The organism is Hymenobacter bucti (genome assembly GCF_042681145.1).
Taxonomy (GTDB): domain Bacteria; phylum Bacteroidota; class Bacteroidia; order Cytophagales; family Hymenobacteraceae; genus Hymenobacter; species Hymenobacter bucti.
The window spans coordinates 1053626-1110924 of the sequence record NZ_JBHUFD010000018.1 but is presented as its reverse complement, the minus strand read 5'-3'; the positions used below and the strand labels follow the sequence as shown (position 1 = coordinate 1110924).

Below are 57299 nucleotides of genomic sequence, written 5' to 3'. Positions count from 1 at the left end.
GAAACCCTAGGTAGCTGATTTCGGGATAAGTAACGGCCTGCTCGGCGCCGCGCAGGTTGGCCACGATGGCCAGCAGCTTGGTCGATGTCCGGCTCAGGTCGAGGCCGGCCAGCACCTCGGCCGTGTCGCGCAGCTGCGGAATGGCCTTGGGCGACACGAACGAGCCGAAATCGAGCACGTCGAAGCCCACCGCCAGCAGCTGCTGCAAGTAGGCCGTTTTGGTGGCCGTCGGGATGAACTCGACCAGGCCCTGCATGGCGTCGCGGGGGCACTCGGTAAGGACTAGGGAGGAGGTGGGCACGGGTGGGAAGCCAGGGGCGTAAGGAGCCGCAAAAGTAGGCCACGCCGCCGCGGCCGGCCGGGCCCGGCCGCCCCGAACTTGCCCGCCGCGGCGCGTGTTGGGAGGGCTATGCTTTTTTCGTTCTCTACCGCCCCCAGCCTACGTGGCCGGGCCGGCGGCCTGCTACTGGCTTTGCTGGTGGTTCTTAGTGGTTGCAGCACCTCGCAAACGCTGACCACGCTGTTCCAAAAAACTACTCCGCACGAAGATTACGCCCGCGCCCTCGACCGGGCCGGCCTGCGCGATGCCGCCCTAGGGCAGCGCTGGCAGGCCGCCGCCGACCAGGCCCTGCGCGACTCGCTGGTGGTAGCGCTGCCGGTGCTCGAAACCGGCTTTTTTCGCGCCGACCAGCCCACCGCCGCCAGCTACCGCTACCAGGTACTGGCCGGCGAGCAGGTGCACGTGCGCCTGAGCTTGCAGCCGGGCGTAGCGGTGTCCCGCGTGTTTGTCGATGCCTTTGCCCTGGAGGCCGGCCAGGCGCCCGCGCTGCTCAAGTGGGTCAGCACCGACACCACGGCCGGCACCCTCGACCTGCGCTACCGCATCGAGGCCAGCGGGCAGCACCTGCTGCGCGTGCAGGCCGAGCTGCTGGCGGCCGGGCGCTACACCCTGCGCCTGTGGCGCGAGCCCAGCCTGAGCAACTTTCCGGTGCGCGGGCGCGGCGACCAGGCCGTGGGCAGCTTCTGGGGCGCCGAGCGCGATGGCGGGGCCCGCCGCCACGAGGGCGTGGATATTTTTGCGCCGCGCGGCACGCCCGCCGTGGCCGCCGCGGCCGGCATTATTACTCGCGTGGATGATACTAAAATCGGGGGCCGCGTGGTGTGGCTGCGCGATGCCGCCACCGGCCAGCACCTCTACTACGCCCACCTCGACCGCCAGCTGGTGCAGGCCGGCCAGCAGGTGCGCCCCGGCGACACCCTAGGGCTGGTCGGCAACACCGGCAACGCCCGCACCACCGTGCCGCACCTGCACTTTGGCATCTACCAGAGCGGCCGCGGCGCCGTAGACCCCTGGCCCTACCTGCACCGCGCCGACCCAGTGCCAGCCGCCCTGCCCGCTGCGGCCGGCGAATACCTAGGCCAGTGGGTGCGCCCGCGCAGCGCCAAGCCCACTTACCTAAAGCTAGCCGGCGCTCGCGGCGAACTACTCACGGCCAGCACGCCCCTGCGCGTGCTGGGTCAGCAGCGCGAGCGCCTGCGCGTGGAGCTGCCCGATGGATGCCGCGGTTACGTGCCTACCCGCACGGTAGCCGTGGCCCGGCCCCTGCGCAAACTGCTGCTGCCCACCGAAATTGAGGTGCAAACGCAGCCCGCCGCCGTAGCGGCCGCCGTGGCTGCCTGGCCCGCCCGCACCCCCGTGGCGGTGCTGGGCCGCTCGGCGGGCTACGTGCTCGTGCGCGGCCCCGCCGGCCTAGAAGGCTGGGCCCGGATTTAATTTCGCGCCGTGAGCTTACTCATCGCGCGCCGTGCCCAATTACTTGTATTGTAAGTTGCCTAGGTTAAGCAAAACAACCCCAAATCCGCTCGTCCATGCGAGCCTGGCGAAGAAATTGCACCCGCGCGGCCGCCACGTCCAGTGCGATTACTTCACCAGACTCGGAAGAACAAGCGTTTGTTGTGCATTCAACCAGCATCTTAAAGTAGTCTTCGTATGAATTTAAAGATAAACCGCTTGCAGCACATCGGCCTGCCGGTAACCGACTTGCAAGCCTCCCAGGCCTTTTATGCAAAGCTGGGCTTCGAGCCCGCCATGCGTGCCGCCTTCGAGCATGAGGGCGGCCAGGGGCAGGTGGCGATGATGAAGCGCGGCGATATTATCATCGAGCTCTACCAAATGCCCGAGCCCGAGCTGAGCCGCGTGAAACAGCGCGCCGATGGGCACATCGACCACATCGCCTTCGACGTGGACGACATTGAGGAAACCTACGCGCTGTTGAAAAACGAAGGCTTTGCCATCATTGAGCCTCAGCCCATGTTCCTGAACTTTTGGGAGCGCGGCTGCCGGTATTTTAATATGCTGGGTCCCGATGGCGAGCGGCTGGAATTCTGCCAGATTTTGTGAGCGCTCGTTTTCAGCACTGATAACCAGCGGCTAAAAGCCGCGCCCTAGGTATCCGCCGGCCACCAAAAAGCCGGGTCGCCTTATCGATGCATCGATAAGGCGACCCGGCTTCTTCGTTCATCGCGCGGCCTAGGCTTAGTCGCTGAGGACTACCGCGCGGCCCAGCTGGCGCGAGTAGGCCAGGCGACGCTCATTGCCGGCGGCGCCGGGGTATTCGAAGCTGATGGCGGTTTGGTCGGCCCGCAGGGTGTCCCAGGCTTTGGCATCGAGGCCGGCGGGCCGGGCGGTGGTGCCCGATACGGTGAGGTTGGTGAAGTGGTCCTCGCTGAAGAAGCCATTCATGCGCCGCAAAATCATTATTTCTTGGTCGCGCACGGTCAGCATTTTGCTGCCCTGCGCCTCGGTGCCTTGCAGCAGGGCGCGGGCGGGCATCGTTTCGTGGCGCAGCGTATCGCCCTTTGGCGTGAGCACAATGAGGTGCAGGCGGCTGGTAAGGATGCGCGGCCCGCGCAGCTGCAACAAGAAGTTATCCTTGGTTTTGGGGTCGGAGAAGCTGTGGCTGGCCCGCACCGTGTTGAGCACCGTGCCCCCGCTCACGCGGCGACCGGCGCTAGTGGGCGGAATATAAACGCTGCGGGGGTCCTTGGTTGAAGTCGCTATTTCGCGCTCCGAATTCACGCAGGAAGTGCCCAGTTGGAGCAGACCCGCCACGGCAAGGATAGTAACAATCGACGATTTCATAGGTAGGAAGAAGGATAACAATAACCGCGCCGCCCAGGCCCCGCCACGAGCCGCCACGCCGGAATTATGTACGTAAAATGAATTAACCAAGGTTTTAAAACCAGCCGATTTCCAGGCCCACAACCCAGCGCGGCGGCTGCAGCGGCGCGCTGCCTTCTACCGGCCGCAGGGCCTCGCTGAGGCGGTAGCGGCCCACCAGCGCCAGCGGGCCGCTACCCAGGCGCAGGCCCACGCCGCCCAGCCAGCGCCCTAGGTAGGGCGGCTGGTGCCGGGTGGCTTCGAGGCGGCCCTGGGTGGGGGTTTCGTCGCTGGTGGTGTGGTTGGCCGCCAGGGCGGGGCCACCGTAGCCGAGCAGGTCGAGGTAGGTGCCCATCACGTTGCCCCGCGGGCGCAGGCCGGTGTTGAGCCGCAGGCCCAGCTCGCCCTGTAGCTGATGGTAGGTTAGGGTTTCGGTATCGTGCAGGGGCCCGAAGGGGGCCGCCTTAGGGCCCGCGTCCTGGGCCAGCGCGTAGCGCAGGTAGGCATAGCGCAGGTCGGCGGTGAGGGCCAGGTTGTCGGTGAAGCGGCGCTTGAGGCGGCCCCCGAGCTGCACTTCGGTCGAGCCTACGCCGTAGCGCAGCGGCAGGCCCGCGCTGCCACTCCCCGCTACCAGCCCGTAGCTGAGGTAAAAATGCCCGAAGTAGCGGCGATTGGGGCCCGTGCGGGGAGCCAGGGTATCGCGGGCCACTTCACTGTGCAGCAGCACTTGCTGGGCCCGGGCCACCGGCCCCAGCCCGCTCGCGCCCGCCAGCAACAGCCACGCGTACTTGTTTTTCATACAGAACAACTTACTGGAATTCGGAAAAGGAAGGGCGGGAGCTTGCTGAGCGGCAGAACGTTTAACCAACCCACAGCAGCTTCTAAATCGGTGTATAGGCGGCGGATGTAGAGACGTATCCTTGCGTCTCACGTCAGACGAGCTGAACAACGCAAGACGCAAAGATGCGTCTCTACACCTGCCTATTTACTGATGCCAAAACTGCTCTGGGATGAGTAGGATACTAAATATTCCGGCTAAGCTGCTACTCACAAGAGTCTGATTGTGACGCTGGCGGTTGCAGCCCGACCGTTATTTTTCGACATACTCGCCAGTATACCCCTGGTAATGAACGCGCAGCACGCTGCCGCTGCGCAGCAGGCGGCGCGGCAGCTGCAGCACCACCCGCTGGGCCACGGCGCGCACCTCGTAGCGGTGCAGCACGCCCCGGCGGTTGGACAGGTGCCAGTAGAGACGCGGGGGGTAGGCGGCCGGGGGCAGCGGGGCATTGTCGTCGGTGGTGGGCTTTTCCTGGCCCACGGGCGCCGCATCGGGGGGCGCGGCGGCAGAGGGGGCAAGGGTCTTGGCCGCGGACGCACCCGCAGCGGGACCTAGGGCCGCCAGCCAGGCTAGGCCCGCCTCGTCGGGGTCGGTGAGCAGGGGCAGCGGCCGGGCGGTGGGTAGCGTGGCGGCGGGCCGCAGCACCACCACCACCAGCGAGTCGTGGGCTACGAAATCAAACGTGGGCTCCTTGACCTTGGCCGCCGCGGGCGCCGTGAAATACTCGGCGCGCGGCTGGCCGTAGCCGTGGGCGTAGTCGTAGTACGGGTACAGCTCGGCCGAAGCCCGCACCTGCCGAAACACCTCCATGGCCCCCAGGCGGCGCTGCTGCTGCCACACGCAGGCGGCAAAGCCGGCCACCAGCGGCGCCGAAAACGAGGTGCCTTCCAGGCGCTCGTAGCCGCCGGGCGTGGTGGTGAGCACGATGCCAAAGGCCGACACGTCGGGCTTGAGGCGGCGGTCGGCGCTAGGGCCGGTCGAGCTGAAAGCCACGTGCAGGCCGGTGGCGGGGTCGAGGCCGCCCACAGCCAGCGCCGAGTCGGCATCGGCGGGCGTGCCGATGCGGCCCCAGTCGTCGTCGCCGTCGTTACCGGCCGCACTCACCACCAGCAGGCCCTTGCGGGCCGCGATATTGGCCGCCCGCCCGATGAGCGAGTGGCGGCCATCCATCCACTCGGGAAAATAGCGCTGCGCGGTGTAGGCCAACGACGAGCTGATGATGTCGGCGCCTTCGCGGTCGGCCCACTCGGCGGCTTTCAACCAGGCTTCTTCCTCGCCGATGCGCTCGCGGCCCAGGCTTTCGGTACGGGCCAGTAGGTAGGTGGCGTCGGGCGCCAGCCCCAGGGCCGGGCCGGGCGCCAAGCTATCGGCGGCCACTTCGGCGCGGCCGGGTAGGCGGCCGGCCAGGCAGCCTAGCACCTCGGTGCCGTGCGAGCCGCTGTGAAACACGTCGGGACGGTTTTTTAGGAAATCGTAGGTGGCCGCAATGCGCTTTTCGCGCCGCAGCGCCGCAAACGCGGGGTGGGTTGGCACGCCGTTGTAGCCCACATCAAACACCGCGATGCGCACGCCTCGGCCCGTGAGGCCCGCCCGCCCGAAGGCGGCTCGGCCCAGCACGGCCGTTTGCTGGCGCGCCAGCAGGTAGTCATTGGCACTGATTTCTTCCCGCCGGCCGGGCGGCGGGGTGGCGGCGGGCCGGGCGGCCAGCGCGGCGGGCGCGGCGGCCTCGGGCCAGCGCACCACGCGCCGCACGCCCGGCAGCTGCCGCAGCGCAGCGGCCTGAGCGGGCGTGGCCCGGCAAGCCGCAGCATTAAACCAGCGGCTAACGAGGGTAACGGTATCGCAGCCCGCCTGCACTCGCCCTAGGTAGTCGGGCCGCACGGGCAGGTCGGAGGCTTCGTAGGCAGGTAGGCCCTGGCGCTGCCGCCGCGCCTGCGCGGCCGGGCTGAAGTACGTGGCCGGGTCGAAGGCCACGCCCGCCTTGTCGGCAAAGCTGACCCAGTAGCGCCCGGGCGCCGGAGGGCTGGGCGCGGGGCCCACCGCCCGCGCCGCCAGGGCCAGCGGCAGCAGGCTCAGCCACCCTATTAGCGGCCAGTAGCCGCTCACTCTTATTCGCATAGCTCTAGAAGAGATGTGTCAACGGCCCCGCGAGACCAGGGAGCCGAGGCCGCCGGGGCAAAAGTACCCCGCCGCCGCGCTCCTAGGTGCACCCGGCCCCGCCTGGTAACCCCTCGCGCGGTCGCATCGTTTGTAAGCCTCGACCTTAGCCGACTGGCTAAGGCTGCTTTTTTTTGCTTTTTGCGTATGTTTAAGCTTCCCGCTTTCGCCCCGGCCACGGTGCTGGCCGCCTCGCTCCTCGTTTTGCCCGGCTGCAATAAAAAGGAAATTGCCCTCTTGCAGCAGCAAAACGCCGACCTCACCAAGTCGCGCGACCAGCTTCAACTCGAAAAATCGGCGTTGCAGCAAGATAAGACCCGCAGCGAGGCCAGCCTCAACAACAGCCTGCTGAACAAGGACCAACAGGTAACCCAGCTCAACCAGGCCCTAGGTACCACCGAGCAGGACCTGGCCGGCAAGAATGCCCGCATCGCCGAGATGCAGCGCATCTTGGATGAGAAAGACGCTGCCACCAAGGCGCTGCGCCAGAAGGTGAGCGACGCGCTGCTGGGCTTCAACTCCAATGACCTGCAAGTGAACGTGAAGAACGGCAAGGTCTACGTGTCGCTCTCCGAGCAATTACTTTTCAAATCGGGCTCGACCAAAGTAGACCCCGCCGGCCAGGATGCCCTGCTGAAGCTGGCCAACGCCCTCACCGGCAACAAGGATATCAACGTGCTCATCGAGGGCCACACCGACAATGTACCCATCAAAGGCACGGTGAACGGTGCCAAGGACAACTGGGACCTGAGCGTGCTGCGCGCCACTGAAATCACGCGCCTGCTCACCTCCGCCGGCATCGCGCCTGAGCAAATCACCGCCTCCGGCAAAGGCCAGTTCCTGCCCGTAGCCGCCAACGACACGCCCCGAAACAAGGCCCTCAACCGCCGCACCGACATCATCCTAACGCCCAAGCTCGACGAGCTCTTCTCCATCCTAAACACCCAATAAATCGCAGATTTAACGGATGGCGCAGATACGCCCGCCTGCGGCGGGCTGACGATGCGAACGCAGAGCAGCCTTCGGCTAGCTTGTAGAGAGAGCCGGCGCAGCCGCTAAAGAGAGCCGGCGCAGCCGCTCCTGCGTTCGCATCGTCAGCCCGCCGCAGGCGGGCGTATCTGCGCCATCCGTTAAATCTGCGATTTATTGGAGGTTGTACTTGGCTAGGAGGTAGATGAGGGCGGCCATGCTGGCGCCGCCTAGCTCTAGTTCGCGGCGGTTTACTTTGTCGAAGGTGTCGGCGGCGGTGTGGTGCAGGTCGAAGTAGCGCTGCGAGTCGCAGTCGTAGCCGAAGAGGGCGGTGGGGTGCACGGCGGCTACTAGCGGCTCGATATCGGTGCCCGAATGGCCGGGCGTTAGCTTATCGGCGTGATAGGGCGCCAGCAACGGGGCCCAGGCGGCCACTTTTTTGAATACGGCGGGGGTTGACTCCACGTTGAAGCCGCGGGGCGTGAAGCCGCCGCCGTCGCTCTCGATGGCGGCCACGTGGGTTTCGTTGTTCTGCTTGGCCAGGTCGGCGTACTTGTTGCCGCCGCGGGTGCCGTTCTCCTCATTCATAAAAAGCACGGCGCGCACCGTGCGCTCGGGACGCAGGCCGGCGGCCTTGAGCAGGCGCACGGCTTCGATGCTTTGCACGATGCCGGTGCCATCGTCGTGGGCGCCCTGGGCGAGGTCCCACGAGTCGAGGTGGCCGCCCACGGTGATGAACTGGTCGGGATATTTGGAGCCGCGCACCTCCCCCACCACGTTGTAGCTGGTCACGTCGGGCAGGGTCTGGCAGCTCATTTCCAGCTCAAACTGCAAGCTGGGGTCAGCCTTCAAGAGCTGGCTGAGTTGGTCAGCGGCCATCGTGCTGAGGGCGGCGCCGGGCACCTTGGTGGGCGTGTCGCCGTAGGCGGTGGCGCCGGTGTGGGGGTAGTTGTCGTGGGCGCTGGTGAGCGAGCGCACCAGGGCGCCCACGGCGCCGCGGCGGCCGGCCTCGGCGGGGCCGCTGCGGCGCTGGTCGCCGGCGCCGCCGTAGGCCGCGCCGGGCTCGATGAGGGCATCGTCGAAGGGCCGGTTGAAGAAGATGAACTTGCCCCGCACGGCCGCGTCGGGCAGGGCTTTGAACTCGGCTAGGCTTTTGACTTCTACCACGCCGGCGCGCAGCTTACCGCCGGTGCCCACCGAGCCCCCCAGGGCGCACACGGCGACGCTGATGCGCTTGCCTTTGTTGCCCACGATTTCGCCTTTCTCCTTGGCGCCGCGCACCCAGTGCGGCACCTGGCACTCCTGCAAGTACACTTTATCGAAGCAGCCGGCCTTTTCCATGGTCAGCTTGCCCCAGGCTACGGCCTGCGCCGCTTGGGGCGAGCCCGCCAGGCGCCCACCGATTTTTTCGCAGAGATAGCGCAGGTTTTCGTAGCTCTGGCCGCGCAGCAAGGCCTCGTCGTAGATTTTGCGCAGGGTCAGCGAGTCGGTTTTAAAAGAGGCAGGCGCCGTTTGGGCCTGGGCGGTGGTAAGGCCGCCCGCCAGCAGGCCAGCTAGCAGTAGGGAGGAAAGTAGACGCATAAGGAAAAATAAGGCGGCAGAAAACGCAGTCGGCCAAAAGTACCAGGCTAGTGGCTTTTATTCCTACTGTTTCTGGCCATCGCGCCATAAACCGCGCTCGCGCAGCATCCGGGCTACCGGCGAGGCGGGACGCAGCAGGGGCAGCAGCTCGGGGTAGGACAGGTAGACCTCGACCGGGCCGGCGGGCCCATAGGATACCTCCCCCGGCTCATAGAGCAGAACAAGGCCTTGGCTAGTAAAGCCGACCCCGCTTCGGGGCAGCGCCACGATGGTCGAATCGCCCGGCTGCCAGTAAAAATCTGGCCGGCCCTGGGCTTCCAGGTTGGTATCCTGGTTGTTGACCAGGTGCCGGCTCACCAGCTGCTCAAGCAAGCGCAGCGAGTCGGCTTCGGGGCGCAGTAGCTCGGCCAGGGTTAGCCAGCGGCCGGCGCGCAGGTCGTAGAGGCGCGCCCGGTCCTCCGCGTGGGGGCGGCTGCCGTTGTACTCGTTCACGTACTCCCCCTCTTTGATGGCCAGCAGGCCATACGCGTTGAATGACTGCCCGATGCTTCGGGCGGCATCGGCACAGTCGAGCTGGCGGGCGGCGGCCCGCGTGCGGGCGCGGCGGCGAGCGGGTGGCGGGCATTGCAGGCGGCGCAGGGCCGGGCGCAGGGTGTCGGGGCCCAGCAGGTGCAGAAATTCCTGGGTCAGTTCGGCAAAGGGCCGCCAGGCGGCGTATTCCCTATACTCGGGCGAGCAGGCGGGGCCGCGGGCGGCGTGGGTCAGGGTTTCGTAGCGCACGGCGTCCTGGTAGTCTTCGCGTAGCGCGAAGGGCAGGCGGCGGCCGGCCCGGCTCGTCCAGGTGCCCGAGAGCACGGGGCCCAGCGGCTGGGTGGCCTGCCAGGTGCCGGTGGGGTCTTCGAGCAGGTGCAGCGGCTGGCCGGGCCGGTAGGGCGCGGGCGCCTTAAGCACAAGGTCGCCGCCGGTCCGCCGCTCGTAGAAGTACTTGCCTTCGCAGCGCAGGCCCTTAGAACCAAAGTTCTGGCTGGCATCAACCAGCAGCTCCAGGATAACGGGCTGGGTGCCCACCGTGCCCCGGTAGCGGTGGTAGCCCACGAAGGATGGGGCCGCAACTACCGCGGCAACTGGCCGGGCGGGCAGAGCCGCCACTCGTTTTTGGGCCGTTGCTACCTCCGCTTTGGGGGTGGTGTTTGGCTGGCAGCCGCTCAGCGCCAGAAGCCCCGCGATAACCCGGCCGGCGAGCGGCACCAGGTGGTTTTTACAGAATTTACTACTCACAAAAGCAGCAACTTTACTACATTTTATTGGCACTCGCGGCCTGCGGGGCAGCGCCGTAGCGGCTCATTACCAGGCGGGCCGGCTGGCCCTGGCGCAGCTTCACTTTGAAGAGGTAGTTGTATTCCTCGTCGCGGATTTCGCCGGGCAGCGGGGCCACGCCTAGGGCCGTCAGCAACGGCAGCAGCGTGTTGGAGTGGCCCACTACCACCACCGTTTTACCCCCAAACTCCTGGCTGAGGCGGGCGGACAGCGCAGCCTGGTTTTTAGCATCATATACCTCGAGCGTGCGGCCAGTGGCCTGGGCCAGCGGAGCCAGGGTGGCGCGGGTGCGGCGCGTGTCGGTGGTGAACAGGGCGGCCGGGTGGTGCTTGGCCAGCAGGCGGGCCAGCTGCTGGGCGCGGGCCTCGCCGGCGGGCGTCAGGGGCGGGTCAGCGAGGCCGGGCGTGAGGTCTTTTTCGGCGTGGCGCACCAGGTAAATGGTGGTGGGCGGGCCGGCCAGCGCCGGCTGCCAGGCGCCGAGCAACAGGAAGCCCAGGAGCACGCTCAATAGTTTCGTTTTCATTCGCTTGCAGTTGGTTGCGTAAGAGAAGCCGGTAGATTATTACCTAGGTACGCAATCGGCCTATGGGTAGCTGCAAATAAGTATCTTCATCAAACCAACAGCCAATCTTCATCTTTCCCTTAACGCAGCGTGCCGTATGTTGTGGTACCTTAACCTTTCACCCTCCCCGATACCATGCACGTTCTGCTAGTTGAAGACGAAAAAAGCCTGCACCAGGAGGTGCGGCAGTTTCTACAGCAAGCCCAGTACCTGGTCGATTCGGCCTACACCTTCACCGAAGCCTCGGAGAAGCTGTACGTCAATTCCTACGACTTCGTACTGCTCGACCTAGGCCTGCCCGGCGGCGATGGCCTGGAGCTGCTGCGCGAGTCGCGCCGCAACGAAAAGCAGGAGGCGTCCTTCATTATTTTGACTGCGCGCGGCGACCTCGACGACCGCATCAAGGGCCTCGACCTCGGGGCCGACGACTACCTGCCCAAGCCCTTCTCGCTGCTCGAGCTCACGAGCCGCATGCAGGCCATCACGCGCCGCAAGTTTGGCCTGAAGCGCTCAGAAATCACTTTCGGCGACGGCTTCGTGATGGACGTGACCGCCCGCACCGTGCGCCACGGCGCGCCCGACTCGCCCGAGGTGCCGCTCACCAAGAAGGAATTTGACCTGCTGCATTACTTGCTGCTGCACAAGAGCCGGGTGCTCACGCGCTTGCAGCTCGGCGAGCACCTGTGGGGCAACGTGCTAGAAGACGACTCAGACTCGAACTACATCGACGTGCACATCAAAAACGTGCGCAAAAAGCTGGCCCAGTTCGGCTCGGCCGACTTCATCGAAACCGTGCGCGGCATCGGCTACCGGGCGGTGTAATACCTAGGGTAGCTAACGATAAGCAACCAGAAAAATATCCGTCATGCTGAGCGCAGCGCAGCGGAGCCGAAGCATCTTGGTAGGTCGCGTTTGGGTTAGTAACCCACTAAAGCGAGCAAGATGCTTCAGCTCCGCTGCGCTGCGCTCAGCATGACGGTTTTATTTTAGCCTTTTATTCCTTCTGCTAGATGAGACTTGAAACTAAGCTGGGCCTCTTCAACGGCCTCTCCAAGCTGCTGCTGGTGGTGCTGGGGGTGCTCCTGATTCCGCCCGTGGTGCAGCGGGTGGCGGTGCTGCACACCGACGAGCGCCTGCGCGAGAAGAAGAGCGAGGTGCTGAGCCTCATTGCCCGCGATGGCCTGGCCACGTTTCTGCGCGAAGAGCACGACGAAACGTACGCTGACTATAATATTCTCAAGCAGGAATACATCACCATCACGCCCCTAGGGCCGGGCAGCGCGGTGGGTGCGGCCACGGAGCGCATTTTTGAGGAGCCCCGGCAGGTGGGCAAGGAGGTGGAGGACTTCCGCATTCTGAGCTGCGCGGCTCCGCTCGGCGGCGCGGCGGGCGAAAACTCGTCCCGCCGCTACCGCCTCGAAATCGGCTCGTCGCTGGGCACTGTGGAGCTGCTGACCGACACCCTGCGTAGCCTCGCGCTGTGGGTGCTGGTGGCGGGTGCGGCGCTCACCGTGTTTACCGACGCTGCCTTTGCCCACTACTTGCTGCGGCCGCTGCGCGAGCTCATTTCGCGCAAGCTGCGGGGCATCCGGCAACCGGGCGAGTTCTCGTTTGAGCGCCTGCACACCGACACCACCGACTTTCGGCGGCTCGACGACTCGCTCTCGGCCCTCATGCGGCAGCTGCAAACCTCCTTTGAGAAAGAGCGCGAGTTTATGAGCAACGTGAGCCACGAGCTGCTCACGCCCACCAGCATCCTGCAATCGCGTTTCGAGAACATGCTGCAAGACCCTACCCTGCCCGAGCCCCACGCCCGCCAGATAGTGGAAAGCCAGCGCACGCTCTACCGCCTGCGCAACACCGTGCGCACGCTGCTGCTCATCGCCAACATCGAAAACGACCAGTACCTGCGCGATGCCAGCGTGAGCCTGCGCCAAACCGTAGCCGACGTGACCGAGGAGCTCGACGACCGCCGCCAGCAGCGCGAAATATCGCTGCACATCGACCTTACCCCCGACTACGTGGTGCCCCAGGCCAACGCCACGCTCCTGCACACGCTGCTGCGCAACCTACTCAGCAACGCCATCAAATACAACCACGAGGGCGGCCAGATACGGGTGCTGGGCCGCCCGCGCCCCAGCGGCGGCTACGAGTTGCGCGTGGAAGACCAGGGCCCCGGCATCGCGCCCGACAACGTGCCGCTGCTCTTCGACCGCTTCCGGCGCTTCCACGCCACCGGCCCCAAGGCACCCGAGGGCTACGGCCTGGGCCTGCCCATCGCGCAAACTATTGCGCAGTTTCACCACGCCGAGCTCCGGGCCGAGTCGGAACTAGGTAAGGGCACGGCATTCGTGGTGGATTTTGCGGGGTAAGGAAAGCAGCTTGACAGTAATACTTTGATACAAAGCACGAATAATATCACTTCACACTTGCCTTAATTTCGTTAAGGCCTTTTGTAAGATAATGTTCTCCATCATGCCAAAGGGTTTGGCCTTTTGTAATCCAGGAGAAGCCAAATGCCTCTAGTGCGATAGCTTCCAGAATAAAAGTAACAGGAATAGTAGGGAATGGTTTTTTAACAAAATTAATAATTAACAAAAGCATCATAAGCAGTATTACCCAACCACAAATCTTATAAACTGTATTTCTTTTTGCTTTAGAAGTCTTCTTCCCATCATAACTAATAAGATGCGCCTGATTGGTTTTCGGGAAATAAATAAGTGAGATAAGCGCGATGCATAAGAAGAAAGTTGCTGCCAACACGACATGCCTTTCTATCCCAAACCACTCGGGCACTTGTTTATAAATTTTATGAATACTCATAGAATTTCCTTCCTCCGTAGCAGTTGGGCTAAAAGCAACTCCGATGCTACAAATAGCTGCCAGAATTGTTAATGCCCTTTCAGCCACGCTATAACCGTTATAGGTCAAAAGAAATACCCCTAGTACACTTAGCAATACCACAAAAACATCTCCGTTTGTAGTGTAGTAATATTCACTAATTGATGATTCAATAAATTTATCATTACTACCTCTTGCTGTGGTCAATATTAAGATAATTAGCAATAGCATTCCACTGAAGCCAATGAAATTTCTTAGAGTTAGATAAGAAACTACCAGCTCATTATCCAGCTCCTTTTTTACATCAAGCAGCTTACTAGGTAATGCCTTTTTCATTTTCTGGATTTTGATTAGGATGCAAACACAATGCTCTCCCAAGCTAACGCTCTACCTTGACCTAACGATAGCTGCAAGCGAACCAGCCCGGCCAATAGTAAGCGACTTGCCTTCACACATTGGAGAGAGAAACGGGAATGCAAATATAATATATAATTTTTTATATATTACAAGACTATCACACAAAATCTTTAATAAGACCTATACCGGCAACGTCAGCGTGAGCTCGGTAAACTCCCCTTCCTCGCTGGCCAGCGCAAACGTGCCGCCGTGGCCCTTCGTGATGATGTCGTAGCTCAGCGACAGCCCGAGGCCGGTACCTTCGCCCGTGGGCTTGGTAGTAAAAAAGGGCTGCAACACCTTTTGCCGGATGGCTTCGGGGATACCGGTGCCATTGTCGCGAATCCGGATTTTAACCTGCCCCGCCTCGTGTTGAGTATGCACTTGCACCTCGGGGTGGTAATCGGAATTAGTGCTGCGCGCCTTTTGCTGCACGGCGTAGAAAGCGTTGGTGAACACGTTGAGCAGCACGCGGCTAAGGTCCTGCGGCACGGCGGGTACCAGCCCTAGGTGCGGGTCGAGGTGCAGCGTGAGCCTAGCTTCGAAGGCCTTGTCCTTGGCGCGGGCGCTGTGGTAGGCGAGCTTGCCGTATTCCTCGATGAGGGCGTTGAGGTCGGTGGGCACTTTCTGGCCGGTGCTGGTGCGGGCGTGCTCCAGCATCCCCTTCACGATGGTGGACGCGCGGTGGCCGTGCTGGTTGATGCGCAGCAGGTTCTGGTGCACGTCGGCCAGCAATTCATCTTCTAATACGGGGTCGGGAGCGGGCTGGCGGCGGTGCGCCAGCAGCTCGTCGAGCAGCTCAGTGCTCACTTCCGAGAAATTATTGACGAAGTTGAGCGGGTTCTGAATCTCGTGGGCGATACCGGCCGTGAGCTCGCCCAGGCTCGCCATTTTTTCGGATTGAATGAGTTGGCTCTGGGCCGTTTTGAGGTCAGCCAGCGCCACTTGCAGGGCATCTTTCTGCTCCTCCAGCTGCACGTTGGCCCGGCGCTTGGCGCGGTTGTTCCAGCTCAGAATAATGGCCAGCAGCGCCAGCAGCCCCGCGCACACGCACAGCGCCACCATAAATTGCTCCTGCCCACGGGCCGCCTGCGCGCGCAGCAGCCGCTCCTTATTGAGGCGCTGAATCTGGGTTTCTTTCTTGAGCAGATTTTGGCGGTACTCCAGCGCGGCCAAGCGGCGGGTGGTGGCTTCGGCGGTGAGGCTGTCCTTGTAAGCTGTGTATTGCAGGAAATACTGGTAGGCTTTGGCGTAGTCGCCCTCCTTAGCAAAGGCCGTACTCAGGGCCTGGCTTTTATCGCGCAGTTGGCGGCGGGCCGCCAGCTGGCGCACTACCTGCGGCGAGCTGTGGCGGCCCGCCAGCAGGGTATCGAGCCACTTGTCGCTGCCGCTAAAACGGGGCAGCACCAGCCGCCCTAGGGGCACGCCGGGCACGGCCGGCAGCGTGGGCGCCGTGCCGAAGGCCGCCGCCAGGCTCCGCACCCGGCGCCGCTCGCCCGCGCCTAAAAAGTTATCTTCTACGTCTTTAGATGCCGCGCCTTTGAAGGCGGCGCTGGTGTTCATGGCATCGCCCAGGGCCTGGAGCAGCGGCGCAAATTCTTCCTGGCTGGCGAGCCCCGGGGCCTGGCGCACCAAGTCGCCCTGCACCCGGCTCACCTGCCCTAGGGTCCAGCCGGCGTCGGCCACGTCGCGCAGGTGGCTGGCCAGCTGGGTGGCTTCTTGCAGCCGGGCCACGGCGGCGGCGCGCTGCGTGGGCAGCTGCGCGGCGGCCTGGCGGCTGAGGACTACTATTTGCACGGGCAGGTAGTTGGCGCGCCGGGCCTGGGCCAGCACCGAGTCGAGGGCGTCGGGCTGGGCGTGGGGCAATACTTTTTTCAGGCGGTCGATTTCCGTGCTCTGGCGGTCGGAGGCGCCGCGCGTCAGCAGGGTTTTGCCCTCCTGCTTGAGCTCAACGCTGCCACTGACGGTAGTGGCTTTGAGCAGCGCCCCGCCCTGCCCGAGGGTAGCCGCTACTTCTTTATCCTCGCCGGTGGGCGTGGTGGGCACGCTGCTGGCGATGCTACCCGAGGTGGTACCTAGGCGCACCTGGGCTGAGTAGCTGGCCGGCACCTGCCACCGCACGTTGCCGTTGGTGGTGCGCACGTCGAGGCCCTCGCCCTCCCACTGGCTGCCGCTGAGGTTGATATAGAGGTTGCCGCTGGTGATGCTGCCCGTGACCTGGCCGCCTAGGTTGCTGAGCGTGGCGTTGCCGCTGCCGCCTCGAAACTCGATGCGGGCCTGCATGTTTTCGAGCCGAATGTTACCGTTGGCCGACGTGACGACGAGCGCCGTTTGGCGGGGCACGAATACTTCGTAGCGTACCAAGCACTCGAACGCGGCGACAGCGTCGCGAGGCAGCGTGGCGCGCAGGACGTTGCCGGCCGCCGTTATCACCACGTCCTGCACCCGCGCCTGGGCTTGTTCGGCGGTGCGGCCGCCGCTCTGCACCAGCACTTTAATGCGTACCTCGGAGCCCGCCCAGCCGTGCACGGTGGTGCCGCCATTGGCCCCGTCGATGAGTAGCGACTGCCCCACGGGCGCGGGCATGGTTAGGTCGCGCACTTCGCAAAACTGCTGTTTATCGCGCCCCACCCGCGACCCCGGCCGGCAAACCAGCGAAAACGCCGGCCCGGCCGGAGCTTGCGCGGCTCCCAAAAAACCCACGCCTTCCAGCAAAAGCGCGGCCAGTAGAACTCTGAACAGGGATGCTCGCATAACGTCGCCGAAAGCCGCGCCGCTGCCAAAGTGCGCGGGCCGACAAAGGAATTACCGGCCGGGCTTTTAATCGTTACGGGCGCGCAGTTATTTTAGGCTGGTTGGCGGGGGCGGTAGAACTATCGGTAACGATTCCATTTGCGGCTCGCTATCCGCTTGCTAAAAAAGCGGCCGAGTTTGCTGCTATTGACCTTACGCGCTACCCGCCAGCTACCGTAACTTGCTGCCCCTTCCATTGAAGTTCTTATGAAAGTCAGAAAAGCCGTCATCACGGCGGCCGCCCGCGGCGAGCGGCTCTACCCCGTAGCCGATACCATCCAGAAAGCCATGCTGCCCGTCGTGGACCTCGACGGCCTGCACAAGCCTACCATCCAAATCATTGCCGAAGAAGCTTTTAGCAGCGGCATCGAGGAAATCTGCGTCGTCTGCGCCCCCGGCGACGGCGACCGCTACCTGGCCGCTTTTGCCTCCTTGCGCGACAACCTAGGGCGCTCGTACCAGGGCAGCGACTGGGCCACCCAGCAAGCCGAAAAAATCGACTTCCTGCTGAGCCGGCTGCATTTTGCCGAGCAAGCCGAGGCGCTGGGCTACGGCCACGCCGTGGCCTGCGCCCGCGATTTTGTGCAGGGCGAGCCGTTTTTGCTGCTCCTAGGCGATTATCTCTACGTATCGGCCCAGGCGGGGCAGCGCTGCGCAGCCCAGCTGCTGGCGCTGGCCACCCAGGAGGAGTGCTCGGTATCGGCCGTTAACCCCACCATCGAGCACCAGATTGGGCGCTATGGCACCCTCACCGGCCGGCTCGTGGCTGGGCAGGCGGGCGTGTACGAGATTGAGAAAATCATCGAAAAGCCCTCGCTCAGCACCGCCGAGCTGGAGCTGTCCACGCCCGGCCTGCGCGCCGGTTACTACCTGTGCTTCTTCGGGATGCACGTGCTCACGCCAAATATCTTCGACATTCTGGCCCGCCACGAAGCTTCGAGCAACGGCAATTTATTGTTGACGCCCGCCCTGCAAGAACTGGCCGAAACCGAGAAATACCTGGCCCTCGAGGTGCAGGGCACCCGCTACGACCTCAGCCGCCCCCACGGCCTGCTTCGCGCCCAGCTGGCCCTAGGCCTCGCCGGCGACGCCCGCTCCGCCACGCTCAGCACCATGGTCGAACTCCTCGCCGAAGCCAACGGCCGTTAATTCAGCTTCTGCGTCTCTTCTGCGCTTTTCCTCTGCGCCTTCTGCGGTGAAACCAACTGATGTTTTTACCGCAGAAGGCGCAGAGGAAAAACGCAGAGGAGACGCAGAAGGCCCTTTCTACCATGAATATTCTCATTGAGACGATAACCGCGACCGACCCAGCCAAGCGGGACCGGTCGTTCTACAACCTAGCCAAAGCTTTATCGGCTAAGGACTTGCTCAAGAGCCTGCGCGAGCTGGACGACTTCCGCAAGGCCACGCCGAGCCTCTACGACAAGGTGCGGGCCATCCTGTTTTTGTACGCGGGGTTCCGGTTTTTCCTGCAGGAAGCGCCCGCCACGCCGGCCGTGGGCAAGATTCCCTACGCGGGCTTTGAAGACTTGCTGGCGCGGCGCTTCGAGCACGCCATAAGCACGTTTTTGGCCGAATTGGATGCAAATGGCCCGAATGCCATGCTCTTCAGCGCGCTGGCCGACAGCTACCACCATCTCTCCTTCCAGACGCTGGCCAACCAAGTGCGCAAAAGCGTGCGCTCGACCAAGGGCAACCAATGGATGTTCCGCGTGGGGCACCAGGACGAGCACCCCATCCGCATCCAAAAAGCCCTGCTTCAGCGCCCCGAGGGCACGCTGTTCTACCCCGTGCTGCACGAGCACACGGCCGTGCGCATGGACCTGACGCACAGTGGCTGGTCGGATATTTTCTTTCTGGGCATGGACTACCCCGAGGGCGCGCGGGTCGTCAACCTGTCGATAAACCTGGGCATGTTTGGGCGCGACAAGGACATTCGGCCGCCGCTGCACGCTTACGTGCGCGTCATTCCCGAGCCCGTGCTGCGCCTCACCAGCATCGACCTGAACACGACCAAGGACGTGACCGATTTGGCCGACTTGTTCAACTTCGGCAACGACTACCTGAGCTTGGTAAAAGCGGGCGTCATTGCCTCGGGGCTCATCCCACCTTCGTTCGAGGGCACCGACCAATCGCTACCGCAATTGCTGGCACGCATCGTGGCGCCGGGCATGGGTATCGAGCTGGTTACCAAGGTAAATGACATTCCGAAGGGCTCACGCTTCGCGGTATCTACTAACCTCCTAGGGTGCATCATCAGCCTGCTGATGCGCGCCACCGGCCAAACCAAAAACCTCACCGGCGGCCTCGACGAGGACGAGCGCCGGCTGGTGGCCTCGCGGGCCATTCTGGGCGAGTGGATTGGCGGCTCGGGCGGCGGCTGGCAAGATTCGGGCGGCGTATGGCCGGGCATCAAGGCCATTCAGGGCACGTTTGCCCAGGCCGGCGACCCCGAGTTTGGCATCAGCCGGGGCACGCTCCTACCTCGCCACCGCGTGCTGAGCGGCGACGACATTCACCCCGAAATGGGCGAGCGTATCCGCAACTCGCTCGTACTGTTTCACGGCGGGATGGCCTCCAACGTCGGCCCCATCCTGGAGATGGTGAGCGAGAAATACCTGCTGCGCGGCGAGAAGGAATGGGCCGCCCGGCAGTTCACTAACCAGGTGTTTGACAACATCCTAGGTGCCTTGAAAGAGGGCGACGTGCCCAAGCTGGCCGCCAACACCGCCCGCAACTGGGAGTACCCGATTAAGACGATTATTCCCTGGGCTTCGACCTACTTTACGGAGGAGATTATCGCCCGCGCCAAGCAGCAGTTCGGGGCCGATTACTACGGCTTTTTGATGCTGGGCGGTATGTCGGGCGGCGGCATGGGCATGTTTGTCAACCCCGAGCGCAACGAAGAATACAAGCTGCGCGTGCTGGAACTGCTGCGCTCGACCAAGCAGGAGCTGTCGGCCGCGCTGCCCTTCGCCATGGAGCCGGTGGTCTACAACTGGGACATCAACTACAAGGGCAGCTGGTCGACCTTGCACGAGGGCGCCGAGGCGCTGATGCCGGAGCAGTACTACGCCATCCACGTTTCGCAACTCGTTAAGCAAGAGCCATCTACCATTTCGTATCTGCGCCGGGCGGAGGTAGATTTCTTTACCACGCACTGCGAGCAAAATAACCTGGCTTACCCGCTGCTGCGCACCATTGTCAGCAACTTGTTTCAGGTGTCGGACCCCGGCGCGCAGGGCAACCGCAGCACCGAAAACGACAAAGCCGAGCGCATCAAGCAGGAAAACGGTTTCGACTACATTCAGCACGAAGACATTCGGGCCGATTTGCAGAAGGGCCGCATTGGCCTCTCGCGCAACCAGTTGCCACTCGAAACCGCCATCGCCGACGTGCAGCCCGGCGACGCCGCCCAGCTCACCGACCTAGGCGAACACGCCCCGGCCGGCGAGGCCGCCCTGCGGGCTGGCAAAGTGGGCGTACTCAGCCTGGCGGCCGGCGTTGGCAGCCGCTGGACCAAGGGCGCAGGCGTTATCAAAGCCCTGAACCCCTTCGTGGAAATCGAGGGCAAAATGCGCAGCTTCCTCGAAATCCACCTGGCCAAAACGCGCCGCACAGCCGAGCGCTACGAAGCCGTGATTCCGCACCTGGTGGCGACCAGCTACCTCACGCACGCGCCCATCGAGGCGCAACTGGCGCGCACCGGCAACCTCGGCTACGGCGGGCCGGTGTACTTGTCGGAGGGCCGCTCCATCGGGCAGCGCTTCGTGCCGATGGCCCGCGACCTGCGCTTCTTGTGGGAGGAAATGCCCCAGGAAACGCTGGACGTGAACAAGCAAAAAGTGCGCGACGCCATCCGCAACACCATGATAGGCTGGGCCGGCACCAAAGGCGAAGGCACAGACTACGTGGACAATATCGCGGCCCAGCGCTTCTCGCCGCTCGGCCACTGGTACGAAGTGTCGAACCTGCTGCGCAACGGCACCCTGGCCCGCCTGCTGCGCGAGCAGCCGCAGGTCGAAACCCTGATGCTGCACAACATCGACACGCTCGGCGCCGACCTCGACGCGGCTGCCTTAGGCTACCACCTGGCCTCGGCCAACGTGCTGACCTTCGAGGTAGTAGCCCGGCGCATCGAGGACCGCGGCGGCGGACTAGCCCGCGTCAACGGCCAGCTGCGCCTGCTCGAAGGCCTCGCCCAGCCCCGCGAGGAAGACGAACTCGGCCTGAGCTACTACAACACCATGACTACCTGGGTGCAAGTAGACCCGCTGCTGGCCCTCTTCGGCCTCACCCGCGCCGAGCTGCAAACCGCCGACGAAACCCGCCTGGCCCGCGCCGTGCGCAGCGTGGCCCAGCGCATCCCCACCTACGTCACCATCAAGGAGGTGAAATATCGCTGGGGCCACGGCCAGGAAGACATCTACCCCGTGGCTCAAATCGAGAAGCTCTGGAGCGATATGTCGGCCCTGCCCGACGTGCCCTGCGGCTATCTCGTAGTGCCCCGCCCCCGCGGCCAGCAAATGAAAGACCCCGCGCAATTAGACGCCTGGGTCATTGATGGCAGCAAGGATTACGTGGCAAGTTTGGTGGCGTTTTAAAGGTTAGCCTAGCGACTACTAGAACGGGGAGCAGTAGCACGTAGCTACTACTCCCCGTTTTTTGCGGCCCCTATATAATCGTGGCAAAGAAAGCTTTTAGGTCGTCGGCCAACAAGGCGGGCTGCTCCAGGGCCGCAAAATGCCCGCCAGCGGGCATCGAAGTCCAGCGTTGGATATTGAACCCTTTCTCCACATAGGCGCGCGGCGGGGTAGGTAGCTCCTTCGGAAACTGGGCAAAGGCCACCGGTACTCGCACGTAGTCGTCTGGACCGAAGGCGAGCGGGCGGCGGCCGTTTTCCTGGTAAATGGCCATCGAGGAGTAGATGCTTTGCGTCAACCAATACAAGGTTACGTTGGCCAGCAGTTCCTGCTTGGTGAAGGCCCAGCGGCCGTCGGGGCCCTGGTCGCTCCAGCCGTGGAATTTCTCCACAATCCAGGCACACAACCCGGCCGGCGAGTCGTTGAGCCCGTAGGCGGCAGTTAGCGGCTTTGTGCTGTGCATCGCCCCGTAGGCACCTTCGCGGGCCACCCAGTCCGCGGCGGTTTTTTGGAAAGCGAGAACTTCCGGCGAGAGCACCTCCCCCGGCTTTAGGTAGGGCTTGTAGGAACCGGGGATATAGTTCAGGTGCAGCCCGATAACGCTAGCCGGGTATTTCAGCGCGAGCCAGGTGCTCACGCCCGCCCCCACGTCGCCGCCCTGGGCGCCGTAGCGCGGGTAGCCAAGACGTCCCATTAGCTGGTGCCACAAATCCGCCACCACGAACGAGCTGCCGCCAGGGGCCACAAACGGCGCGGAGTAGCCAAAGCCCGGCAGCGACGGAACCACCACGTCGAAGGATACCGGCCCCGCGGCCGTGAGCAACGGAATTAGCGGGAGCATTTCCAAAAATGAGCCGGGCCAGCCGTGGGTGAGCAGCAACGGAATAGTCTGGGCCCCCTTGCCCTTCACGTGTAGGAAGTGGATGCGGTGCCCGTCTAGGTCGGTCGTAAAATTGGGGTAAGCATTGCTGGCCGCTTCCACCTTGCGCCAGTCAAACTCCTGGGTCCAGTACGTGACCAACTCTTGTAAAAACGACAAATTGGTGCCGTAGTTCCACCCCGTGCCGGGCAGCGCGGTAGGCCAGCGCGTTTGCGCGAGGCGGGCTGCTAGGTCGGCCAGCGCCGCCGCCGATGCGTGGGCTACGAACGGCTGCGTGAGGGGGGGTAGGGCGTCGCGCATTTCAGAGGCAGCAAGCATAGTGGAGAGACGAAGTGAAGGGGATATCACGGCCCGAGTGAAGAGCAGGCCGCCTTTGTAAAACTATCTTAGGCAAAGCCGTAACTCGCGCCAGTGCCAGCGAAGGATTTTGCAAGTTTCGTATTCACCCCAGCGCCGCTCGCACCTTACTCACGCGCTCCGCCACCGAGCCATCGAGCAAGATGTAAGGAATCCCCAGCAGCTCCAGCTGCATCAGGATGGCGCCGTGCTGAAACTGGCGCAGGGCCTCGGGGCCGCGCCAGCCATCGTCTTCGAAGGGCGTGGTGGGCAGGCACACGAAGGTGTGGGCGTAGCGCTGGCGGCACACCTCGGCGAGGCGCTGCAAGGCAGGGTCGCAGCGGTGAAAATAGTAGTAGGAATACAGCGCCGTGGTGGCGGCGTTGGTGTCGCACACGAGCCAGCCGCGGGCCTGGGCAGTGGCCTCGTCCTCCAATTCAAGCTGGCGGCGGCCGATGTAGAGCAGGTCTTCGTAGACCAGCGCGCCGTTTTTTTGCTCGTGCAGGGTGCGGCCGTATTCGGGCACCCAGGCGGTGCCCAGGGCTTCGGCCAGGGCCAAGGAGAGCGTGGTTTTGCCGCTGCTTTCGGCCCCCAGCAGCACCAGGCGGGGCACGGTGGTGGCGGGCACCACGCCATATTGGGCGGCCACGAAGGGGTGAATGTGCTGCGCCGACTCGCCGAAGCTCTCGGCCTCGGCGGCCAGGGCGGCGCGCAGGTGGGTTCCGCTGGTGGGCACCTGTTGGCGCTGGTTGTCCACAGCCACGTGCTCGGCGCCCAGGTACTCGGCAAAGCCGGGGCCGTAGGCTTCGCTGCTGAATACTACGTCGATACGCTGGCCCAGGTCGGCCAGGTACTGGCGCACGAACTCGCGGTGCGTGTGGTCGTCGGCCGCATCGGGGGGCATGGCGGCGGCGGGCAGGCCCACGATGCGCAGCGGCGTAGGGCCGACGTGCGGGCCGTCGGCAACATCGTCGCCGCGGTACAGTTCGCGCAGCCAGCGGGCGCGCTCGGGGGCGGCGTGGCGCGGGTCGTCGGGGTGGGCATATACGAGCACTACCAACTCGGCTACCTGGGCGGCGGCAGTATCGAGCAGTAGCTGGTGGCCCCGGTGCGGGGGCCAGAACTTGCCGACCACGAGGCCGGTGCGCGGGGGTGTGGGAGGGGCGGCGGGTAGTACGTTTGTCATGGGGCGGGCGCTTGGGGTGGCAAACGTACTGCCCACCGCTCTCCTAATGAGTGTTTTTGCTAAGGCTTACGCGAAAGTGGTTGTCCTTGCGAGCGCAGCGAAACAATCGCACCCAAGCAGCGGCGCTTAACAGGTGCAATTGCTTCGCTGCGCTCGCAAAGACAAGCTTACTTTTCGTACCCCCAGCCCTTCTTTCTCCGCATGCCCCTACCCCTTCTTACCTTTGAACACTGCACCGTGCGCTACCTAGGGCGCGTGTTATTCGCCGACCTTAGCCTGCGCATCGAGGCGGGGCAGCACTGGGCGCTGGTGGGGCCGAGCGGCGCGGGCAAGAGCACGCTGCTCGCCACTCTGGCCGGGCATTACGTGGTGACGGGCGGGCCGGCCGCCTACCCGCTGCTGGCCGCCGAGGGCAGCGCGCCGGGGGCCGACCCGCTTTTCTCGTGGCGCAAGCGCGTGGCGCTGGTGGGGCCGCGGGCCACGTTTCGGGCCAGCGACAACCAGGGCCAGCTCTACTACCAGCAGCGCTACAATGCGGCGGCCGCGGAGGAGGTGCCCACCGTGCGCGAGTACCTACAGGCCAAAGCAGCCCCGACCGAGTCAACGGCCTGGACCTACGCCCGCACCGTGGCACTGCTGCGCATCGAAGCCCTGCAAGACGAGCGCCTCATCAAGCTCTCCAACGGCGAGACCCAGCGCCTGCGCCTGGCCGCCGCCCTGCTGCGCAACCCTTGGTTGCTGCTGCTGGATGCGCCGCTCACCGGCCTCGACCCGGCCACCCGCGCCTGGTTCGATACGTTTTTAGCCGAGGTAGCGGCCTCGGGCATCACGGTAGTAATGGCCACGGCGCCCACCGAAATCCCCGCCCTCATCACCCACGTGGCGGTGCTAGCCGGGCAGCGTATTGTGGCGACGTTGCCCAGGGCCGACTTTCGGGCCGAGCTGGCACCTAGGGCAGCGGCCCCCGCCCCGCTCGATGCCGACGAGCTGCGGGCGCTCACCAGCGCCGCCGGCTCCGATGCCCCAGCCGCCTACGACACGCTTATCCGCCTGCGCGACGTGAGCGTGCGCTACGGCGAGAAGGTCGTGCTCGACGCCATCAATTGGGAAGTGAAGCCCGGCGAGCGCTGGGCCCTTACCGGCCTCAACGGCGCGGGTAAAAGTACCCTGCTCAGCCTGCTCAACGGCGACAACCCGCAGGCTTACGGCAAAGACCTCGTGCTATTTGACCGCAAGCGCGGCACCGGCGAGAGCATCTGGGACATTAAGCGCAGCATCGGCTACGTGTCGCCCGAGCTGCTGCACTATTTCCCGGGCCAGCTCACCTGCCAGCAGGTAGTTGAGACCGGTTTTGCTGATAAGCTGGTGCGCGCTGTCGTTACGCCCGCCCAGCGCGAGCGGGCCAGCCGCTGGCTGCGCGTGCTGCACCTGGGCGATAGCGCCGGCCTGCCGCTGCGGCAGCTACCCGCCAGCCAGCAGCGCCTGGTGCTCGTGGCCCGCGCCCTCGTCAAAGGCCCGCCCCTGCTCCTGCTCGATGAGCCCGGCCAGGGCCTCGACGCCGGTCAGCTCGCCCACTTCCGGGCCGTTATCGACGGCCTGTGCCAGGCTACCAACGTGGCGCTGGTCTACGTCAGCCACTATGCCAGCGAGCTACCCGCCAGCATTACGCGGGCGCTGAGGCTGGCCCAAGGCGTCGGCACCATTGAAGAGCTAAGTTGAAACCAAGCTCACGCCTGCCCAGGTGTAGTTGACGCCTCTTTACGCCTAGTTTGCTTCTTCCCCGACCCAATACGCTGTTCCGGAAGCTTGTAAATAATGCTCGGCGCTTCAGCGCCGGGGCACCACAGCCAGCTTATTTTTTTTAGGGCTTTAGCCCATCACCCAGTAGCACCAAAGAGGGGCTAAAGCCTCGATTACTAACAGGACTCTTACCCCGACGCTGAAGCGCCGGGCAAAATTCAGATGAACTACCACGACCTAGGCTACTTGCAAGCGGGCAGCCCCCGGCAGCAGCGGGCGTATGCCGTGCTGGATGCAGCCGGCCTGTGGCCGCTGCTGCGCGCCTACGGCCCGGTGCTGGCGGGCACAGTGCCGCTGAGCATCGACACCGCGAGCAGCGACCTCGACGTGCTGTGTGAGGTGCCAGCCGCGGCGCAGGATACTTTCGGCGAGCTGCTGCGAGTGCGGTTTGGGGCGCAGCCGGGCTTTCTGCTGGCGCGGCGCATTGTGGGTGGATACGCAACCACGGTGAGTAGCTTTCGCTACGAAGCCGAAGAGCTGGAGGTGTTTGGCCAGGCCCTGCCCACAGCGCAGCAGCACGGCTGGCGGCACTTGTTGGTAGAGCACGCCGTGCTACTGGCCGGGGGCGAAGCTTGGCGCGCGGCCGTGCGCGCCCTCAAGCAGCAGGGCCTCAAAACCGAGCCCGCTTTTGCCCAGCTGCTGGGCCTGGCGGGCGACCCCTACGCCGCCTTGCTCGCGCTGGAAGCGCTGCCGGCCGACGAGCTGCGCCGCCTGGTGGCGGCCTGCACGTTGCCCGTGCCAGCATAGTGCCTACTGGTACTGGCGTAGCTAACGCGGCTGGATGGCTGACACTTCGAGATAATTATAGGTTTGCCCCCCACTATGGGGCGCAGGACGATTTGGGAAGCAATGGCCGTAGGGGCGGGGCTTGCCCCCGCCCGTCGTTGCACGGACCCGTAGCGTCGTGGGGCGGGCTCGTTGAGGCGGAGCCAGCGTTTGAGCGGAGCCCGCTTCGCCCCTGCAGCGGGCGATTGCTTACGCAACCGACCTAGGGCACGGCCAGCGCGTCGCGGCGCAGCTCGTGAGCCAGCACCCGCACCAGCAGGTAGCGGCGGCGGGCCGCGTCGAGGCGCAGAGCCACGCCGGTGCCGGTGCTGGGCCAGGGCGATGCCGGGCCGGTAGCCGCGCCCCCCAGGGGCCGGCCCTGGCCATCGAAGAGCGACACCTGGGCCGGGCCGGGCTCGGTGAGAGCCAGCACCTGGTGGCCGCCCCCAAAGTCGAACCACTGCACGGGCTTGGGGCCGGAGGTGAGCAACTGCCGGCTCAAGAGGGGCGCGGTGGTGGGCACGGCGGGGTTGTAGACATCGACCCGGCCGCCGTCTTCGCGCACCACTACGAAGGCGCCGGGGCGGCCATAAGCCTCGGGCACCAGTGAGAAGGTGGCCGTGCGGCTCCAGGTGGCCACGCGGCGGCGGCTCGTGATGTCGCCGCTCAGGGTCAGACTCAGCAGCTCGCCGTGCTGGTTTACCAGGCGCAGTACGCTGCGGGCCAGCGTGGCAGCGGGCTGGGCCAGCAGCGGCCCGCTGAGGTGCGCCCCAGCGCTGACCGGGAAGCCGGGGTAGCGCTCACCGGCCTGGGTAAAGGCGTAGACGTAGCCGTTGCGCAGGGCGGCCACGATGACATCACGCCCGCCCACTACCAGCAGCAGCGGCGGGCCGGCCAGCGGGGCTTCGAGGCGGCGGGGCCAGCCGGGGTACTGTCGGCCGCTGGCATCGAGCAGCAGCAGGTCGTTATTAGTAGTGGCAACTAAGAGGTGCGGCACCGGGCGCGGCGTGGGGGCCGTGGCCACGGCCGCAATGGTCACCGAATCGGGCAGGTTGAGCGGGAAGCCGGGGGCCTGCTGGCCATCAGCGGGGCTGAGCCAGTGCAGGCGGTGGGCAGTGGCCAGCAGCAGGCGGCCCCGCACCAGGTGCGGTGCGGCGGCCGCCACCACGGGGCCGGGCAGGGTATCGGCCCAAAGGGCCACGTTGGCCCGGCTGCTGAGCAGGCGCAGCACGCCCAGCGAGTCGGCTACCACGGCGGGCGCGGGGTCGTCGGGGGTGGCGGGCAGCAGCAGCGGCTGGCCCACCAGCGCCGTGCGGAAGCGCGGGTTGCCGGCCGCCGCCCCGACCTCGGTACCGGCGGCCGCGCCCTGGCCGGGGCGCCGCAGCACCAGCTGGGCGTAGTACTGGCCATCGGACGCGCCGGGCGCGGGGCGGGCCGCGTCGCTGGCTTCCTCGGTGGGGAAGAGCTGCCAGGCTATTTGGGGAAAGTGCTTGAGCAGGCTTTCATTGCGCAGCAGGCCAGCGCGGCGCTCCTCGGCCAGGTAGCCGAGTAGGGCATTCCAGCCCTGGCGGGTGTCGGCCAGCACCGTGAGGCGGGCCTGGGGCAGCGTTTGCTGAAGTAGGGCCACCTGGGCGGCCGAGCGGCTCCAGGTGGCGCCGGCGGCCACCTCGGCCAGGTAGGCCTGTAAGGCAGCGGGCTCGCCCAGCACCAGGTAGTCGCGCACCAGTGCCGCCGACTGCGCTGGCCCCGCCCCGCCCGCCAAGGGCGGCAGCAGGGCCGGGGCCAGCTGCTCGGCCGTGAAGCCCGCCCCGTACACGTTAAACGCCCCCATGCGCACAAACCCCGGCGACACGCCCGTGAGGCGCCGCAGCCGGGCCAGCCACAGCGCCACCCGCGCCGGGGCCGCGCACCGGGCCAGCACCAGCCGGGCCGGCGCCACGGCCGGCGCAGGCGCCGCCAAGTAAGCCAGCGCCAGGCCCGGACCTAGGGCCGCCCGCAGGCTATCGAGCGCCGCCCTAGCAGGCTGGTCCGCCGAATCGGCCATGGCAGTGGGCACGGCCAAAGTGGTGGGCGCAGGCGGGGTAGCCAGCGGCCCGGCCACGGCCAGCACCAGGGCGGTGCGCAAGGTCAGCACATCGGCCAGGGTGCGCAGGGGCTGGGTGGGCTGGGTGCGCAGCTGCTGGTGCCACGAGCGGGCGGCCGTTTCGGGGTTGGCAAAGCCGGTGAGCAGGAGCTGGCTGGGTTCAATTTTCAGCCCTAGGAGGGCCTCGCGGGCCAGGGTGGCGGCCTGGTCGAGCTGGGCATGGGTACCGGGCCGAAACAGCACGTCGAGCAAGCCCGGCAGTCGGCGGAAGTTGAGCAGCAGCGTGGCGTCCACGTCGCGCAGGCGCAGCAGGTCGGTGTCGGCAAAGCCGGCGCGCACGGTGGGCGCATCGGCGGGCAGTTGCAGGCGCTGCACGGCCGCTTCTACCAGCGGGGCGTGGGTGCTCAGCAGCAGGTGGTTGCGGTAGTTGAGCACCGTGAGGCGCCCGCCGCCCTCGCGGGCCGTCAGCTCCTGTAGCTCGTAGCCTTCGTAGTCGCGGGTGCTGAGGGTATAGCGGGCATCGCGCCCCAGGGTCTCGAGCAGGCCCCGCGCCTGGCGGTACTCGCGTACCGTGGCCAGCGGTATCTGATAGAGCACATCGACCTGCCCCGGCCCTGTAAGGTGCACCGACGTGAGCACCAGCTTGCGCCCCAGCAACGACAAGAGCCCCCGCCGCTGCCTAGCGGCCGGGCTGGGGTTGCCGCCGGTGTCGAGGCTGTCGGCCAGGGCCAACTGCCCGGCCACCTGCTGGAAGTAGCGCACCCCGCTGATGTTGTCCCACACGCCGGCCTCCTGCAAGTGGCGCACCAGGGCGGGGTGGTCGCGGGTGGCCAGTACCAGCACGGCATCGTCGGGCACCAGGGCGTAGGGGTCGATGGGCACGCTGGCCAGCGTGCGGCGGTAGTACACGTAGGTGGCCAGCGAAAGCAAGAGCAGCGCGGCCACCAGCAGGGCCAGAAGCTTGCGGGACATGGGGCAAAAGTAGCCCGCCCGGCCGCAAAGGCCCCAGGTACCCGAATTGCCCTAGCGCCCGAAAGTGAGCGTGGCCCGCACCGTGTCGCCGGTTAGGGGCGTACTTGGCTTTAACTGCACGAGGGTATCACGAGCGCCACCAGTGGCTAGTTCGGTGAAGAACCTTCCGTTGAGAGGCACACCTGGTAGTTGGTAAAAATTCTGTGGCACTGCCGAGGTGAACGGTACTGACTGGTATAGCACTACCTGGCGGCGCTGATTATTGGCTGGCAGCGTTTGTAGTTGATTTCGATTGAGAAGAGGCACGAAATACAATCGCTCGTAACCGGTACTAAGCGTATTTAGCTGTACCAGCCAGACTCGGCGGGGCGAAGGCCAAAACTTCACATTATTGGTGCGGCCCAGCACCAAGTCTACGGTCGCCAGCGATGGGTAGCCGCTGAGGCCGCTTAGGAGCGAATCGGGGAAGTCCAGGGTTGTAGGCCGCAGGTTATTGTAGCTATCTAGCACCCCGCAGTTAATACCGTAAAACAACCCTTTAGAATTAGTGAAGCTGAGCGCATAATGGCCTTTGCTATCCGTCAACACAGTGTCTAGTTCCGAGTCGTAATACCTCAAGGTTGTGGGGGCCGATACAATAGCCATTCGTACACCCGGCAGTGGCCGATTAGTACGCCGGTTTATCACGTATCCTTGCGCTACCGTGAATTGCCCCTCAGGTTCTCGGTTGGGGCAGCCCGCCATGGATGTCAAGCAGAACAGCACGACAGCAAGCAACGGAAGGCGAAGGCGGTAAGTCATGAGCTGAGAGCGAGAAACGCAGGGAGATACGAGCTGGCAAAGGAGGCCTATTTACCAGCGCAGGGTTGCATTCTACAGCAAAGCCCTTTCTTTGGTAAAAATCCTTCTTCTCAATGGCCAATCCCCTACCCGATTCTACCACTACTGCCGACGCGGCGCCCGGCCACTTCAAACGCGCCCTCACTCTTTTCGACGCCGTGATGCTCGTGACGGGCTCCATGATAGGCTCGGGCATCTTCCTCGTCTCGGCCGACATTGCCCGGCAGGTGGGCTCGGCGGGCTGGCTGCTGGTGGTCTGGCTGCTCACGGGCCTCATAACGATGGCCGGCGCCATCAGCTACGGCGAGCTGGCGGCCATGTTCCCCAAAGTGGGTGGCCAGTACGTGTACCTGCGCGAGGCCTTCGGCCGGCTGGTGGCTTTCTTGTATGGCTGGACGCTGTTTTTGGTGATTCAGACCGGCGTGATTGCGGCCGTGGCCGTGGCGTTTGCCAAGTTCACGGGCGTGCTGGTGCCCTGGTTTTCGGTCAAGAACGTGCTGTTCAACGTGGGGCCGTTTCCGTTTAGCTCGGTGCAGCTGCTGGCCATTTTGCTCATCGTAGTTATTACGGCGGTGAATGCGCGGGGCGTGCAGGCCGGCAAGCTGATTCAAAACGTGCTGGGCTCGACCAAGCTCGTGGCCCTGGCGCTGCTCATCTTGTTCGGCTTGTTTTTGGGCCTGAACGCCGAGGCCGTGCAGGCCAACTTCCAGGACCTCTGGCACGCCACGCGCTCGCCGGCGCCGGGCGGCACGGGCAGCATCGTGCCCCTAGGTGGCTACAGCCTAGTTATCGCCATCGGCATGGCCATGACGGGCTCGCTGTTCTCGTCCGACTCCTGGAACAACATCGGCTTCGCAGGCGAGGAAATCCAGAACCCTGAGCGCACGCTGATGCGCAGCATGGCCCTGGGCACGGCCATCGTCACGACGCTCTACATCCTCATCAACATCGTGTACCTGCTGGTGCTGCCGCTGCACGGCTCGCCCGAGGCCGCCACGCTGGCCGGCCGCGGCATCCAGTACGCCACCGACGACCGCGTGGCCACCGCCGTGGCCGAGCGCGTGATGGGGCCCGCCGGGGCCTACGTGCTGGCCGTGCTCATCATGCTCAGCACCTTCGGGGCCAACAACGGCATCATCCTGAGCGGTGCCCGTGCCTACTTCGCCATGGCCAAAGACGGGCTGTTCTTCCCCTCGCTGGCCATCCTCAACCGGGCCGGCGTGCCCGGCCGGGCGCTGTGGGCGCAGTGCCTTTGGGCCTGCCTACTCTGCCTCAGCGGCAGCTACGGCCAGCTGCTCAACTACGTGATGTTCTCGGTTATCCTGTTCTACCTCATCACTATTATCGGCATTTTCGTGCTGCGCCGCACCCGGCCCGATGCCCACCGCCCCTACCGCGCCTGGGGCTACCCGGTGCTGCCGGGCATCTACGTGGCGCTGGCCTCGGCCTTTTGTATTATCCTGCTCATCGCACCCGACACGGCCGAGTACTCGCGCTACGGTCTCGGGCTGGTGGCCCTCGGGTTGCCGGTGTACCTGCTGTTTGGGCGCAAGATGGGCGGCGCGTAGCCCTCACCTACCACTCTCTTTCCCCCCTCTCCTGCCTCATGCCTTCTCTCCTTCTCAGCGGCCTGCTCGTGGCGCTGGCGGCCACCACCGCCCTAGGGCAGCCCGCCCCGCGCCGCTGGCTCAACGCCCCCAAGCAAGCCACAACTACCGCCAAGGGCCTGCGCGTGCAGGTGGAGGGCGGCACCGACTTCTGGCGGGTCACGCACTACGGCTTCATCCGCGACAACGGGCACTTCTACTTTCAGGAGCAAACCGGCGACTTCGAGGCCAAAGTGAAGGTGGTGGGCCAGTACAAGGACCTCTACGACCAGGCCGGCCTCATGATTCGGCTCGACGAGAAAAACTGGATTAAAACTGGTATTGAATATGTCAAGGGCGTGCAAAATGTAAGCGCCGTCGTCACCCGCGAGGTGTCGGACTGGTCGGTAGTGCCGCGACAGGACAGCCCGGCGGCGGTCTGGCTCACGCTGTTGCGCAAGGGCGACTACGTCGAAATCAAGTATTCCTTCGACAACCAGGACTTCAAGATGCTGCGCCTCGCCTACTTCCCGCCCACCCCCGGCCGCAGCGTGCAAATCGGCCTGATGTGCGCCGCCCCCGACGGCAAGGGCTTCCCCGTCGAGTTCGAGGACTTCACCGTCGTACCCCTCGCCTCTACCAAAAAATAGAACGCCCGCGCCACCTAGGTGGCTCACGCTACCGGCGTACCCAGTTGCCCCGGGCTGCCTAGGTGCAGGCTGGCCAGCACCTAGCTTAGTTATACAGAAAGAAGCCCCGCGACATATGTCGCGGGGCTTCTTTCTGTATAACTAGCCAACTGTTACCTAGGGGCAGAGCGCCCACTTCGGCTACTGGAACGCGGCCTTTAGCCGGTCGGCGGCGTGGCCCTGGGCAGTTTGGGCCGGGGGCACCACGTCGTAAGTACCGAAAAACTCGTGGGTGGTGCCGGGGTACAACGTGTAGTCCACGCTCACGCCGGCGGCGGTCAGCTTGTCGCGCAAGGACATGCCTTCGGTTTGCAGCGGGTCAATCTCGGCGGCGATGATGGTGGTGGTAGGCAGGCCGCGCAGGTCGGCCACGTCTACCAGCGAGATGAGGCGGTTATCGCCATCGGCCGGCGAGTTGAAGTACAAGCCGGTGAAGTACTGAATGCCCGCCCGGTTGAGCGGCACGGCGTTGGCGTAGGTGTTGTAGGAGGTCGTGTTCAGGTTATTATCGGCCACCGGATACACCAGCAGCTCGTGCACGGGCAAGGTCACGCCGCGCTCGCGGGCCAGGATGCACACAGCAGCGGCCATGTTGCCACCGGCGCTTTCGCCGGCCACCGCTATTTTGGCGGGGTTGATGTTGAGGCCAGCCGCATTGTCGCGCACCCACTTATAGGCCGCGTAAGCGTCTTCGTGGGCGGCCGGAAATTTGTTCATCGTCTCCGAAGCCAGGCGGTAATCTACCGAAATCACGATGGCGCCCGTGTTGGCGGCCAAGGCTTTAGCCGAAGGCTCGTACACATTGAGCGAGCCGATAACCCAGCCGCCTCCGTGGTAGTACACAATGGCCGGCCGCGTGCCCGTGGTACCCGTGGGCGTGTAAATGCGCACCGGCACACCATCAGAGGCCGAGCCAGCAGTGTAGGTGGGCGGCAGCACACGCTGGCTTATCGTGAGGCTGGGGGCCGACGGGCTCTTGCTATTCTTGGCCAGCAGCGCGTTCACGGCGTCGGTTACGCTGTGGGTCATGCGGGCCTGGCGGGCGCTGAGGGTGGGCAGCGCGGGGTCATTAAAAGCCGTGAATTGCTCAATAACGGCCTGCATCTGCTTGTCGATGTTAGGCGCGTAGCTGGGGGCGCTGCCGGTAGGCTGAATCAGGTTGGGCTCGGGGTCTTCGACGCGGCACGAGGTCAGCGAGCCACCTAGGGCCACCGCCACGCCGGCTAGCAGCAAAACCCGGGTAAGCCCGCCCGACAGGCGGCGAGCCACAGAAAAGTCAGGATAATTCATACGAAGGAGCATTCCGCAAAAAGCAAGTGGAGGCGGAACGTGCGGCGTGTACGGCCCCGCCTCTCGCTTAGTTTGCTAGCCCGCACGCCCGCGCCGGGCCACCGGGCACCCTAGCAAAAAAGGCCCATGCTACTACGCACGAGCCTTTTTTCAAAGTAGTATTCCAAGTAAGCGGCGCCGCGCTACGCGGTAGCCGCGTCTGCTAGTGCTTCTTGTGGGCGCGGGCCTTGGTCAGGGGCTCCGGGGGCGCGGGGGTGCTGCCGGGGGCAGGCAGCAGCGTCACGAGCAGGGGTTGGCCATCGCGGCTCTGGGCTATTTCCTGTTCGTAGCCGCTGTAGGCAAACACAAACGTGTTGGTACCCAGCGGCACCGGCAGCGAATAATCACCGTTGGCATCGGTGCTGGCGCCGCGGGTGGTGCCTTGCAGCAGTACAGTGGCGCCCACCAGCGGCTGGCCCGCCTCGTCCACGATGCGGCCCGACTGAATGCGCCGGGTGGGCGAGCCCAGGGCTATGGCTTTGGCCTCGGCCGCCGCGGCGGCGCTGCGGGCCGCCGCTGGTGCAGCCTCGGCGGGCGGGCGGGCCGTAACCCGGGCGCCCGGTAAGGCCCCCGCTCCCGAACGCGGGGCCCGCGGGCGGCCATCTTCAGGCGCATAACGAACAGTGGCCGCCCCCGGGGCCGGCCCAATTGCCGTGGAGGCCGTAGCGCTGGGACCAGGGCGCGCGGAGCCCACTTCGCTGGTTACGCCGCAGCCCATTACGCCACCGCTCACCAGACCCGCTAACACCACGCAAACCGTTGTTCTTACCTGATTTTTCATTGCCACCACTACTATTCGCAGACTGAATTAGGGCTTGTTGCTGCAATGTACAACCAAAGCTCCTGTTTATACAACTGGCCGCGCTGCCTAGGTTATCCTAGGGCAACGCGGCCAGTTGTACTATGGTAAGCTCGACTATTAGAGCTTGTCGTCCTGGGTGCGCTGCACCGATTGGCCGGGCGCGTCGTCACCTAGCTTCTGCTCGTGCATCCGAATGCCTTCGCCCTGCTCGTCCAGCTCGTAGCTGCCCTCTTCGGTGAAGCCGGGGCCCTGGGCCTGCTCGCCGGCCGTGTCGTGGTTGTTGCCGCCCTGGGGCTCACCTTCGCCGCCGCCGATGTGCAGGTTGCTCAGCTGGTCCTTTTGGTCGCTGCGCTGGGTGTAGCCGTTGGCGCCTACGTTGCGGTGGGCGCTGGCGTCGTCGCTGTTCTTGTTGTTGCTTTGGTCCTTCTGGTATTCGCGCTGGGCTTCCAGCTCCTCGTTGCCGGGGCCCACGCTGTTGGTGGGGTTCTGGTTGGCGGGCTGCACTTTCTGGCCCTGGTCGTTGGTTTGGTCTTGGTCGTCTTCACCAAACAGGAGGTCGCTGAGTATCATGGCTAAGGGAGATGTTATAAGAAAATGCGGGATAGGCTTCGGCAACCGGGCGGGCCGCGCCTAAGTACACGGCCTGCGGCTCTGCCGAAGGTTATTGGTGTACGCGCCGGCTGCCCCGAGGTTGGTCCGGCGCGGCCCCGCCGGCCGTTTCTTTGTCTTTTATTTTCCGCGCGCTCCTCATGGATTTTGGCAAGCTCTACCGCCCCACCCTCTTTAATTCCTGGCAGTTCATTGCCTTCACCGGCCTCATTATGAGCGGCGGGGCCGAGCTACTCATGCGCCTGCTGCACTACCCTAGGCCGGCCGGCTACGGCTGGCTCTACGTGTGCTGGGCGGCACTATTTGTAGTGGGCACGCTGGTCAATATTTTTGGCAAGCCCGCGCCGCACGGGCACCATCACCATTAATATCAGACACCAGACAGGAGACCCGGGAAAAGCTTGCTAGAAATTCGCCTATCTAACGCCGCCTGTCTCCTTTTTCAAACGCATTACGGCGCAGCTTTTTAAACAACGCCTAGGGTACTTAACTCCCGGTTCAACTGAACGTATAGCGGCTTCTGTCGGCATGATGAAGGGCGCGGTCTGTTTCTGGCCGCTAGGCCCGGCCTTTCGGCGGCTACTTTACGTTTCAGTCTCTATGCGTACTCGATTACCAGCCCTCGCGGCCGGGTTACTGGCCCTGCTCAGCGTTGCCGCCTGCGGCTCTAAGAAGAAAGATGGCGCCGGCAAAGACGGCAAAGGTGGCCCGCCGCCCATCAAAGAATACCCCGTGCTAGTGGTGCGCCCCGATTCGGTGACGCTTTACCAGGACTACCCCGCCACGGTGCAGGGCCAGCAGAATGTCGAAATTCGCCCCAAGGTAGACGGCTACGTCGAAGCTATTTACGTGGATGAGGGCGCCAACGTGAAGAAAGGCCAGCGCCTATTTCACATCTCGGCGCCGCAGTACGAGCAGGACGTGCGCACGGCCCGCGCCGGCGTGCTTACGGCCGAGGCCGACGTGAACACCGCCCGCATGGGCGTCAATAAAGTGGCTCCGCTGGTGGCCCGCGGCATCATCAGCAAGTACGAGCTGGAGGGCGCGCAGTACACGCTGCAAGCCAAGCTAGCTGCCCTGGCCCAGGCCAAGGCCACGCTGGCCAACGCTAACACCAACCTCGGCTACACCGACATCGTGAGCCCGGTAAACGGCGTGATGGGCTCGATTCCGAACAAAATTGGGAGCCTGGTGAGCAGCACCTCCACCGACCCGCTCACCACTATTTCGAGCGTCAACAACGTGTACGCCTATTTCTCGCTCAGCGAAAAGGCGCTGCTGAGCTTCATCCGCCGCCGCGCCGGCAACACGCTGCAAGACAAGCTCGCCAAAGTGCCCGACGTGCGCCTCGTACTGGCCGACGGCACGGTGTATAAGTACTCCGGCCGCGTTGAAACGGCTATTGGCCAGATAAATACCGAAACCGGCTCCAGCAGCTTCCGCGCCACCTTCCCTAATCCGCAGGGCTTTTTGCGCAGCGGCAGCAGCGGCTCGGTCCGCACCTTTCAGCCCAAGGAAAACGTGCTCATCGTACCCCAAAGCGCGACCTACGAGTTGCAAGGCAAGCGCTTTGTGTACGTGGTGGGCCAGGACACCGCCGCCCACGCCGTGGCCATCACCACCACCCCTACCCCCGACGGGCAGTCGTTTGTAGTAGATAAGGGCCTGAAAGCCGGCCAAAAGGTGGTGCTGGAAGGCGTGGCGGGCTTGAAAGAGAACACCAAGCTGATACCCAAAGTAGTGTCGCAGAAGCAGGCAAAGCCGGAGCTGGCGGGGTAGGTGTCATTTGCTATTCGACTCCGCTGCGCTGCGCGGACGCCAGATGAGCATGACGGCCTTATAATTTGTTAGTCAATAATATACATGCTAAAAATATTCATCGAGCGCCCGGTGCTCTCCACCGTTATTTCGGTTATCCTGGTGCTGCTGGGGGTGCTGGGCCTCACTACGCTACCCATTGCGCAGTACCCCGACATTTCGCCACCCACGGTGCAGGTGTCGGCCAGCTACGCGGGCGCTAATGCCGACGTGGTGCTCAAAAGCGTGCTCACGCCGCTGGAGGAGCAGATAAATGGCGTGGAGGGCATGACCTACATGACCTCGACCGCCACCAACGCGGGCTCGGCCACCATTCAGGTGTACTTCAACGTGGGCCGTGACCCCGACCAGGCGGCCGTGGACGTGCAAAACCGCGTGGCCAGCGCCACCAGCCTGCTGCCCCAAGAAGTAACCCTGGCCGGCGTGACGGTACGCAAGCAACAGAGCAGCAACTTGTTGATTTTTGCGCTCTACAGCGATAACCCCGCCTACGACCAGACCTTCCTCCAGAACTACGCCCAGATTAACATCACGCCCCAGATTCGGCGCGTGACCGGCGTGGGCGCGTCCAACGCCTTTGGCTCGCGCGACTACTCGATGCGCATCTGGCTCAAGCCCGACGTGATGGCCATTTACGGCCTCACGCCAGCCGACATCACGGCCGCCCTAGCTGACCAAAACGTGGAAGCCGCGCCGGGCGCGTTTGGGCAGAATTCTGACCAGAGCTTTCAGTACGTCATCAAGTACACCGGCAAGCTGGTATCGACCGAGCAGTTTGGCAACATTGTGCTCAAGGGCACGGCCCAGGGCCAGCTGCTGCACCTCAAAGACGTGGCCCGCATCGAGCTAGGTGCCCAGGACTACAGCAGCAACAGCGCTACGTTTGGCAAGCCCTCGGTGGGTATTTCGGTGAACCAGACGCCGGGTTCTAACGCCCGCGAGGTTATCGAAAACTCGGTGAAGGTGCTGCAAGAGGCCGAAAAATCCTTCCCGGCCGGCATTCACTACGTGCCGCTGGTGAACATCAACGACTTCCTGGATGCCTCGATTGACAAGGTGATTCACACCCTCATTGAGGCGTTTGCGCTGGTGTTTTTGGTGATTTTTGTCTTCCTGCAAGACTTCCGGTCCACCATCATTCACGGTGTGTCGGTGCCGGTGTCGATTATCGGCACGTTCTTCTTCTTGAAGATATTCGGGTATTCGATTAACATTCTGACCCTCTTTGCCTTGGTACTCGCCATCGGCATCGTGGTCGATGACGCCATTGTGGTGGTCGAGGCCGTGCACGCCAAGCTGGAGAACGGCTATTCGTCACCTAGGCGAGCGGCCATCGACGCGATGAGCGAGATAAGCGGCGCCATTGTGAGCATCACGCTGGTGATGGCGGCGGTGTTCCTGCCGGTGACGTTTCTGGAAGGCTCGACGGGCGTGTTTTACAAGCAGTTCGGTATCACGCTGGCCATTGCCATTCTGATTTCGGCCGTGAACGCGCTCACGCTGTGCCCGGCGCTGGCCGCCCTTTTCCTGCTGCCGCCCGACCACGGCAAGGAGCAACCCGCTGGCGCACAAGGCTCGGCGGGCGAGCTGGGGCCAGATGATGATAAAGACCATAAAACGCCCGAGAAGCGGACGTTCCGCCAGCGGTTCAGCATCGCGTTTAATGCCGCTTACGATGCGCTGGTGGGCAAATACACCAAGGGCGTCCAGTTCCTAGGTACCCACAAAGTAGTGGCGCTGGCGGGCGTGGCGGCCTTCAGCGCGGGGCTGTACTTCCTGATGTCGACCACGCCGAGCAGCTTCGTGCCGGCCGAGGACATGGGCACCATTTTCGTGAACGTGAGCCTGCCCCCGGCCTCGACCCTGGAGCGCACCACGGCCGTAAATACAGAGGTCGATAGCCTCATTCGCAGCATTCCGGCGGTGCGGGGCACGCTGCGCATCACGGGCCAGAATTTCCTGGCCGGCGCGGGCAGCAGCTACGGCATGGTTATCGTGCGCCTCAAGGAGTGGAGCGAGCGCGAGGACATGAATAACCTCCAGGTTATCGATAAGATAACGCAGCTCACGGCCCACATTCGAGCGGCTGAAATCCGCAGTATTTCGCAGCCCACCATCACGGGGTTTGGCCAAACCAGCGGCTTTACCTTCCAGCTGCAAGACCGGGGCGGACACAGCACAGCCGATTTCTTTAAAGTATCGCAGGACTTCCTGGCTGCCCTCAACCAGCGCTCCGAAATCCAGTACGCCACCACGGCTTTCAACCCGGGCTTTCCGCAGTACCAGCTCGCCATCAACGTAGCCAAGGTGAAAGAAGCCGGCCTCACGGAGGCCAACGTCTTGAACGCCATGCAGGTGTACTACGGCGGGCTGTACGCCACCAACTTCAACCAGTTTGGCAAGCAGTACCGCGTGATGGTGCAGGCCGACACCAGCTACCGCGCCAGCCCCGAGGGCTTGAGCAAGGTTTTTGTGCGCAACGCCAGCGGCGCGATGGCCCCCATCACCGAGTTTGTGACCCTAACGCGCATCTACGGCCCCGAAAGCCTGAACCGCTTCAACCTGTTCACGGCCATTTCGGTGAACGGCTCGCCCAAGGAGGGCGTCAGCTCGGGGCAGGCGCTCACGGCCATTCAGGAGGTGGCCTCACAGAAGCTGCCGGCCGGCTACGGCTTCGAGTTTTCGGGCCTTAGCCGCGAGGAGCAAAAGGTAGGCGGGCAGGCGCTGTACGTGTTTGCGCTGTCGCTCATCTTTGTGTACCTACTACTTAGCGCGCAGTACGAGAGCTACTTGCTACCGTTTGCGGTGCTGCTCTCCATTCCGATTGGCTTGTGCGGCACGTACTTGTTTGCCAAGGTGATGGGCATCGACAGCAACATCTACCTACAGATTTCGGTGATTATGCTTATCGGCCTACTGGCCAAAAACGCTATTCTCATCGTAGAGTTTGCCACGCTGCGCCGCCTGCACGGCCTTAGCATCGCGGAGGCGGCCCTGGAGGGCGCTAAGGCGCGCCTGCGGCCGATTTTGATGACCTCGCTGGCTTTCGTGGCCGGGCTGTTGCCGCTGCTGTTTGCTAGCGGTGCAGGCGCGGCCGGCAACCGCAGCATCGGCACGGGCGCGGTGGGCGGTATGCTGTTTGGCACAGTGTTCGGGGTGTTCTTTATTCCGGTGCTGTACATGGTGTTTGCGGGCTTGCAGGAGCGCATCAGCGGCCCGCCCAAAACGCGGGAGCAAATGGACAAGGAGAACGAAGCCGGCGGTCCGCAGGACCCGGACAAAACCGACCACTCGCGGGAAGGCAGCGCCGAGCCCGTGGTGGAGTTAGCGAATGCCCATGCGTAACCATCGCCCTCGTACAACTATAAAAATCAGCGTGATGACTACCGCCAAGCTACCTAGGTTATTTTTACCCCTCCTACTACTGGCCGGCAGCGGCTGCGGCATCCTGCACCCCTACGGCCGCCCCGAAACCGCCACCAGCGGCCTCTACCGTGACCGTAATCCTACCGATAGTACCAGCCTGGCCCAGCGGCCCTGGCAGCAGCTTTTCACTGACCCCAACCTGCAAAAGCTCATCGCCGAAGGCCTCGAAAACAACCGCAACCTGAAGGTGGCCGATGCCCGCATCGCGCAGGCGCAGGCGCTGCTGGCGCAAAGCCGGGCGGCTTTTTTGCCCAGCCTCACGGGGCGCGCTACCACTACCCTTTCGCGCACGGGCGGGGCGTTTGTGAGCACGGGCGTGGGCGGCGGTAGCACTACCATAGGCGGAACCACGGGTACGGGTACGGGCGGAACAGGTACTGGGGGCACCGGAACCGGCACCGGGGGCACGGGTACCGGAACGGGTGGCACCGGGACGGGCACGGGTGGCACCGGGACGGGCACGGGGGGCACCGGCACGGGCACGGGAACCGGCGGCACCGGAACTGGCACCGGCGGCACGGGCACTACCACGACTACCGACCAGTCATCCATTATCACGGGCGGCGCCTCGCACCAATACCTGCTGGGCCTAAGCAGCAGCTGGGAGGCCGACGTGTGGGGCAAGCTGCGCAGCACCCGCCGCGCCTACGCCGCCAGCCTAATGCAGAGCGAGGCCTACCGGCGCGTGGTGCTCACGCAGCTCATCGCCGACATCGCCGACAACTACTACTCGCTGCTGGCGCTGGACGCGCAACTCGAAATAACCCGCCAGACGGTCAAAAACCGTATTCAGGACGTGGAAACCATGAAGCTACTGCTCGAAGGCGACGTGGTAACCGGCGCCGCCGTGGTGCAGAGCGAGGCCAACCGCTACGCCGCCGAGGTCACCATTCCGGACCTAGAGCGCAACGTGCGAGAGGCTGAAAACCTGCTGGCTACCCTCCTAGGTCGCACGCCCGGCCCCATTGCGCGCGGCACGCTGGCGGGCCAGGACGCCCCGCCCGAGCTGCTCACGGGCGTGCCCGGTCAGCTGCTGCGCAACCGCCCCGACGTGCAGCAGGCCGAATTCGCCTTCGAGTCGAACTTTGAATTCACCAACGCGGCGCGCACGTATTTCTACCCGTCGTTCACCATCACGGCCAATGGCGGCCTCACCAGCACCACGCTATCTAACCTATTCTCGCCCACCGCTATTTTTGCCAGCGTGGTGGGTGGGCTGGCCCAGCCCATTTTCAACCAGGGCCTCAACCGCGCCCGCCTGCGCCGCTCCGAAGGTTTGCAGCAGGAATACCTCTATACGTATCAGCAAACGATGTTCGTGGCCGGCCAGGAGGTCAGCAACGCGCTGTTTTCTTACCAGAGCGCGGCCGATAAAAAGCGCATCCGCGCCCAGCAGCTCACCGCCCTCAACCTGGCGGTCGACTACACCCAGGAGCTGCTGCGCGCCGGCTTCGCCAACTACACTGAGGTGCTGCAAGCCCAGCAAAGCCTGCTGCAAGCCCAACTTAACAGTGTGAACGACGAGCTCCAGCAGCGCCAGGCAGTGACGGACTTGTACCATGCCCTAGGCGGCGGCTGGCGCTAACATGGTCCGTGGTTGGTAGCCTCGCGCATCTAACCGGAAATGCTGCTGCTTTCAATTACTTTTTCCAGAAACGCTCGCTCAGACAGTGTCGTTGGCTACGCCAGCCGCCGCCGGGCTAAGCGGGCGTTGCTGCGCAAAGCAAATGCTGCGTTTACTTTAGCGGTACATAAACACCGTAAAATCACCTTCCCGATACTTATCCAGCAGCTTTACCTCGGGGGCCAGCGTCTTGCAAAAAGCAACGATTGCGGCCGGGTCGTAGGCGGCGAGGGGCCCGCCACCGGGCGGCTCCCAGCTGAGCAGGTTGAACCCCAACCCCAGCCGGCAGCTGGCAAACAGCGTCTCGATGGCTTGATAAATAAAGCGCGGGGCCCGATTGCGGTAGTTGAGCGAACCGCTGGCCAGCACGTAGTCGCTATGCGGCAACGGCATCCGCAGAAAGTCGCCGCTGCGCAGCGTGAGGTCGGCCGCGGGGCCGTAGCGGGTTTCGGCCAGGGCGAGCAGTTCCGACATTTGCTCGATGCCCGTGTACTGCACGCCCGCAAAGCGCTGCTTGAGAAACGGATACAAATCGGCGTAGCCACACCCCACGTCCAGCACCGAGCAGTGCGCCAGGTCCCCGATTTGGGTTAGCACGTCGAAGCGCACTTGCTGGCCATCTGGCTGCCAGCCCAGCGCACCAGGGCTACCGGCGCCGTACTCCCGAATGCGTGAGCGGTGATAGCGAGAAATGGCCGCCGTATCGAGTATTGAAGCTATGCGCTTGCGCATGAAGAAGCAGAGTAAATGGCGCGGGCAGCTTAGGCCAATGCAAGAAGCGGGCGCGCTACGCACCTAGGCGGATACCTCGCCGCTCCTTGCCCGCCCTTGAAACCGGCTCCAGTAGCCGTTAGCCAAAGCTAAGCCGCCAGCCCACGCAGCACCTCCTTGGTTTTGCTGACGTGGTCGGTGGCCCCGCCCATGGAATTAAAAATATAGGCGATTTTGCCCGCCGCATCAATCACGAACGTGACGCGGCCCGGCAGCAGCCCCAGGAAAGCGCGCGGCACTTCGTACTGCTTGCGCAACTGGCCGCTGGTGTCGGCCAGCAGCGGGAAGGGCAGCCGGTGCTTCTGGGCAAACTTTTGGTGCGAGGCCTCGCTGTCTGAGCTCACGCCTACCACTACCGCGCCTAGGTCCAGAAAATCTTCGTACTGGTCGCGAAAGGCGCAGGCCTCGGCCGTGCAGCCGGGGGTATCGTCTTTGGGATAGAAGTAGAGCACCACCGGCTTGCCGCGCTGGTCGGCTAGGTGAAAGGTAGTGCCGCTGCCCGTGGGCAACGAAAAATCGGGGGCTTGGTCGCCGAGTTGAAGCATGAGTCTGGTAGCTGAGCGCGCACGGAACACGGTGCGAAGCGCTAAGACAAACGGTAGCTGCCGACCTTTGTTCAGGCTTTAGCCAGCAGCTTGCCGCGCAGCCACCGCCGCACGGGCTCATCGTAGAGCTTGAGGCAGGCGTAGGCGAGCAAAATACTAGCTACAAACGTGAGCACGGCCACCGGCAGCGCCTGCTGCCCCGAAGGCTTGTGCACGTTCACCCAAGCAGTGTAGGTGTAGATGAGCGGGTAATGAGTGATGTAGATGGGGTAAGAGATATCGCCCAAAAACTTGCTGAGCCGGGCGGCGCCCGCCCCGGCTAGCTGCCCGCTGGCCCCGAGCCACACCACCAGCGGAAAGACGAAAATAATGCTGAGCGAATCATACAGGCCGTTGAGCCACAGGCGCTCGGCCCCGCCCACCCTAGGGAAGGCCAGCACCACTACCAGCAGCAAGCTGCACCACCAGAACGCGTGCCTGACGCGGGCCAGGGTGCTGACGCGGCTCAGCAGCAGCCCGGCAAAAAACGGGTAGCCCATGCGGGTGAACCCAACGCGTAACTGTTCCGGTGTCAGCGACCACCCGCCGATAACATCGCCGGTGGGGCTCGTAACGGCGAGGTGAATGAGCGCCGCGCCCGCCAGCGCTGCCAGCACCCCTAGGGCCGCATTGGAAAACTTGCGCACGCCAAGCGCATACAGAATATTGGCGATGTATTCGAAAAACAACGACCAGCCGGGGCCATCGAGCGGGTGCATTTCCTGCCAGCCCCGAATATCCAGTGAGAGCGGCACCGGCAGCAGCGTAAAGCCGATAAACATCACCAGCAGCAGCTTCCACACCGGCGTTTGGCTGATGGTGGGCCACAGCGGGGCCGCCTGAAAGTAGAAGCACGCGGCCCCGATGACCATGCCCAGCACCACCATCGGCTGCAAGCGGATGAGCCGGACTTTAAAAAAATCCTTCAGCGTCAGCCGCTCCCACCGGTCATCGTAGGCGTAGCCGATAACGAAGCCCGAGAGCAGAAAGAAGAAATCGACGGCCAGGTAGCCGTGGTTGATGACCTGGTCGAGGTGGCTGGTCGAATGGGTTTCCCACAAATGAAAGGCGACCACCAGCAGCGCCGCCACGCCGCGCAGGCCATCCAGAATGGCGTAGTGAGGTTTGGTACTGAGCGTAGTAGTAGTCATCGGCGAAGGAAGCAGGGCTGGGTGCCCTGGGCCGAAAGGTAAATGCTAGCGGCCAACCTGGGCCCTGGCAGTTCCTTTGCTCCCGGCCGGCCCCTAGGTCAGCCGGGCCAACAAAAGGGGGCTGGCGGCGGGGCGCCAGCAGTTGCTCGCGTACCCGTCACCAGCCCCAAAAAGGCATTTCCTAGGCGCCTTATTTAGTCAGCCAGCCGTTGGCGTCCAGCCAGTTTTGCAGGCGCTCCGTCCACTGGTCTTTGGTGGTTTTGTTGTTCATGCCAAAGCCGTGGCCGCCCTGCGGATACAGGTGCATTTCGGTTGGCACCTTGTGGCGGTGCAGGGCCTGGTAGAACACAACGCTATTTTGCACGGGCACAACGTTGTCGTCTTCGGCGTGCACGAGGAAGGTGGGCGGCGTTTGGGCGCTCACTTGCAGCTCATTGGAATACAGCCGCACCTGGTCGGCCGCGGGCGTGTCACCTAGCAAATTGCTGCGCGAGCCCTTGTGCGCCAGGCTGTCGGAGAAGCTGATAACCGGGTAAAGCAGCACCAGAAACGCCGGCCGCACCGACGCCGGGCCGGGGTTCACGCCCACCGGCTTGGCAAAGTGCGTGCCCGCCGTAGCGGCCAGGTGCCCGCCCGCCGAAAAGCCCATCAGGCCAATGCGCTCGGGGTTGAGGTTATACTTGGGGGCCTGCTCGCGCACCAGGCGCAGGGCCTGCTGCACATCGAGCAGCGGCGCGATGCTTTTATCGGGCTGGGTCTGGTCGTTGGGCAGGCGATACTTCAGCACGAAAGCGGCTATCCCCATTTCGTTCAGGCGCTTGGCTACGTCGTAGCCCTCGTGGCCCATGGCCAGCCGGGCATAGCCGCCGCCGGGGCAAATGACTACCGACGTGCCGTTGGCCTTTTCCCGGGTGGGCAAATACACCGTGAGCGTGGGCTGAATGACGGTGGCCACGCGCGGGCCGCCGTTTTCGGTCACGCTGGTTTCTTGCAACTTACTGGGCTTCGAGTTGGGCACCGAGCCGCTGTAGAGCGGCAGCACGGGGTGCGGCACCTCCTCCAGGGGAGCTTCCGGCACGGCCTCGGCGGGCGCGGCGGCGGCGGGTTTGGGGTCGGTCACGCGGGGGGTGGCTTTGGCGGGGGCGGTGGGCTTGGCAGCCCGCGGGGTTTGGGCCGATACGGTTTGCGCAGCGCCCACACTCAGGGCTAGTAGCAACAGTGTTTTCTTCATAAGAATGCAATGATAGCCCATGAGCAGGCACCGGGGCCATTTTACGCGCAATAGCCGCCACTGTTGCCCACTACGCAGCGTGGCTCAGCGCACGCTGCGCAGTGGGCAACAGCTGGGCTACTTCGCCCGAGCTACCGCCCCCGCCCTACCCTAGGCGTGCTAAAAACGCAGCTCCGCCGCTACCTGCACCGACTGCCACTTGAATTCCTGCACGGCCGAGCGCTGCCCAATACCCACGTGGTTCAGACCTTGCAGGTAGCGGGCGCTCAGCCCTAGGTTCCGCAAAATGGTTACTTCGAGGCCCGCCGTGGCGCCGAGGCCACGCTCTTCGGTGTCGTGCGTAATGTTGGTGGTTTGCCCATTCAGCTCCTGCTGCGCCTTGAGCATCAGGTCGAACTGCGGGCCCGCCACCACCGCCAGGCGAGGCACGATGCGGTACTTGAGCAGCAGAGGCAGCGACAGGTACTGCAGCTGGTAGCGGGCCCCGTTGCTTACCTCGCCGCTTTGCTGCGAGAACAAGTATTCCTGCTGGATGGCCAGGTGGTCGCTCAGGCCCACTTCGACCAGGGCGCCCACCACGAAGCCCGTTTTCCACTTGGTATCGACGGGCACCACGGGCTTGGGCTCGCCCATATTAAAGTTGGTGTTAGACTGGTTCAGTCCGAGCCGCAAGCCGAAGGTAACCGGTAGTTTTCGGGCGGGCGGGGCATCGGCCGAAGCTTGGGCGCTGGCCACAAACGACCAGCTGCCCAGCAGGCAGGCAAAGAGATACTGTTTCACAAAAAAGCAGGGCCCCGGCGGCTAGTAGCCAGGGCCCTGCAATATATCCATAGCTACGTGCTTAGTCTATCTTAAGCGCCGCTGCAGCACTTTGGCCACGCTATCGAGCCGGCGGCTGATGAGCTGCGCCACTTCGGAGTCGGCCAGGTCCACGCGCTGGCTGCGCGTGATGAGGTAGCGCGCCAGGGTCGCGTTTTCGTCGAGGGCCTGCACCAGCTCGTGCTGCGCATCTTCCCACTCGGCGGCCTGGTCGGCGGCTAGGTAGCGGTAGCGCAGCTCGATGGTTTGCGTCACGAGCTCTGAGAGGCGGGTCAACACCTCAATTTCGGCCGCCGAGGGCACGCGGTATTCTTTGCCGATTACGGCCAGCATGCCGAGCCGGGCACCGTCGCTGGCAATGAGGGCGGCGCCCACGTAGAAATTCAGGCCAATGGCCTGGGCCACGTCGGGCTTAATGAGGCTACAACTCTCCGGCTTGTAGTCGGAAATAATCACCCGCTCGTCGGTCAGAATTGCGGCCGAGCACATGCTTTCATTGCGCACCAGCCCGCCCACCTCGGGCCCGCCCGTGCGCGATTTAAACCATACGTAGTCCTCATCGACCAGCGAAACCAGGGCAATGGGCACGTTGAATAGCTGCGCTGCCCAGGCCGTGTAGTTATCAAATACCAGCTCGGGCGTGGTATTCACGATGGCAAACTGATGCAGCGTCCGCAGGCGAGCCGCATCGTGCGCCGGTATCAGCGCGTCAGGAAAGGACGTTAGCATCAAGTATAATTATAAAGCAGGCTTAGTAATTGGCCTCGCTACCCGGTAAATCAATCAGAATAAATTCGGCGTCTTTGCTGGCCGTAATTGCTACTACTTGCTCGGCCGTAAGTCGAGCTTGGTCGTTGGGGTTCAGGACCATACCATTCACCAGCAGGCTTCCCTGCTTTACGTACACGAAAGTAAGGCGGATTGCAAAAGTTTTGAATGTTATCGTTTTTTCAGCATCCAGCCGGGCCCAGTAAATAGTGCTGTTCGAATTCATGTACACCACGTCTTCGAGCACCTTTTGGCCCGTTACCAGGGGTACCAATTCGTTTTTCCTGCTGCTCAGAAAGCCTAGGTCCTTCTGCTCATAGCTGGGCGCCAAGCCGCGCTGGCTCGGCATAAACCAGAGCTGATAGAGGTGCAGCTGCTTGTCCTGGCGGTTCATTTCACTGTGGGCCAGGCCCGTGCCGGCGGTCATGCGCTGCACTTCGCCCGCCTGGATGGTGGTGCGGTTGCCCATGGTGTCTTCGTGGGTTACCTCGCCTTCCAGCACCAGGGTCACGATTTCCATCTCGGAGTGCGGATGCTGCGGGAAGCCATTCTGCGGCGCTACGGTGTCGTCGTTGAATACCCGCAGCGGCCCGAAGTGCATGTTATTCTTGTCGAAGTAATCGGCAAACGAAAACAGAAAATAGGAGCTGAGCCAGGTAGCGGGGGCAGCGTGGTGGCGCTGGGCGGCCGAGATGTAAGCGAGCATAGGGTAGGTAGTTTGAGCGAAGTCTACGCGAGGGAACGAACGAAGTTAGCGACCTAGGGCCCGGCCCAAACCGAGTATTATCCATTGCCTTCATTTTTAAGCCTTTCCACAAGGACTAGCTGCGCAATAACCTCCCCACCGGCCGCTTCGCTGACCAAACCGGCCAGCAGCGTACCTAGGGCCACGCGCCGGCCGCGCCGGGGCCCGCCGGCTTCGCTGCTACTGCGGCGCTTATCGCCTACTATTACACTTCCTTTTCCCACCCAACCTCTTTTTACCATGCTTACCACTTTGCGCGGGGCTATCCGCGCCTCGCTGGCCGCTACTTTATTGCTAGCCGCCTGCACCAAGAATATGCCCGCACCTAACGGCGAGCCCTCGTCTGACGCGTTGCACGCGCAGAGCACCCAGGCCACGGCCACCACCGCGGCTACCGGCACCAATGGCGTCATGCTGCAAGCCTTTTACTGGGACACGCCCCAGACCACCAGCGGCCAAACCTGGTGGCAGGTATTGGGCGGCAAAGCCACCGAGCTCAGCGACGCTGGCTTCACGGCCCTTTGGCTGCCGCCCGCTTACAAGGGCAGCGGCGCCAACGACGTGGGCTACGGCGTGTACGACCGCTACGACCTAGGCGAGTTCAACCAGAAAGGCACCGTAGCCACGCATTACGGCACGCTGGCCCAGCTGCAAAGCTGCATCACGGCGCTGCACGGCAAAAACGTGCAGGTGTACGAAGACATGGTGATGAACCACCTCACCGCGGCCGACGCGCAGGAGCAGTTCAGCTACAACGGCCAGAACTTCAACGTGTACACGAGCTTTACCTACCCCGGCCGGGCCAACAAGTACAGCGCCTACCAGTGGCATTACTACAATTTCAACGGCACCCAGCAGGCGCCTAACAACGGCTGGTACCAGTGGAATCCCTGGGATTTTCAGCCCTACGCCAACGGCGATGCCTACGACAACCTGCTGGGCTCAGAAATCCGCTACGCCGACCAGAACCAGGTCACCGAAACCATCAAGTGGGGCAACTGGATGACCACCACCCTCGGGCTGGACGGCTACCGCCTCGACGCGACCAAGCACATGCTGACCTCGTTTGTGAACACCTGGCTCGACAACGTGAAGGGCTCGTCGGGCCGCTTCGCAGTGAGCGAGGCGTGGTTCAAGAACCTAGGCGACCTCAACAACTACGCCGCGGCCACGGGCGGGCGCACCAGCTTGTTTGACGTGCCGCTGCACTACACTTTCCAAAGCATGAGCAGCGGCAACGGCGCCTGGGACATGCGCGGGCTGCAATTTGCTGGCTTCACCGAAGCCAACGGGGCGCTCTCCGTATCGTTCGTCGATAACCACGACACCGACCAGACGGGCGGGGCGCTGAATTCACCAGTCGTTAACCTCAAGATGCTGGCCTACGCCTACATCCTGACCCGCGAGAAAGGCTACCCCTGCGTTTTTTACAAAGATTATTACAACCACGGCCTGGGCGCCCAAATCAAAACCCTGATGCAGGTTCGCCGGGCCAATGCCTACGGCGCGGCCTACGAGTACACCAGCGTCGATGATGCCGACTACTACGCTTACTCGCGGGCCGGCGATAGCACCCACAAAGGCCTGATGCTCATTCTCAACGATGGCAGCAACGCCCGCAGCCAGGGCATCACCTCGCCCTTCAAAAACGCGACTCTTACCGACAAAACCGGCAACTACGGCGGCACCGTCACCACCGATGCCAACGGCTACGGCAGCTTCCCGGTGCAGGGCCGCAGCTGGTCGGCGTGGGTGCCAAACTAGGTAGCTCGCCGGCAGATTGGCACAGAATCTGCACTATTCCCTTCGACAGTAAAAGCCGGCTTCCAGCCGGCTTTTTTGTGCCCTAGGCGCTCGGGTTTTCGATTTCGCGGGCTAGCTCGGCGTACCACGCTGCGCCGTACTTGCGCTCCAGCGGCTCCTGCAAAAACTTGTAGACCGGCACGCCGAGCTTGGCCCCGAAGGAGCAAGCCGGCGAGCAAATGTCCCAGCGGTCGTAGTTCAGCGCTTCGAAGCCCTCGTACTTGGTGATGCGAATCGGGTACAAATGGCAGCTAATCGGCTTCTTAAAGTCGGTAGCGCCCGCCAGATACGCCTGCTCGATGCCGCACTTCAGAATGCCGCGCTCATCGTAGAGCGCGTAGGCGCACTCCCGGTCGTTGATGGTCGTAGTGCTGTAGTCGCCCTCCCAATCCTCGATGTAGAGACCCTGCGCGGCAATGGCCGCCTTGCCAGCCTCAGTCAGGAAGGGCTCAATCTTGGGGTATTCTTGCTTGAGAATATCCAGCTCCGCCAGCTCGAGCGGGGCGCCTAGGTCGCCCTCTACGCAGCACGCGCCCTTGCAGGCGTCGAGGTTGCAGACGAAGAACTGCTCGGCCACATCTTCGGAGATAACGGTATGTTGAATAACAATCATGGATTCAGACTGAATTTATAGGCTATAAAAAGCAGTTAGCTAGGCGGCGCCCTCGGTCGGGGCGGGGCCGCTCGCGTTAGCAGGCCGCCGCGGCGCTGCCAAAAATGGTAGCACAAAGATACCGCCCGCCCACCCTCCCAACTTATCTTTGTCAGCTAGCCGCCGCCGGGCGGCCTATTCTGTATGGCTTTAGATTATCACGCTCTCCTCAATCCCTCGCAGGCCGCGGCGGTGCTCCAAACCGAAGGCCCCTGCATGATTATCGCCGGCGCCGGCTCGGGCAAAACGCGGGTGCTCACCTACCGCATCGCCCACCTGCTCGAGCAAGGCGTGGACCCATTCAACATCCTGGCCCTCACCTTCACCAACAAGGCCGCCAAGGAAATGCGCGCCCGTATCGAGAAGGTGGTCGGCCCCAACGCTAAAAACCTGTGGATGGGCACTTTCCACTCCGTTTTTGCCAAAATTCTGCGCTCGGAAGCCGATAAAATCGGCTTCCCGCGCTCATTCACCATCTACGATACCCAAGACTCGCGCACCCTCGTCGGGCAGATTGTGAAGGAGTTGGAGCTTGACGACAAGCTCTACAAGCCCAGCACGGTCCTGGGGCGCATTTCGGCGGCCAAGAACAAGCTGATTTCGCACACGCAGTACGTCAGCGACCCCGTGATTCGGCAGGACGATGAGGCGGCGCTGCGGCCCAAAATCGGCGTCATTTACCAGCAGTACCAGCAGCGCTGCTTCAAGGCGGGCGCGATGGACTTCGACGACCTGCTGTTCCAGACCAACGTGCTCTTCCGCGACCACCCGGATATTCTGAATAAGTACCAGAATAAATTCCGGTTTGTGATGGTGGACGAGTACCAGGATACCAACTATTCGCAGTACCTCATCACGCGCAAGCTGGCGGCTAAGGAGCGGAATATCTGCGTAGTAGGCGACGATGCGCAGAGTATCTACGCCTTCCGCGGCGCGGATATTTCGAATATTCTCAACTTCGAGAAAGACTATCCCGAGCTCAACGTCTTCAAACTGGAGCAGAACTACCGCTCGACCAAGAACATCGTGTGGGCGGCCAACTCGGTCATTAAAAACAACCAGGCGCAGCTGCGCAAAGACGTGTTTTCGGACAACGAGGACGGTAATCTAATCGAGCTGATAAAAGCGTCGTCGGACAACGAGGAAGGTAAGCTAATTGCCCAGTCGATATACGAGGACAAGATGAACCAGCATCTGTCCTACGACAATTTTGCCATCCTCTACCGCACCAACGCCCAGAGCCGGGCCATGGAAGAGGCCCTGCGCAAGCTCAACATCCGCTACAAGATTGTGGGCGGTCTAAGCTTCTACCAGCGTAAGGAAATCAAGGACTTAGTGGCGTATTTGCGCCTCACTGTCAACCCCAACGACGAGCAAGCGCTGCGCCGCGTCATCAACTACCCGAAGCGCGGCATCGGCGACACGACCATCAGCAAGCTGATAAATTCGGCCGAGGAAGCTAATCACACGCTGTGGGAAGTGGTAAGTAACGCCGAGCAGTTTTTGCCATCTCGCGTGAGCAACCCAGTGGTGGGTTTCGCCGAAAAAATCAAGAGCTACACGGCCGTGGCCGGCAAGGAAGACGCCTTTGAGGCGGCCAAATTCATTGCCAAAAACTCGGGCATGCTGGAGGAATTGTACGCCGACAAGAGCATCGAAGGCTTGTCGCGCTACGAGAACATTCAGGAATTGCTCAACGGTATTAAGGAATATACCGACGACCCCGAGCGCGAGGACAAGTCCCTAGGTGCCTTTTTACAGGACATTGCGCTCGTAACCGATTCCGACCTGAAGGACGCCGCCCAGGAAGGCGAGGCCGTGACGCTGATGACGATTCACTCAGCTAAAGGTCTGGAATTCCGTAACGTATACATCGTAGGCATGGAAGAAAACCTCTTCCCGAGCCAGATGATGATAACCTCGCGGGCCGACCTGGAGGAGGAGCGCCGCCTGTTCTACGTAGCTATTACGCGGGCCGAGAAGAAGCTGACGCTCAGCTACGCTACCTCGCGCTACCAGTGGGGCAACCTGCGCAGCTGCGAGAAATCGCGCTTCCTCGACGAAATTGACCCGCAGTACCTAAACGTGAAGTTTGCGGCCGGCCCAGCCGTGGGCGAGTCGCCCTTCCAGCACGTATTCGAGCGCCGCTCGAATCTCGTGGCGGCGCCCGTCCGTAAGACGGTGGCGACCAAGTACGTGGCCCCGGCCGATTTTAAACCATCCGATACCAGTAACTTGCAGGCCGGCCAGCGTGTCGAGCACCCCAAGTTCGGTTTCGGCCAGGTGACGACGCTGGAAAAGCAACAGGGCACCGTGAAAGCGATTATTCAGTTTGACGAGGTGGGCGAAAAGACCTTGCTGCTGAGCTTCGCTAAGCTGCGGGTGCTCTAGAGAGCTCCGTTCTGTCATGCTGAACGCAGTGAAGCATCTTGTCCGCTTTATTGCTGACGCAATGATTACTGTGCCAAGCAAGATGCTTCACTGCGTTCAGCATGACAGCCTTTTTTAGCTTGGCGTGAAATACTAAATTTAATGCAAGAAATACCCACTCCCCTGCCCTTCCACCTGCAACTGCTGGTGCGTGAATATGGGCAAAGCACCTACGCACTCATTCAGGGCTTGGCCCAGATTGAGGATGTGGCCGAGCGCACCCGCCGTGCCGCCGGCATCGTGCAAATGATGCTGCGCCTGCGCCCTACCCTGCGCGACCAGCCCGATATTCAGACCCGCCTCTGGAACCACCTGCACGCCCTGGCCGGCACCGAGGTGGCCCTCGATGCGCCCGTACCACTTTCGCCGCCCCGCCTCTACTCCGAGCGCCCCAAGCGCGTGGAATACCCGCGCCAAGCGCCGAAGTTGAAAGCCTACGGCCGCGGCATCGAGGCTCTGGTGGCCAAGGCGCTGGCCCTAGGTGACCCCGCCGAGCGCGAACAAGCCGCGGTGCAAATCGGGCGCACGATGAAGTTTCTCTACCGCCAGCACAATAAGGAGAACGCCAAGGATGTGACCATCATCCGGCACCTAGCCGAGCTGTCGGGCGGCGAGCTTAAGCTCGATGTGCAGGCCGTGGCCGACCAGGGTTTGTTTGAAATCGCCAACCTACCCACCGCTACCACCACCACGCAGCGCCCCACCACCAGCCAGTCCAGCCGCCCCGAAGGCCGGGACAACCGCGAAAACCGGGAGCGCCGCCCCGACCGCCCCGAGGGCGCTACCTCCGGCTTTGGCAATGGCAACAACAATAAAAAGCGCGATAAAAAGCGGAATAAGAAGTTTCGCTCCGAGCCGCAGCAGCCGCCGCAGTAGCTTTGCGGCCCGATTGACCCCGCGTTTTATGAAAAGCTCGGTCAATTGATAATTGCTCACTGTTAATTGATAATTGAAATAGAATGGCTGCATTTGAAGTGCGCGGCGGACAGAAGCTGCACGGGGAGATAATCCCGCAAGGGGCTAAGAATGAGGCGCTCCAGATTTTGTGCGCGGTCTTACTCAGCCCCGAGCCCATCACCATCAGCAACGTACCCAACATCCGGGACGTGAACAAGCTCATCGAGCTGCTGCGCGACCTAGGGGTGAAAGTGGGCCAGCTTGCCCCCGATACCTACATGTTTCAGGCCGAGGACGTGCGCCTCGACTACCTCGATACGCCGCAATTCGTGGCCCAGGCCCGCGAGCTGCGCGGCTCCGTGATGCTGCTGGGGCCGCTGCTGGCCCGCTACGGCCGCGCCCAGCTACCCAAGCCGGGCGGCGATAAAATCGGCCGCCGGCCGCTCGACACGCACTTTGTGGGCCTTGAGAAACTCGGCGCGCACCTTACGCTGGAGGGCAATGACTTCTACCGCATGCACGTCGATGGCAAGCTGCGCGGCGCTTCCATGCTGCTCGACGAAGCCAGCGTAACCGGCACCGCCAACATCGTGATGGCCGCCGTGCTGGCCGAGGGCACCACCACCATTTACAACGCGGCCTGCGAGCCTTACTTGCAGCAGCTTTGCAAAATGCTGGTGCGCATGGGCGCTAATATTCAAGGCATTGGCTCTAACCTGCTCACTATTGAGGGAGTGGAAAGCCTAGGGGGCACCGAGCACCGCATGCTGCCCGATATGATAGAAATCGGCTCTTTTATCGGCCTCGCGGCCATGACGGGCTCCGAAATTACCATCAAGGACTGCCAGATTCCGGAGCTGGGCATCATCCCCGACACGTTCCGCAAGCTGGGCATTCAGTTGGAGTTTCGCGGCGATGACATTCACATTCCGGCCCAGGAGCACTACGAGCTGGCGACCTACCTCGACGGCTCTATCCTAACCGTGAGCGACCATACCTGGCCGGGCTTCACGCCTGATTTGCTGAGCATTATCCTCGTGGTGGCCACCCAGGCCAAGGGCACGGTGCTCATTCACCAGAAGATGTTCGAGTCGCGCTTGTTCTTCGTGGACAAGCTCATCGACATGGGCGCCCAGATTATCCTTTGCGACCCGCACCGCGCCACCGTTATCGGGCTCGACCGCCAAAAACAGCTGCACGGCATCACCATGTCATCGCCCGACATTCGGGCAGGCGTGGCACTGCTCATCGCCGCGCTCAGCGCCGATGGCAAGAGCACCATCCTCAACGTGGAGCAGATTGACCGCGGCTATCAGAACATCGACGAGCGCCTGAACGCCCTAGGTGCCGATATTCGGCGCGTGTGAGGTTAAAGCGAAATTTTAATTCGGAGGCATAACTCGTTCTGCTTCAGAAATAAGCAAAAAAGCCCGGTCAGCAATGACCGGGCTTTTTTGTTGGCTAGGTGGGTTACCCGCTGAGGTAAGTTGGATAAAGAACCAGCTGCGCAGCTGATTCTCTTCCCTTTCAGCTTTCCCCCCTTCTTTTCTGATGAAACGCCTGATTTATCCGGCCCTGCTAGGGCTGGCATTGGCAGGATGCAGCCAATCCGCAACCGAGCAAAGCACCACTGCGCCGACCGAACCTACATTCAATCAACAAGTTATTACGCAAGGACCAAGCCCGGAAGTAGCGTCGCCAGCTCCGGAAGTAGCGGCGCCCGCCGCACCAGTACCCGCAGCCCGACCACTCGGCCGCGATGTGGTGTACCAAGGCGAGCTCAACTTGGCGGTGGATGATTTTGAGCAGGTGTCGGCGAGCATTAACCGGCTGCTGGTGCGGCACGACTCCTACTTGAGCACGGCGCATGAGGAGCGTGGCAATGGCCAGCAGCGCCAGGAAATGACGATAAAAGTGCCGCCAATGGAGTTTGCTGCCCTGGTGGCCGACCTCAGCCGCCTAGGGCACGTCGAGAACAAGGACATCGCCTCGACCGACGTCACGGCCGACCTAGTGCAAGCCGCTACCAGCCTGGCGGCCAAAAAAGCCGCTATAGCCAAATACCAGCAGCAGCTGGCCAGCACCACTAACCCGGCCGACGCACGCCGCCTCGAAGAGCAAACCCGCCAGCTGCGCCTCGACCTGACCGCCGACCAGACGCATTTGCAGCAGCTTGGGGTCCGCAGCGCCTGGGCCTCGCTCACGCTGCGCTACTACCAAGTGCTGCCCATGCCGACACCGAACGCGCCGCTGCCTACGTTTGCGCCGCAATTTTTGGCGGCTTTTTACCGCGGCTGGTCGGTGATACTTAGCATCTTGGTGGCGCTCACCAATTTCTGGCCCCTAGGGCTGCTGGGAGCAGTGGGCACGTGGGCGGTGCTGCGCCGGCGGCAGCGCCACCCGGCCGAACTATGAATGGTGTGCATTTGCGGCGGTAGCGGCATCTTTTGAGGGCAGATAAGTCGATAATCAGGCTACGCCGGCACCTTCTCACTCCTTTTATTTTTTGATATGAAGCAGTATCAATGGTTGGTTATCGGCCTGATGGCCAGTGCACAGTGGGGTTGTCAGCAAGCTTCTGACAAAAGCGGAGGCGCTCTAGCAAAAGAAGAAAAGATGCCGATGATGGCTCCACCGCCCGCAGCAGCTCCACCTCCCCCAGCCGAGGCTATTGCGCAAGAAACCAGACCGTTGCCAACTGAGGCAAGGCCTGCTACGCTAGCGGCCCGGCTACTCGTGTACCACGCCGAGGTGCGGCTTAAAGCCGCCAACATGCCCCACGCTATGGCCCAGCTCGATAGCCTGGTGCAACGCAGCGGCGGCTACCTAAGCGCCGCGTCTGAAACCCGCGCTGATGGCGAGTGGCGGCAGGCCACGACCATTCGGGTGCCGCCCGCGCAGTTCCGGGGTCTTCTCACGGGCCTGGCGGGCTTAGGTACCATCGAGGAGAAAAAGCTGAGCACCGACGACGTTACCGCTGAGCACGCCGACGTAGCCGCCCGTCTCCAAACTAAGCGTACCATCGAGCAGCAGTATACTACGCTGCTCGCCAAGGCGCAGAAAATCAAGGATATTCTGGACATTGAAGAAAAGCTGGGCGAGGTGCGCGAGGAAATCGAAGCTACCGAAAGCCGGCTCAAAACCCTGAACAACCAAGTAGCCTACTCTACCATCGAACTCACGCTGTACCAGCTGCTGCCGCAGTCCATGCCAGATGCGCCAGTGGTTTCGCTGGGTAGCCGGGTGGTCGAGGCCTTCTACGATGGCTGGCAGCTACTTACCTCCTTGCTGGTCGGCGCCATTAATCTCTGGCCGGTGCTCTTGCTCGTAGTAGGCAGTTGGTGGCTGTGGCGGCGCCGCCGAGTGCGGCGCCTTACTTCGCCCACTCAACCAGCGCCTAACGCTACCTCCTAAAAGAGAAGCGGCCGCAGCACCTAGGTGCTGCG

The 57299-nt window shown here is 63.2% G+C and carries 45 protein-coding genes (1 of these 45 cut by a window edge); 21 read left to right on the top strand and 24 right to left on the bottom strand.

The features are described from left to right. Window positions 1-256: the 5' portion of a hydroxymethylglutaryl-CoA lyase gene (locus ACFSDX_RS23690; RefSeq protein ID WP_382318230.1), read on the bottom strand. Its footprint begins 572 nt before the window's first position; only the first 256 of its 828 coding nucleotides appear in the window; it begins with the start codon at window positions 254-256; its stop codon lies beyond the left edge, outside the window. 153 nt (window positions 257-409) lie between these two features. Here ACFSDX_RS23690 and ACFSDX_RS23685 point away from each other — a divergent pair, with 153 nt between their 5' ends. Together ACFSDX_RS23685 and ACFSDX_RS23680 are read left to right on the top strand one after the other, a co-directional pair. Beyond that, window positions 410-1774: a peptidoglycan DD-metalloendopeptidase family protein gene (locus tag ACFSDX_RS23685; RefSeq protein WP_382318158.1), complete on the top strand. Its 1365-nt coding sequence runs from the start codon at window positions 410-412 to the stop codon at window positions 1772-1774. A gap of 216 nt (window positions 1775-1990) precedes the next feature. Continuing rightward, window positions 1991-2401, top strand: coding sequence for a VOC family protein (locus tag ACFSDX_RS23680; protein ID WP_382318155.1), 411 nt, complete (start codon window positions 1991-1993; stop codon window positions 2399-2401). A 135-nt stretch (window positions 2402-2536) separates the two neighbouring features. On the opposite strand, the gene ACFSDX_RS23675 is transcribed toward ACFSDX_RS23680, so the two are convergent. From ACFSDX_RS23675 to ACFSDX_RS23665, 3 genes are all read right to left on the bottom strand, one after another. Then, window positions 2537-3142, bottom strand: a complete 606-nt coding sequence (locus tag ACFSDX_RS23675) for a hypothetical protein (RefSeq protein ID WP_382318153.1) — start codon at window positions 3140-3142, stop codon at window positions 2537-2539. A 94-nt stretch (window positions 3143-3236) separates the two neighbouring features. Beyond that, entirely contained in the window at window positions 3237-3959 is a 723-nt protein-coding gene (locus ACFSDX_RS23670; protein ID WP_382318151.1) for a hypothetical protein, read from the bottom strand. 291 nt (window positions 3960-4250) lie between these two features. Then, the gene (locus tag ACFSDX_RS23665) at window positions 4251-6116 is read right to left on the bottom strand and encodes a S8 family serine peptidase (RefSeq protein ID WP_382318149.1); all 1866 of its coding nucleotides are present in this window, start codon (window positions 6114-6116) and stop codon (window positions 4251-4253) included. Window positions 6117-6302: 186 nt separating this feature from the next. Between ACFSDX_RS23665 and ACFSDX_RS23660 the strand changes: the two genes are divergently transcribed. Beyond that, window positions 6303-7106 carry an OmpA family protein gene (locus ACFSDX_RS23660; RefSeq protein WP_382318147.1) on the top strand — a complete coding sequence of 268 codons (804 nt, stop codon included), beginning with the start codon at window positions 6303-6305 and terminating at the stop codon, window positions 7104-7106. Between the two features lie 192 nt (window positions 7107-7298). Here the strand turns inward: ACFSDX_RS23660 and ACFSDX_RS23655 are convergent, their stop codons facing one another. The 3 genes from ACFSDX_RS23655 to ACFSDX_RS23645 all read right to left on the bottom strand — a co-directional run bounded on the left by ACFSDX_RS23655 (window position 7299) and on the right by ACFSDX_RS23645 (window position 10545). After that, the gene (locus tag ACFSDX_RS23655; protein ID WP_382318146.1) at window positions 7299-8705 is read right to left on the bottom strand and encodes a M20/M25/M40 family metallo-hydrolase; all 1407 of its coding nucleotides are present in this window, start codon (window positions 8703-8705) and stop codon (window positions 7299-7301) included. Between the two features lie 63 nt (window positions 8706-8768). Then, complete coding sequence (locus tag ACFSDX_RS23650; RefSeq protein ID WP_382318144.1) at window positions 8769-9983, bottom strand: hypothetical protein; 1215 nt, start codon at window positions 9981-9983, stop codon at window positions 8769-8771. 16 nt (window positions 9984-9999) lie between these two features. Beyond that, window positions 10000-10545 (bottom strand): histidine phosphatase family protein, encoded by a 546-nt coding sequence (locus ACFSDX_RS23645; RefSeq protein ID WP_382318142.1) that lies wholly within the window; start codon window positions 10543-10545, stop codon window positions 10000-10002. Between the two features lie 174 nt (window positions 10546-10719). On the opposite strand from ACFSDX_RS23645, the gene ACFSDX_RS23640 reads away from it, so the two are divergent. Both ACFSDX_RS23640 and ACFSDX_RS23635 read left to right on the top strand, forming a co-directional pair. After that, the gene (locus ACFSDX_RS23640; RefSeq protein WP_382318140.1) at window positions 10720-11406 is read left to right on the top strand and encodes a response regulator transcription factor; all 687 of its coding nucleotides are present in this window, start codon (window positions 10720-10722) and stop codon (window positions 11404-11406) included. Window positions 11407-11594: 188 nt separating this feature from the next. Then, window positions 11595-12956 carry a sensor histidine kinase gene (locus ACFSDX_RS23635; protein WP_382318138.1) on the top strand — a complete coding sequence of 454 codons (1362 nt, stop codon included), beginning with the start codon at window positions 11595-11597 and terminating at the stop codon, window positions 12954-12956. Window positions 12957-13002: 46 nt separating this feature from the next. On the opposite strand, the gene ACFSDX_RS23630 is transcribed toward ACFSDX_RS23635, so the two are convergent. Together ACFSDX_RS23630 and ACFSDX_RS23625 are read right to left on the bottom strand one after the other, a co-directional pair. After that, window positions 13003-13761 carry a hypothetical protein gene (locus ACFSDX_RS23630; RefSeq protein ID WP_382318136.1) on the bottom strand — a complete coding sequence of 253 codons (759 nt, stop codon included), beginning with the start codon at window positions 13759-13761 and terminating at the stop codon, window positions 13003-13005. Between the two features lie 201 nt (window positions 13762-13962). Then, window positions 13963-16575 carry an ATP-binding protein gene (locus ACFSDX_RS23625; protein WP_382318134.1) on the bottom strand — a complete coding sequence of 871 codons (2613 nt, stop codon included), beginning with the start codon at window positions 16573-16575 and terminating at the stop codon, window positions 13963-13965. 246 nt (window positions 16576-16821) lie between these two features. On the opposite strand from ACFSDX_RS23625, the gene ACFSDX_RS23620 reads away from it, so the two are divergent. Both ACFSDX_RS23620 and ACFSDX_RS23615 read left to right on the top strand, forming a co-directional pair. Further along, on the top strand, window positions 16822-17763 hold the full coding sequence (locus tag ACFSDX_RS23620) for a UTP--glucose-1-phosphate uridylyltransferase (protein ID WP_382318132.1): 942 nt from the start codon (window positions 16822-16824) through the stop codon (window positions 17761-17763). A gap of 122 nt (window positions 17764-17885) precedes the next feature. Further along, window positions 17886-21218, top strand: a complete 3333-nt coding sequence (locus ACFSDX_RS23615; protein WP_382318130.1) for a UTP--glucose-1-phosphate uridylyltransferase — start codon at window positions 17886-17888, stop codon at window positions 21216-21218. Window positions 21219-21288: 70 nt separating this feature from the next. Here the strand turns inward: ACFSDX_RS23615 and ACFSDX_RS23610 are convergent, their stop codons facing one another. Next, complete coding sequence (locus tag ACFSDX_RS23610; RefSeq protein ID WP_382318128.1) at window positions 21289-22455, bottom strand: epoxide hydrolase family protein; 1167 nt, start codon at window positions 22453-22455, stop codon at window positions 21289-21291. Window positions 22456-22579: 124 nt separating this feature from the next. Further along, complete coding sequence (locus ACFSDX_RS23605; protein WP_382318126.1) at window positions 22580-23659, bottom strand: AAA family ATPase; 1080 nt, start codon at window positions 23657-23659, stop codon at window positions 22580-22582. A 201-nt stretch (window positions 23660-23860) separates the two neighbouring features. Here ACFSDX_RS23605 and ACFSDX_RS23600 point away from each other — a divergent pair, with 201 nt between their 5' ends. Both ACFSDX_RS23600 and ACFSDX_RS23595 read left to right on the top strand, forming a co-directional pair. Next, complete coding sequence (locus ACFSDX_RS23600) at window positions 23861-25378, top strand: ATP-binding cassette domain-containing protein (RefSeq protein WP_382318124.1); 1518 nt, start codon at window positions 23861-23863, stop codon at window positions 25376-25378. Between the two features lie 243 nt (window positions 25379-25621). Next, window positions 25622-26206, top strand: coding sequence for a DUF4269 domain-containing protein (locus ACFSDX_RS23595; protein ID WP_382318122.1), 585 nt, complete (start codon window positions 25622-25624; stop codon window positions 26204-26206). Between the two features lie 241 nt (window positions 26207-26447). Here the strand turns inward: ACFSDX_RS23595 and ACFSDX_RS23590 are convergent, their stop codons facing one another. Together ACFSDX_RS23590 and ACFSDX_RS23585 are read right to left on the bottom strand one after the other, a co-directional pair. After that, window positions 26448-29279 (bottom strand): hypothetical protein, encoded by a 2832-nt coding sequence (locus ACFSDX_RS23590; RefSeq protein WP_382318120.1) that lies wholly within the window; start codon window positions 29277-29279, stop codon window positions 26448-26450. A gap of 51 nt (window positions 29280-29330) precedes the next feature. Then, window positions 29331-29789, bottom strand: coding sequence for a hypothetical protein (locus ACFSDX_RS23585; RefSeq protein WP_382318118.1), 459 nt, complete (start codon window positions 29787-29789; stop codon window positions 29331-29333). A 404-nt stretch (window positions 29790-30193) separates the two neighbouring features. Between ACFSDX_RS23585 and ACFSDX_RS23580 the strand changes: the two genes are divergently transcribed. Together ACFSDX_RS23580 and ACFSDX_RS23575 are read left to right on the top strand one after the other, a co-directional pair. After that, window positions 30194-31687 (top strand): APC family permease, encoded by a 1494-nt coding sequence (locus ACFSDX_RS23580; RefSeq protein WP_382318116.1) that lies wholly within the window; start codon window positions 30194-30196, stop codon window positions 31685-31687. 38 nt (window positions 31688-31725) lie between these two features. Next, the gene (locus ACFSDX_RS23575; RefSeq protein WP_382318114.1) at window positions 31726-32355 is read left to right on the top strand and encodes a DUF1349 domain-containing protein; all 630 of its coding nucleotides are present in this window, start codon (window positions 31726-31728) and stop codon (window positions 32353-32355) included. A gap of 180 nt (window positions 32356-32535) precedes the next feature. On the opposite strand, the gene ACFSDX_RS23570 is transcribed toward ACFSDX_RS23575, so the two are convergent. From ACFSDX_RS23570 to ACFSDX_RS23560, 3 genes are all read right to left on the bottom strand, one after another. Further along, window positions 32536-33663: an alpha/beta hydrolase gene (locus ACFSDX_RS23570; RefSeq protein WP_382318112.1), complete on the bottom strand. Its 1128-nt coding sequence runs from the start codon at window positions 33661-33663 to the stop codon at window positions 32536-32538. Window positions 33664-33886: 223 nt separating this feature from the next. Continuing rightward, a complete protein-coding gene (locus ACFSDX_RS23565) occupies window positions 33887-34504 on the bottom strand; it encodes a carboxypeptidase-like regulatory domain-containing protein (RefSeq protein WP_382318110.1) in 618 nt (205 codons plus the stop codon). A 138-nt stretch (window positions 34505-34642) separates the two neighbouring features. Continuing rightward, window positions 34643-35095: a hypothetical protein gene (locus ACFSDX_RS23560; protein ID WP_382318108.1), complete on the bottom strand. Its 453-nt coding sequence runs from the start codon at window positions 35093-35095 to the stop codon at window positions 34643-34645. 152 nt (window positions 35096-35247) lie between these two features. On the opposite strand from ACFSDX_RS23560, the gene ACFSDX_RS23555 reads away from it, so the two are divergent. The 4 genes from ACFSDX_RS23555 to ACFSDX_RS23540 all read left to right on the top strand — a co-directional run bounded on the left by ACFSDX_RS23555 (window position 35248) and on the right by ACFSDX_RS23540 (window position 41963). Next, window positions 35248-35502, top strand: a complete 255-nt coding sequence (locus ACFSDX_RS23555) for a hypothetical protein (protein WP_382318106.1) — start codon at window positions 35248-35250, stop codon at window positions 35500-35502. Window positions 35503-35734: 232 nt separating this feature from the next. Then, a complete protein-coding gene (locus tag ACFSDX_RS23550; RefSeq protein ID WP_382318104.1) occupies window positions 35735-36913 on the top strand; it encodes an efflux RND transporter periplasmic adaptor subunit in 1179 nt (392 codons plus the stop codon). A gap of 84 nt (window positions 36914-36997) precedes the next feature. Next, window positions 36998-40297, top strand: a complete 3300-nt coding sequence (locus ACFSDX_RS23545) for an efflux RND transporter permease subunit (RefSeq protein ID WP_382318102.1) — start codon at window positions 36998-37000, stop codon at window positions 40295-40297. A gap of 34 nt (window positions 40298-40331) precedes the next feature. Then, entirely contained in the window at window positions 40332-41963 is a 1632-nt protein-coding gene (locus ACFSDX_RS23540) for an efflux transporter outer membrane subunit (protein WP_382318100.1), read from the top strand. A gap of 156 nt (window positions 41964-42119) precedes the next feature. Here the strand turns inward: ACFSDX_RS23540 and ACFSDX_RS23535 are convergent, their stop codons facing one another. The 7 genes from ACFSDX_RS23535 to ACFSDX_RS23505 all read right to left on the bottom strand — a co-directional run bounded on the left by ACFSDX_RS23535 (window position 42120) and on the right by ACFSDX_RS23505 (window position 48032). Beyond that, window positions 42120-42734, bottom strand: a complete 615-nt coding sequence (locus ACFSDX_RS23535) for a class I SAM-dependent methyltransferase (RefSeq protein WP_382318098.1) — start codon at window positions 42732-42734, stop codon at window positions 42120-42122. Window positions 42735-42862: 128 nt separating this feature from the next. Then, window positions 42863-43318 (bottom strand): peroxiredoxin, encoded by a 456-nt coding sequence (locus tag ACFSDX_RS23530; protein WP_382318096.1) that lies wholly within the window; start codon window positions 43316-43318, stop codon window positions 42863-42865. Window positions 43319-43389: 71 nt separating this feature from the next. Then, window positions 43390-44508 carry an acyltransferase family protein gene (locus tag ACFSDX_RS23525; RefSeq protein WP_382318094.1) on the bottom strand — a complete coding sequence of 373 codons (1119 nt, stop codon included), beginning with the start codon at window positions 44506-44508 and terminating at the stop codon, window positions 43390-43392. A gap of 190 nt (window positions 44509-44698) precedes the next feature. Continuing rightward, window positions 44699-45739 carry an alpha/beta hydrolase gene (locus ACFSDX_RS23520; protein WP_382318092.1) on the bottom strand — a complete coding sequence of 347 codons (1041 nt, stop codon included), beginning with the start codon at window positions 45737-45739 and terminating at the stop codon, window positions 44699-44701. A 159-nt stretch (window positions 45740-45898) separates the two neighbouring features. Then, a complete protein-coding gene (locus tag ACFSDX_RS23515) occupies window positions 45899-46519 on the bottom strand; it encodes a porin family protein (protein WP_382318090.1) in 621 nt (206 codons plus the stop codon). 66 nt (window positions 46520-46585) lie between these two features. Further along, a complete protein-coding gene (locus ACFSDX_RS23510) occupies window positions 46586-47287 on the bottom strand; it encodes a GAF domain-containing protein (protein WP_382318088.1) in 702 nt (233 codons plus the stop codon). Between the two features lie 22 nt (window positions 47288-47309). Beyond that, the gene (locus ACFSDX_RS23505; RefSeq protein WP_382318086.1) at window positions 47310-48032 is read right to left on the bottom strand and encodes a pirin family protein; all 723 of its coding nucleotides are present in this window, start codon (window positions 48030-48032) and stop codon (window positions 47310-47312) included. A gap of 279 nt (window positions 48033-48311) precedes the next feature. Here ACFSDX_RS23505 and ACFSDX_RS23500 point away from each other — a divergent pair, with 279 nt between their 5' ends. After that, window positions 48312-49835 (top strand): alpha-amylase, encoded by a 1524-nt coding sequence (locus ACFSDX_RS23500; RefSeq protein WP_382318084.1) that lies wholly within the window; start codon window positions 48312-48314, stop codon window positions 49833-49835. A gap of 82 nt (window positions 49836-49917) precedes the next feature. Here ACFSDX_RS23500 and ACFSDX_RS23495 read toward each other — a convergent pair whose 3' ends face one another. After that, window positions 49918-50487, bottom strand: coding sequence for a DUF3109 family protein (locus ACFSDX_RS23495; protein WP_382318082.1), 570 nt, complete (start codon window positions 50485-50487; stop codon window positions 49918-49920). Window positions 50488-50670: 183 nt separating this feature from the next. On the opposite strand from ACFSDX_RS23495, the gene ACFSDX_RS23490 reads away from it, so the two are divergent. The 5 genes from ACFSDX_RS23490 (at window position 50671) to ACFSDX_RS23470 (ending at window position 57267) form a co-directional block, all read left to right on the top strand. After that, entirely contained in the window at window positions 50671-52917 is a 2247-nt protein-coding gene (locus ACFSDX_RS23490; protein WP_382318080.1) for an ATP-dependent helicase, read from the top strand. Between the two features lie 141 nt (window positions 52918-53058). Further along, window positions 53059-53832 (top strand): DUF4290 domain-containing protein, encoded by a 774-nt coding sequence (locus ACFSDX_RS23485; protein WP_382318078.1) that lies wholly within the window; start codon window positions 53059-53061, stop codon window positions 53830-53832. 83 nt (window positions 53833-53915) lie between these two features. Next, window positions 53916-55220: a UDP-N-acetylglucosamine 1-carboxyvinyltransferase gene (murA, locus tag ACFSDX_RS23480; RefSeq protein WP_382318076.1), complete on the top strand. Its 1305-nt coding sequence runs from the start codon at window positions 53916-53918 to the stop codon at window positions 55218-55220. 184 nt (window positions 55221-55404) lie between these two features. Next, entirely contained in the window at window positions 55405-56268 is an 864-nt protein-coding gene (locus ACFSDX_RS23475; RefSeq protein ID WP_382318074.1) for a DUF4349 domain-containing protein, read from the top strand. A 321-nt stretch (window positions 56269-56589) separates the two neighbouring features. Continuing rightward, a complete protein-coding gene (locus ACFSDX_RS23470) occupies window positions 56590-57267 on the top strand; it encodes a DUF4349 domain-containing protein (RefSeq protein WP_382318072.1) in 678 nt (225 codons plus the stop codon). Window positions 57268-57299: the final 32 nt, after the last annotated feature.

What these genes read in the sequence shown, in the direction of transcription:
- ACFSDX_RS23620 (WP_382318132.1), top strand. Translation starts at nt 16,822, where the DNA reads ATGAAAGTCAGAAAAGCCGTCATCACGGCGGCCGCCCGCGGCGAGCGG.
- ACFSDX_RS23490 (WP_382318080.1), top strand. Translation starts at nt 50,671, where the DNA reads ATGGCTTTAGATTATCACGCTCTCCTCAATCCCTCGCAGGCCGCGGCG.
- ACFSDX_RS23510 (WP_382318088.1), bottom strand. Translation starts at nt 47,287, where the DNA reads ATGCTAACGTCCTTTCCTGACGCGCTGATACCGGCGCACGATGCGGCT.
- ACFSDX_RS23535 (WP_382318098.1), bottom strand. Translation starts at nt 42,734, where the DNA reads ATGCGCAAGCGCATAGCTTCAATACTCGATACGGCGGCCATTTCTCGC.
- ACFSDX_RS23520 (WP_382318092.1), bottom strand. Translation starts at nt 45,739, where the DNA reads ATGAAGAAAACACTGTTGCTACTAGCCCTGAGTGTGGGCGCTGCGCAA.
- ACFSDX_RS23500 (WP_382318084.1), top strand. Translation starts at nt 48,312, where the DNA reads ATGCTTACCACTTTGCGCGGGGCTATCCGCGCCTCGCTGGCCGCTACT.
- ACFSDX_RS23675 (WP_382318153.1), bottom strand. Translation starts at nt 3,142, where the DNA reads ATGAAATCGTCGATTGTTACTATCCTTGCCGTGGCGGGTCTGCTCCAA.
- ACFSDX_RS23685 (WP_382318158.1), top strand. Translation starts at nt 410, where the DNA reads ATGCTTTTTTCGTTCTCTACCGCCCCCAGCCTACGTGGCCGGGCCGGC.
- ACFSDX_RS23645 (WP_382318142.1), bottom strand. Translation starts at nt 10,545, where the DNA reads ATGAAAACGAAACTATTGAGCGTGCTCCTGGGCTTCCTGTTGCTCGGC.
- ACFSDX_RS23495 (WP_382318082.1), bottom strand. Translation starts at nt 50,487, where the DNA reads ATGATTGTTATTCAACATACCGTTATCTCCGAAGATGTGGCCGAGCAG.
- ACFSDX_RS23600 (WP_382318124.1), top strand. Translation starts at nt 23,861, where the DNA reads ATGCCCCTACCCCTTCTTACCTTTGAACACTGCACCGTGCGCTACCTA.
- ACFSDX_RS23625 (WP_382318134.1), bottom strand. Translation starts at nt 16,575, where the DNA reads ATGCGAGCATCCCTGTTCAGAGTTCTACTGGCCGCGCTTTTGCTGGAA.
- ACFSDX_RS23475 (WP_382318074.1), top strand. Translation starts at nt 55,405, where the DNA reads ATGAAACGCCTGATTTATCCGGCCCTGCTAGGGCTGGCATTGGCAGGA.
- ACFSDX_RS23575 (WP_382318114.1), top strand. Translation starts at nt 31,726, where the DNA reads ATGCCTTCTCTCCTTCTCAGCGGCCTGCTCGTGGCGCTGGCGGCCACC.
- ACFSDX_RS23630 (WP_382318136.1), bottom strand. Translation starts at nt 13,761, where the DNA reads ATGAAAAAGGCATTACCTAGTAAGCTGCTTGATGTAAAAAAGGAGCTG.
- ACFSDX_RS23590 (WP_382318120.1), bottom strand. Translation starts at nt 29,279, where the DNA reads ATGTCCCGCAAGCTTCTGGCCCTGCTGGTGGCCGCGCTGCTCTTGCTT.
- ACFSDX_RS23665 (WP_382318149.1), bottom strand. Translation starts at nt 6,116, where the DNA reads ATGCGAATAAGAGTGAGCGGCTACTGGCCGCTAATAGGGTGGCTGAGC.
- ACFSDX_RS23670 (WP_382318151.1), bottom strand. Translation starts at nt 3,959, where the DNA reads ATGAAAAACAAGTACGCGTGGCTGTTGCTGGCGGGCGCGAGCGGGCTG.
- ACFSDX_RS23655 (WP_382318146.1), bottom strand. Translation starts at nt 8,705, where the DNA reads ATGCGTCTACTTTCCTCCCTACTGCTAGCTGGCCTGCTGGCGGGCGGC.
- ACFSDX_RS23595 (WP_382318122.1), top strand. Translation starts at nt 25,622, where the DNA reads ATGAACTACCACGACCTAGGCTACTTGCAAGCGGGCAGCCCCCGGCAG.
- ACFSDX_RS23660 (WP_382318147.1), top strand. Translation starts at nt 6,303, where the DNA reads ATGTTTAAGCTTCCCGCTTTCGCCCCGGCCACGGTGCTGGCCGCCTCG.
- ACFSDX_RS23545 (WP_382318102.1), top strand. Translation starts at nt 36,998, where the DNA reads ATGCTAAAAATATTCATCGAGCGCCCGGTGCTCTCCACCGTTATTTCG.
- ACFSDX_RS23560 (WP_382318108.1), bottom strand. Translation starts at nt 35,095, where the DNA reads ATGATACTCAGCGACCTCCTGTTTGGTGAAGACGACCAAGACCAAACC.
- ACFSDX_RS23485 (WP_382318078.1), top strand. Translation starts at nt 53,059, where the DNA reads ATGCAAGAAATACCCACTCCCCTGCCCTTCCACCTGCAACTGCTGGTG.
- ACFSDX_RS23640 (WP_382318140.1), top strand. Translation starts at nt 10,720, where the DNA reads ATGCACGTTCTGCTAGTTGAAGACGAAAAAAGCCTGCACCAGGAGGTG.
- ACFSDX_RS23580 (WP_382318116.1), top strand. Translation starts at nt 30,194, where the DNA reads ATGGCCAATCCCCTACCCGATTCTACCACTACTGCCGACGCGGCGCCC.
- ACFSDX_RS23505 (WP_382318086.1), bottom strand. Translation starts at nt 48,032, where the DNA reads ATGCTCGCTTACATCTCGGCCGCCCAGCGCCACCACGCTGCCCCCGCT.
- ACFSDX_RS23635 (WP_382318138.1), top strand. Translation starts at nt 11,595, where the DNA reads ATGAGACTTGAAACTAAGCTGGGCCTCTTCAACGGCCTCTCCAAGCTG.
- ACFSDX_RS23540 (WP_382318100.1), top strand. Translation starts at nt 40,332, where the DNA reads ATGACTACCGCCAAGCTACCTAGGTTATTTTTACCCCTCCTACTACTG.
- ACFSDX_RS23550 (WP_382318104.1), top strand. Translation starts at nt 35,735, where the DNA reads ATGCGTACTCGATTACCAGCCCTCGCGGCCGGGTTACTGGCCCTGCTC.
- ACFSDX_RS23680 (WP_382318155.1), top strand. Translation starts at nt 1,991, where the DNA reads ATGAATTTAAAGATAAACCGCTTGCAGCACATCGGCCTGCCGGTAACC.
- ACFSDX_RS23530 (WP_382318096.1), bottom strand. Translation starts at nt 43,318, where the DNA reads ATGCTTCAACTCGGCGACCAAGCCCCCGATTTTTCGTTGCCCACGGGC.
- ACFSDX_RS23565 (WP_382318110.1), bottom strand. Translation starts at nt 34,504, where the DNA reads ATGAAAAATCAGGTAAGAACAACGGTTTGCGTGGTGTTAGCGGGTCTG.
- ACFSDX_RS23525 (WP_382318094.1), bottom strand. Translation starts at nt 44,508, where the DNA reads ATGACTACTACTACGCTCAGTACCAAACCTCACTACGCCATTCTGGAT.
- ACFSDX_RS23610 (WP_382318128.1), bottom strand. Translation starts at nt 22,455, where the DNA reads ATGCTTGCTGCCTCTGAAATGCGCGACGCCCTACCCCCCCTCACGCAG.
- ACFSDX_RS23605 (WP_382318126.1), bottom strand. Translation starts at nt 23,659, where the DNA reads ATGACAAACGTACTACCCGCCGCCCCTCCCACACCCCCGCGCACCGGC.
- ACFSDX_RS23615 (WP_382318130.1), top strand. Translation starts at nt 17,886, where the DNA reads ATGAATATTCTCATTGAGACGATAACCGCGACCGACCCAGCCAAGCGG.
- murA (WP_382318076.1), top strand. Translation starts at nt 53,916, where the DNA reads ATGGCTGCATTTGAAGTGCGCGGCGGACAGAAGCTGCACGGGGAGATA.